Here is a 57,671-nt window from a genome sequence, read left to right as displayed (position 1 = left end):
ATCGACCGTCTTGCCGGCCTGACGGAACAGGTCGACAGACTCGTTGAGCGAGAAGGTAATGCCCTCCATAACCGCCCTGGCAAAATGCTTCCGTTCATGCGAGCCGTCTATGCCGATGAAGCTTCCGCGGATGACCGAATCAGCATGAGGCGTACGTTCTCCCACCAGATAAGGTGTAAACAATAGGCCATTCGCACCCGGAGCAATCCCGTCAATGCCGAAGAGCAGTTCATCGAAGGACTCGCCCTTGGCGAACGTATTCTTGAACCAGCTCAAGGAGTATCCGGCCGCAAGCGTCACGCCCATGGCATAGAAGGCATCCTCCTTGCCGTGGTTGAAGAAATGCACCTTGCCGGCATAATCATTGCCGCTGCCGCCCTCGTAGGAGAGAATAACCCCTGAGGTCCCGATGCTGCACATCGTAAGTCCCTCCTGCAGGATGCCTGCTCCAATCGCGCCGCATGCATTGTCCGCACCGCCAGCGAATACTTGAGTCGCAGCGGGCAGACCTGAGCGCTCAGCCGCCTCAGGCAGCAGCGTTCCAACCCATGCATGCGATTCAACCAGCGGCGGGCAGAAGGATTCGCCAAGGCCGAAGGATGCCAGCACATCGCGGCTCCATTTTTTGCCCGCAACGTCCAGCAGCAGCGTTCCCGCCGCATCGGAGTAATCCATATTCAGCGTGCCTGTCAGCCGGTAACGGACGTAATCCTTGGGCAGCAGGAACAGCTCCGCCTGCGCGAACAGCTCCGGCTCATGCTTGCGCACCCACAAAATCTTCGGCAGCGTAAAGCCTTCCAGCGCAGGGTTGCGCGTAATGTTGAGCAGACCTGCTCCCAGCGTCTGTTCAATTTCGCGGCACTCTGCCGTTGTGCGCGTATCATTCCAGAGAATGGCGTTGCGCACAGGATTGCCTTCCCCATCCAGCAGTACAAGTCCATGCATTTGACCGGAGAAGCTGATGCCTTCTACCGCTTCCGGCGCAACTGCGGATGAGCGGAGCAGCTCGGCTATTGCGCCGAGCGTTCCTTCCACCCAATCTTCCGGACGCTGCTCGCTCCAGCCGGAATGCTCATGGAACAGCGGATATTCCCGGGTAGCTTCGCCGGCAACCGCACCGCTGTTGTCAAGCAGCAGCGCCTTCACCGCGCTTGTGCCAAGATCGATCCCGATAACATAAGGCATATAAGCTCAGAGCCTCCCTATTAAATAGATATTAAAATTTATACTCGAACTTATACGTTGAAAATAGCTTCGTTCAACAGAAGTTTAATCCGTTCCTGGCGGCCCGAGATGTTGACGATCGGGTTGTTCTGCAGGGCATACTGCTCCAGCGTGTGCAGCGTGGCTTTGCCGGCAACGATGTCTGCGCCGATGCCTTCGCGGAAGCTGCTGTAGCGGTTGTCGAGCACATTGTCGAGCACTTTGTTTTCAATCAGCTTGGCGGCCGCTTTCAGTCCCCATGCATAGCTGTCCATACCGGCGATGTGAGCCAGGAACAGATCCTCGTCCTCGAACGATCCGCGGCGCACTTTGGCGTCGAAGTTGATTCCGCCATCGCCAAGTCCCCCGGCTTTGAGCACTTCGTACAAAGTCAGCGTTGTCGCATACAGATCTGTCGGGAACTCGTCGGTATCCCAGCCAATCAGCAAATCGCCCTGGTTGGCGTCAAGCGATCCCAGCATGCCGTTAATGGCGGCTACGCGGATTTCGTGCTCGAACGTATGGCCGGCAAGCGTCGCGTGATTCGCTTCAAGGTTCAGTTTGAATTTATTTTTCAAATCATATTTTTGCAGGAAGGCAATCGTCGTCGCAGCGTCAAAATCATACTGATGCTTCGTCGGCTCTTTCGGCTTCGGCTCGATCAGGAATTGGGCATCAAAACCGATTTCATTCGCATAGGCGATTGCCATATGGAACAGACGCGCCAAGTTGTCGAGCTCCAGCGCCATATCCGTGTTAAGCAGCGTGTCGTAGCCTTCGCGGCCGCCCCAGAATACATAGTTGGAAGCGCCCAGACGCTTGCCCACTTCAAGGCTTTTCTTCAGCTGCGCTCCGGCATAGGCATAAACATCCGCATTGGAGGTTGTGCCTGCGCCATGAACGAAACGCGGATGCGTGAACATATTAGCTGTATTCCACAGCAGCTTTGTTCCGGTTGACTTCATGTTCGACTCCAGCAGATCTACAATGGTATCGAGGTTTTTGTTGGTTTCCTGCAGCGTTTCGCCTTCAGGCGCGATATCGCGGTCATGGAAGCAGTAATAAGGAATGCCGATTTTCTCCAGGAATTCGAAATTGGCGTCTACGCGGGCTTTTGCCTGATCCATGGCGTTGGCGGAATCCCAGCCGCGAACCGCCGTGCCTACACCAAACGGATCTGCTCCGGACGCGGTAAATGTATGCCAGTACGCTACAGCAAAACGAAGATGCTCTTCCATCGGTTTGCCAAGTACGATTTCCTGAGGGTTGTAATGCTTGAATGCAAGGGGATTGTCCGAACCTTTGCCTTCAAACGCAATCTTGCCGACTGATTTAAAATAACTCATAAATTTGGGCCTCCTAAAATGGTTTATGACGAGCTGTTTGGTTCTTGAAAACGTTCTTATTGTTATATTAGCATTCCCGAACTTGGTTTGTCCATTAAACTAAGTCAAATTTTCAAAAAATAAATTTGCCCTTCTGCTTCTGAATGCTTCCTCCCGCTCTTATTATCCTGAGCAAACAAACAAAAGATGCAACCTTCGTCCTGATCATGGTAAAATCGTTCCCATATCCATGATAGTGGACCAGGAAGTTGGAAGAAAGGAAACCTGAGCGATGAAAACGACCGGAGATTTGGCCCTTGTCAAAAAAATCAATACAGCGATTGTGCTGGATGCCGTTTTGAAGAACGCTCCTCTATCCAGGGCCCAAATATCCGAGCAAACCGGACTTAACAAAGCAACCGTATCCAGCCTCGTCCAGGATCTGATTGATGCTCATCTGGTTATTGAGACCGGTCCGGGCGAGTCAAGCGGTGGACGCAAGCCGGTTATGCTGGTATTCAGGGGCAGCGCAGGTTACGCCATTGGCATTGATCTGGGGGTAAATTACATCCGCGGTGTTCTTACGGATCTGGAGGGAGCGGTCATATCCGGGCGCGAGCTGACGCTCAAGGCCCATGAGATTGAAGACGTGCTGCCGAAGCTGAATGACTGCATCGAATCCTTGATCGCAGCCATGCCCGAGAGTCCTTACGGTCTTGTGGGGATCGGCATTGGCGTCCCGGGAATTGTCAATGATCAGGGCGACATCCTGTTTGCGCCGAATCTGGCCTGGTCGCATGTGCCGATGGAAGCCATCATGAGAGAGCGCTTCGGCGTGCCGGTTACCATCGACAATGAAGCGAATGCCGGAGCCCAGGGCGAGCAGAAGTACGGCGCCGGGCGCGGAATTGCCGATCAAATCTATGTCAGTGTGGGAATCGGGATCGGAACCGGGATTATTCTCGGGAAAGAATTATACAAGGGCGCTTCGGGCTTCTCCGGCGAGCTCGGACATTTGTCGATCGAGATGAATGGCAAGCCCTGCCGCTGCGGCAATAAAGGCTGCTGGGAGCTGTACGCTTCCGAGAATGCACTGCTTGAGCAGGCCGAGCCCTTGGGCTATGGCGATCTGGAGGCTCTTTTGGCAGCTGCCGGCAGAGGGGATGAAAAGGTAATCGAGCTTCTGCGGAGGATCGGCGAATGCTTGGGGATTGGCATTGCCAATATTGTCAACGTGTTTAATCCCGAGGTCGTCATTATCGGCAACCGGATGAGCCGGGCCCGCGAGTGGATCGGCGACGCTGTGCGCGATGCCGTAAGCAGACGTACGCTCTCTTATCACCGGGAGAAGCTGCAGATCCTGTTTGCGGAGCTGAGTGAACAGTCTGCGGTAAGAGGAGCCGCGTATTATGCAATCAGCCGGTTTTTCGTGAAAATAAAAGACGGAGGGTAAGCCCGTTTCATTCCTGAAATGGGCTTACCCTCCTCTAAAATAGCGGGAGTATCGGTGAAACGCGCTGAATCTTATGATGCCTTTGCAGCCGCTTCTGCGTCGGGTTTGGCCTGCTGCTCCGCAGCCGACTTCTTCGCGGCCACGATTTGATCGGTTGGCTGGGTAAGGATGGCGAACAAGACAGCCGCTTCCTCTTGACGTGTCACCGGCTTCATCGATTGGAAGTCGGCAGCGCCGCCGGGCTCAATCTGAACCTCAGGACCATGCAAGCCCAGTGCAACCGTCATTTGCACGGCTTGAACCGCCCATTCCTTCGTTTTCCCCGACAGCTTCACATCTTCAAAAATCTCCGGCGGGTACTGGGCTTTGAGGAGCCTCCACAGCGTGACTGCATACTCCTCGCGAGTAATAGCCCGATCCGGCTCGAACTGGCCGGCGCTGTTTCCCGTGACCATACCAATTTCATAGGCCATCTGAATGAAAGGCGCAGCCGGATGACCTTCAATATCCTTGAAGGCAAGCTCGGTTGTTTTACTGCCCTTGATAAGGCTTGCTTCCAATATTCTCTGTACAAACTCCGCTCTTGTTACGTTTTCCTCCGGATGGAATGCTTCTTCGGCATCATTAGGATAATAGCCCAGGGACTGCAGCGCGAATATATATTTTGCATATGGGTGGCTATCCTTCACATCGCTGAACCCGACTGCCTCCCCGCCCTTGCCGCTGTACCCCAGCGGATTAATATAGGGCTCCTTCATATAAGCGACTTGTCCGTTTTTATCCAGCTTGAACGCGGTAAACTGATTCGTTATATTATCGACAAACAAATTATCGTCTACTTGCCGCAGGCTGCGGGGACCGAGAAACGAATCCGAAATCGACAGCGCCCCCTGCTCATCCGCACCAAGCGATGAAACAAAAACATTCAGCCGGAGATCGGCATAAAGCCCTTTGAACTTATCCAGCTCTTGCGGGGACTGCGGTGTATATTCGTCCAGTTCAGCCGGTTGGGCATACTGCGGGAAGAACGTTGATATGAACTGGGGATAGAACAGATTCCGCAGCGCTCCCGCTTTGTTGTAAGTAAGAAAAACACCGGTATTCTGTTCGGGAATCAGGAATAGATAAGAGCTGAAGCCGTTTAAATCACCGGCTTTGGTGATGATTTGCGGGCTGCTGCCGGCTCCGGGAAGCTGGAAAGGCGCCTCAAAACCATAGGTGGTATCGGGCAGCAGAGGATGAATAAAGGAACGGTATTGTTCCATCGACGCTACGGATTCCTCTGACAAAATACGGCCTGAACCGCTTGTTCCCCCATTCAGGAATGCCGTCATAAATTTACCGACATCCTCTGCTGTCGACAGCATCCCCCCATGCGGCATAACGGTTGGTGTAACCGTATACAGCTCAAGCGGTTTACCGGCTGCATCATAACCAATCGCCAGATTCTCTTTCAGCTTTCCTTCAAGCAGAAAACCGCTGTTCTCCATATCGAGCGGACCGAATATATGATCGTCCATATAAGTCTGGTAAGGCTCTCCACTGACCTCCTGGACAATAAGACCCAGCAGCAGATAGGCGAAATTATCATACATGTATGAAGTCCCGGGCTCGCGGACTACCGGCGGCATATGCCCGCGGACATAGTCTTCGATCTCCACGAACCTGTCGAAATCCTGATGGATATCCTCTGCCTGCGGGTCACGAATTTCAAATCCGGTTGTGTGGGTGAGCAGCTGCTCGACCGTGACAGGCTTATCAAACGGATTGTCGAAATCAAGATTGTTGACATAGCTGCGGAAATCTTCTTTCAAGTCGATTTTCCCCTGCTCCACAAGCTGCATAATGGCCGCAGCAGTAAAGGTTTTGGATACGGAAGCGATGCGGAACACGGTCTGGGCAGGGTCTACCGCTTTCTGCTTCGATGCATCTGCATAACCATAGCCTTTTTCGGCGATGATCTGGCCGTCTTTGACGATGACGACGGAAGCTCCGACATAATTGGGTTTCACAGCATCCGACGAAAAGAATTCATCCAGAAATACTTCCGCGCTGCTTGCCGTCAGGTCCTTCGGCTGCTGTAAATCGCTGCTGCTGCTAACCTCTGCTGCAAGCGCTGTTGGTGTTATGAGCGATATGGACAAGGCCGCAATAACTAACGATTTAACTCCTGCATAGGACATCGACTTCCAAAATAACCGTTTCAATTATCCGCTCACTCCTCTTAACCGTTTATTTTTCCATGGATTGTTGTCTCATATAGATGACCGTTTCCGCATTCCACAATTCTCTTGCTATGGCAAGATATCACCTCCATCAGGTCATTGGATCATCCACGCATGATAACCCTATCGATTTAATACACTTATCGATACATCCATTATGGATATATCTATTAAGGATATAGTAATCAAAGGGGTAATTTTTGTCAATGGGAGATTTAAGCGGGACAATTGCCTGTTTGCGGGTAATTATATTACGGCAGCCGAGGCACAATCGTTCCATAAGATTCCATATTTAATAGACTGGTACCTGTCACATCTCCTTTAAATTATAGATAACTAGATGTCTAATGACACAAACATTTTCTTATAAGCTTACGTACGATTCAAATTCAATTCCGTTGATGAAGAATGTTGTGACACAAACATACCAACAAAACAAACGGAAGTCGGCAGCGAACAGTCACCATCGGCTCTAGACACAGTAACTGCTTGCAACTCGCTCCGGCGTCTGTCACCCGCGCCGGGGTGCGCACCAGCGATCCTTCGGCCTTTGCGTCGCTGCCCTTTCCAGGCAGCTTGACATGATTACACATTGTGGCCTATATTTAATAATATACTTAATTAAGGAGGTTATTAATTGGCTGCGAAGGACTCACTCAGCCTCGTCTTCGCTGCGCTTGCCGATCCGACACGCCGAAACATCCTGACCAGGCTGTCACAGAGGCCAGCGACAGTCGGGGAGATCGCCGAGCCCTTCGAGATTAGCGCACCCGCGATCTCCCAGCACCTCAATGTGCTGGAGCGAGCAGGGCTGATCGAACGCACAGCGAACGCACAGTGGCGGACCCTGTCGATACGCACCGAGCCACTCGATGAGGCATCGGCCTGGGTCGAGAAACACCGCCGTGAGTGGAACCAGCGCATCGACGCACTGGAAGAACACCTCAAGACCATGATCAAAAAGGAGGAACAATGAACATGTCTACATCCGCACCGGAGTTCACCATCACCCGCACCCTGAATGTCCGCCGCGAGCTCGTGTGGCGCGCCTGGACCGAAAAGAAGGAACTCGCCGCCTGGTTGCCTTCGACACCTCTGGAGTCCATCTCCTTCGACGTCCGCGAAGGCGGACGCTACCGCTACACAATGGTCAACGCCGAGACCGGCGAGGAGTATCACACCGGAGGTGTGTTCCTCGATGTCGTACCTTTCGAACGGCTCGTCTTCACCTGGGGTTCCCCCGATGATCCCATCGAGAATTCCCCTGTCGTGACCCTAACCCTCACCGCACAGGGCGACCGCACCGAGATGATCTTCCACCTGCGCGGATTGGTCGGTCAACCCGGCGATAAGTACTTTTACGACGGCTGGTCCAATGCGCTGGACGATTTGACAACGCACCTGCACGACAAGAAGCAGTAGACGGCGAGCAAGAACAGAAAAGGAGCCTTCATGGGTCTCTCTCATCTTCGAACAGATCCTCTCCGCGAGACGGCTGCTCGCAAGATGCCTACGGCGGCATGGGCCAAGTCCCACCGGCAGCCACGACGAGGATGCATCGTCCTCCCACACGGTCCTCGTCGGCTTTGGCATCAGGGTCGCCACTGGATCAAGGGCAAAATAAACGAATGAAAAACTCGACACCACGCGCGGAAAATAGAAACGACCAGTTCCCCTACGAAGCCATCCCCTTTCATATAGCCTGAGCGTCATGGTTTGGGCTGCCGACGTACAGCATGCGGCACATGAAGAAACCCAAAAGCTGCGGCTCATTTTTGTCCGCAGCTTTTGGGTTTGATTTTAGACAGGCTCGTTCATCAATTATTCAAATCGTCCGGAATATCCATGGTCAACGAGAAGGTATAGCCAGGAAGCACATCCGGGAATTCAATGCCATCAATATGAATAACTTTGACAGGATCGAATTTAGCTGTGACCATTTTGCCCTGCGCCTCGTCGAAGTAGCGGGCTTGACCGGCTTTGTAATCCCTGCCAAACCGGCGTATCATGACGCCATAGTTTTGGATTTCAAGAGAGTACTCCGTGCTTGGTGCGTTTACATTTGCGGAAGCGTTATGAATATCCTTTTTTAGCTCCTCATAGCTGCGGCTGTCGAAGGAAACGCGGATGGTGTCTGGGTTGATTTTTTCGGGAAAAGCCCAATGCCATGTGTTCTCTTCGGATTCAAGCAGAATTTCCGGACGGAACATGTATTCCAATGTCATACATTCAATTTTGATGTCGCGGCTGCGCTTCTCTGCGCCGGAAGCGGTAATGGTATAATATCCGGCCTTGGTTTGATTGGGCGCAAGCTCAAATGACGCTTTTCCGTTTACAACATTCTGAGTGCTTAGTACTTTTCCGTCAGGGTCCTTGATCGTAACCGCAGAAGCATCGGACACAACCGGTATCGTTACAGGAAGGCCCTCTACAAAATCTCGTTTATTAACGGTAGCAACGCCATACTGCCCCGGTACCGACCATGGTATTGCCGTCGGGTCGATTTCAAACGGGTGGAACGTGAAGTCTCTTGGGACAACGGATTGGGTTGCAATGTCATTCCCGCGGTAATCCGTGAATGTTGGTGCAATCCCCCGGAAGTTCATGTCCGCCATGGCAAAAGCCGAGGCTGTTTCAAGATTGGTTTGCGCGTGTCTTGTCTTGGGGGAGATGACAAGCCCAAGGTTCTGGGACGCACCCAGCAATTCAAATACGGGTTTTGCGCCGGCTGTGGAGATAGCCACACTTTCAGGACCGTTCCAGAAATCGTCCATACCTTCTGTTATCATCACAGGGCGCGGCGCCATCAGCGCAATCAAAGCATGGTGATCCAGCGGATAATCATACTTGTTGGCGTTGGTGAACTGCTGCACACGAGACGAAAACCATGCAACGTAGCTGCCCTGATTCTGACTCATCTGTTCTTTGCGCAGGCCTGTGCGGGCGCTGTACAAGCTGCTCGGATCCATTTCGTCTGCTGTATAGTTCGTATAGGTGTTGTTGTTGCCTGCGGGATATTTTTTGGAGTCATGGGTAAAACGCAGACTGGACGCGCCCCACTGGCCGGAATGCTGCACATACGCCATACCCATGCGCTCATCAAAGGCGCCCGCCAACAGCGCTCTCTTGCCATTTTGCGAAAATCCGGCAGAAATCATTTGGGTTTCGTCAATTTCAGGGAAAAGACCCTTGCCGGTAACCGGATCACGCCATTCCAGAGCATCTATAACCCGTGATGCGGCCCATGCGCTGGCAATCAACTTGCCCGTGTTGAACTCGACACTGTCAGGGTCGTAAGGGAACAAGTCGTAATACGTCCCGGTGTAATTGGCGTTATTGCCAACATTGGTGTTGCCTGGCCATGGGATAGAGGCATATCCCTTTGCCTGATAGCCTGTCGGACCGCCGCCGATAAACGCCGGAACCGGGAAGCTTTGGCCAATGGCATCAAGATTCTCCTTGGTTGGAAGCGTGAAAGCAACACTAAAGGTCGTTGTTTTAACAATCGGTGCTGCCTGGTCGTCAGGATTTGGATATTCTTTGGTCATGGTCACATTCAGCGTATTGCCGGTACGTGTTGCCACTAGCGTATCCGGTCTTTGAGTGTAGCCGTATTCATAGTATTGAAGCATATTGGCAATTTCCGCACGGCGCGACGTCCAATCCGCAGCGGTTTCAACCATAGATCCGTCATTAAACTTAAACAGATTAGGCAATTCATAAATAGGCTGAAGGCTTCCGACATTCGGGAAGGTCGGGAAGGCCGTTGGCGTTGTGGCGGCGTTTGCCGTAGAAACCGTCTCTGAAATCATTAATAGACAAAGCAGCAGGAATAATAATTTCTTCGTTCTGGACATTGTGCATCCTCCTTGTTATCTATTGGTCTACCATTCAATGATCATTCGGGCTACCAGCACCAGATCCTCGATATCGATCTTGTTGTCGCCGTTCATGTCGCCGCTCTTCACCAGATCCCAGTCCGGATCAGCTGATGTTTTGCCGTACGATTTTGCCATAACTGCCAAATCGCCCACACTCAATTGATCATCGTCGTTGTAATCTCCAGGAATGTATACAATGACTGAATCGCTGAATACCTTTACCGCTTGCCTCAATTGAGTTGCAGCCTGTTCGATATCCGTCAATGTGGAGGACGGATTGTTCAGCACCTGCTGTGCCGCCACGATCGCCGCATTCAGCACCGCTTTCGAGCCTGCCGGATATTGACCGACCTGTTTTCCTTCGACTGCGTTGTCATGCAAGGTCCCCGCTTGTTCAATCAACTCGGCCAATGTCAGCTTCTCGACGCCGATAATCTCGATTGAATGCGAAGCTCCCGAGACTTCATGTTCTGCTCCTGCACCGTCAGCGACCACCGCATTCGTGATTTTGACATCCGCTTGCCCGCTTGCAGCGTCCGCTTTCGCCTTGAAGCTCAGCTTCATCAGGCTGCCGTCCGGACCGGTCTGTAAATCGCCGAGGAAAATGCTAAGGAAGCGAATAACCCCCGGTGCCGATTCTTTATGATCAACGATGATAAAGTCCTCATCCAGCGATGACGAACCGACAAACTCCAGCTTGCCGGCATCGAAGGAAACGGTGATATCCTGCGCAAGCCCCTCGCCGCTGTAATCCTTCAAACTGTAAGTAATGTCAAATGCTTCTCCGGCTGAAACACTTCCGGGTCCGGTCAGAACGCTCCCGCCGCTGCTGCCCGATTTTATCCATTTTGCAAATAGAAACAGATTAGTTCCGGTAACTGGCGTTTTCAAATCCCATTTGTTAACGAAGGTCTCATTATCCAGGTACCAACCGTCAAACGTATAGCCTTCGCGTATCAAGCCTGCCGGGGCTATATCTTCCACTGTGTCGCCTTCGTGCTTTGTTTCAAACATGCTTACGGTTTTGGCATCGTCATTATTCCAGAACATGACGAAGACGCTGGCTTTGTCTGCGGCCATGGCGTGCGTATTAGCCATTATGAAAACCATAGCAATCGCCAGCATGCAGGATAAAAGTCTTTTCCCCATAATCCTAATCTCTCCTTTGAATTAAGCTGCCTGGACGCTAAGGCACCTCTTTTCGATTATTTTATCCCCGAAGAAGATTGCCCAGATAAGAAGAAACGGCTTCGCCGTCCTTTGGCGGCAAAGTTAGTTTCTTCCCTCATAAGGTTGAAAATAGCGGCTGCATTATGCTCTACCTTTTCCTCCCTTCACTGCAGCCTCCTCTTACGTTGTATTATATGAATTCGATAATCTGTAATCCATGGATAAACCAAAAATAATTGGTAATTATCAAATATTTATAATAATATATCCCATATAAAAATCGTAAATTTTTTTGAAATGCTCAAACTAACTATAGTTTTGCAGCCATAGAAGGAGAATAACCTTTGCTCGCTTTGAATACTTTGCTAAAATACGAAATATCGTTAAACCCGCACCGGTCCGCTACCTCGCTCACGGTAAATCCCCCTGTATGCAGCATCATCTCCGCATGATTGACGCGTATTTTGTTGATATATTCCTTGACTGAATAATTCGTATTTTTCTTAAAAAGCTTGCCTAAATAAAAAGGATGCAGTTGAAGCATGGCGGCGATCTCCGCGATATCCACCTCTTCCGCGAAGTGCTCCATAATATACGCCTTGACTTTGTTCACTCTGGGATCATAGGGAGTGTCGAGGGATTGATCGTAATAAATCGACAGCAGACGATGAAGGATCAACTGAAATAGCCCCCGTGCCCGCATCACATATCCCGGCTGCTTGTTCATCCAGACATCGTTGAACTCTCTGATATGAATGAATATCTCATTGGTATTGAAATTCTTGTTCACCCTCTCAAATGGCAGAGGATTGTTGTGATAGGCGTCCATCCATACAAAATTGAAGGCGAACGAGTGCATCGGGGATTCCTTGACCGTCTTGGCCTCCCGGACGCAGCCCGCCGGAATATAGATGACGTCACCGGCTTCTACCGCATGCTGCCGACCGTCCACATTATAAACCGCCTGGCCTTCGACGACGAAAGTAAGATCATGAAAGTGGATCGTTTGCTTCTCTATCTCCCACTCGGGGAAGCAGCGCCGATCCACAAAATAAACGACTCTGGGAATATGGTTTTGAAATCGTTTAATGCCCATATGAACGCTCCCCCGTATTGAGCTCTTTCTTCTTCCTGTAAATCCCAGGCGTCACACCAACAATTTTCTTGAAGGCTCTGTGGAAGGAAACGGCATGAATATAACCGACCTGGACGGCAATGTCGGGAATCGAATGATCGGTGGACAATAGAATCTGCTTGGCATTCTCCATTCTGACGACAGACAGATAATCGATGAAATTGATGCCTAATTGTTCCTTGAACAGGTAGCTTATATATTTCGGATTGATTTTGAATACATCGGCAAGATGAATCAGAGAGAGATCGGGATTCGTATAATGCTCATCAATATAGCGTCGTACCTCCTCAACTGTGGAGGCATACTGCTTGCTGTCCCGCAAATGCTTCATCTGTGCTTCGAAGGTCAGCAAGGGACCAAGAAACGATTGCTGCACCTCCTCCAGGCTTTCAAATGTGGAGAAGGTCTGGCTGAGCATCGGCAGCGCCAGACTTTCCCACACTTTCTGATAATCCACCGGAAGCTCTTTGATCTCTCTGTGGAATGTATTGAGAAGCACGTTGATCAGCGCAACGGCGTCATCCCGGTTCATGCTTCCGGAGCGGAACGAATCGAACAGCTCATTGAACGCTTCCTGCCAATTGGGCTCTCCCATCCGGTACATTACCGGTATTCGGCGGATTTCCGGCAAAAATTCATGAATCGACAGGTAGTACGTATCCTCAATGGTATTTTCCGTAAAAATGACCTTGTTCGTTCCCGAAAAAATCTTTTGCTTCAATGTATCCGACGCCTGCTCGAACGAAAGCGAGATATTGTCCGGCGAATCGACGATACTGCCTACTCCAATCGTTACCGTATATTTCAAATGCTCCTGGACCCATCTGCGGAAGGGTTCGAGCAGATCCGTGACACCCGGCTTTTTTTGAACTTCATTATGAGGGTCGCCGAGAAGCAGCATAACCAGTTTGTTGCTCTCCAGCCATTCCAGCCAAATGGTGCATTTCACGGACAGGGCCACTTCCTTCGCAACGTTGACCATCGCGAATTTGATCAGATTCTGATCCCGCTGGTTGTATTCCACGCAAAATTGCGGATACTTGTCGATCTCGGCCACAATGACGCGGAACTGCTGCGAATCGTAAGGAAGCTGCAAGCCGGCCATCTCGCGCCGCCATTCCTCCGACCCGACGACACGGTTGCCCATGAGCACATCATGATAAAATACCTTTTTCTTATAGACCAGATCCTCCTCATGCGTTTTCTCGTAATCGATGGATTGGCGGATTAGACGGTCGATGGCGGAATCGATAATGATCAATTCATGATTGCCTTCAAAATCGATGATATTGTCCTTCCGCTGTGTAAATGACTGCAGCCGGTCCATAATCGTACCGATCGGCTTGTAGTTGATTCTGGCGATAAATATAAACCACAAAATGCCGATAATCGTGAAAAATAATGCCGCAGCGGCAGGAATGATAATGGAGGCTTCGGGAAACTGCTTCACGGCAAAACGGCTAAGACCGCTGCGAAGCGTCCATCCTGTATATTCGGAGCGCAGCTCCGCCAGAATTTTCCCGTCCTCCTCCGAGCCGGAGCCGCTGAAGGAATGGCCGGACCGGTTAAACAGCTCAATATAGCCGTCGTTTATTTGGGAATCCGGATTCAGCAGCGCCTTAATGGAGGAGGTTTTGACATTAACCACCAGGGCTCCGAGCTCTCCGTTCGCGAACGGAATATCCTTCACCAGGGAGACGACCTGTTCCGTCCTGCCTTGAAATATCGGCTCCTGATAGCTTCTTGGATCGCTCCACGGCTTGGAGGGCTGCTCCTTCAGCTGCGGAATCAGAAAGGCGGCATCCGGGAATGCGGACAGGGGAATCCGCATCAGATTAGTCAGAACCGTATTGTCGCTTCTCCGGTACAGATAGACCGAGTCGATCAGCGGATTAATGACCTTCCAGCCTCTGATCGTCTCCGAGGCTGCGCCTTCCTCCAGGACGAGGCCTTTGCTGTCGTAGAAGAAGCGAATCAGCCTGGAATTATCGGACAATTCCTTTATTACCAGCTTATCAATCTCCTGCAGCGAGTAATCGACCAGCCTCAGCAGACGTTCGGTCGCTAAAGCATTGACCTGCTGCGAGGCTTTCTTGGACATGTCGTTCAGGGAGATAAAGGTAATGCAGGCCAAAGTGATAAGCACCATCACGAAAAAGGAGACATAGGGAATGAGCTGTCGATATAACCATTTCCGGTTCACGGGGGCGCCTCAATTCTTAAATGAGCATTGTATTCACCAACTGATACAATTTGTATCCCAATTGACACAACAACAAGCGTTTGCAGCAGCGCAGCAAGCTTGACTTAAGACCGCTATTTTGCAAGGTTAACCGGCACCCTACCGGATAGAATAATAGTCTTTGGTGAACAGCACTCTATCCTTTTTCTCCGTGAACCATTTTCCGTAATATTCATCCACCGCAAGCCCTCCGGACTGCTCCCAGGCATTCCGTGCGTCCGCAACGGCCTGCTCAACCGAATACGACGGGTTCACAATCGCTTTATTATAGATGTCGGTAAGCGCCTTGGTGCCGTCATTGATGGATAATTGCAGCGTCTGGGGCAGTGTCGGCCAATTCCCGATGGGATAAGCGAATTGCAGGGCGGGATTCAGAGAGAATTTCTCCCCCTGCTTCTCAATCATGATGTAATCCTTGTCGATCGGATCCTCCGGATTAAGCGAGGCCGCCAGCGAGTTGCATTTGCCCAATATAATGCGTGAAGCCGGCATGTACAGATCCAGGGTCCAGGCCATCTCGCGATTATACTTCTCCCGGCTGGTATATTGATAACAGCCTTCCTTATTGATGAAATAATGCTCGCCTTCTATCCCGAACCGGAGCGCCGTCAAGGCTTCTTCCGACACGATAAAGTCGATGAATTTCATTACATCCCTGGGGCTTTCCGCCTGCTTGTTGATCGCTCCGACGAGCTGAACCGGGGCTTTGGCGAACGGATTGAATTGACCGAATGGCCCCTCCGGGAGCGGCATTGCCTTCACTTTGGCGGACGGGACTTTATCAATGAGCGATTGGATAATGGGATAGGCATCCTCAATGCCGCTGCTTACCCAGAATATGCCGAGCTTGCCGTTCACAAAATCAAGCTTGGCCTTCTCCCCGCTGCTGTCCGCCAGGAAATTATGGTCGATAAGTCCGTCCTCGAACAATTGTTTCTCATAGTCCAGGGCAGCCTTCACGCGGTCCCAGGCCCGGATAACCTTCCCGTCTTCAAGGATATAACCGACGTTCTGGAACATCATATCGATAGGCCGTATGCCGCCTGCCGTTTGACCGTTCAGCAGCGAGCCCAATCCTGCAAAGTTAATTCCCAGCGTATCCTTGATGCCGTTTCCGTCAGGATCCTGATATGTAAACGCTTTCGATACTTCATATAATTCTTCTGCCGTACGCGGCTGCTCCAGATGGAGCGCATCGAGCCAATCGCTGCGGATCAGCAGGGAATGATTGGTCTTGATCCCTGTTATCTGGGCGATCAGATACATATTGCCGTCCTCTTCCGTGGCCAGCTTGCGCACCGAAGGATACGCATCCAGCAGCTGCTTGTAATCCTTGCTGTAGCGGTCTACCAGATCATCGATGGGAAGCACCTGCTGGTTGGCAATCAACTCATTAAGAAAGGACCATTCGTAGTCCAGGATCAAATCCGGCGCTTTTCCCGATGCCAGCAGCATCTTGTACTTCTGCACGGAATCGCCGCGCGAGATCGGAACAAATTTGACATTCACAGGACTATGCTCGTTAATCCACCGGGTCCAGCGGTTATTGTCTACCGTGCCTTCCGCGGTGGGAACGCTTCCACGATCATAAATGCCGACGGTAATTTGAGGCTTTTCTGCTGCAAGGGGCGGGGCGGAAGATTCTGCTGCCGGGTTGCAGGAAGTCAACGTCAGCAGCATGGAGAAAATCATTAAGGAACTAGCGGCAGTAAGTACCCGGAATCGCTTCCATATAACCATGGATCTGTCAGCCTCGCCTTCTCTTATTTCACCAGCTTTTGGAAGTAATATCATTGTAGCAGGCGTGGGCTGGAAACGTCCATATACTTGTTTCCGAGCCTTAACATTATTCCAAAAAGAATCTTCCTTCCACCATATCATGCATGCTTTGTGGCAGTTTCTTATTCCTTATCCTGCAAAAATCGCTGCTGCTATTTCCGCCAAGTCTTGTATATTGACTATGCCATCTCCGTTCAGGTCATAATCCTTGGCTTCCATCCAATCCGGCTGCTCCGAAGTCCGGCCATAGAATCTTGCGGTAACCGCCAGATCGCCTACGCCCATTTTCCCGTCGTGGTTGTAATCACCCGGCAGCGAGGTGCTTATCGTCAAATGATGGGCTGCGCTGCCCACTGAAGTTTCTATGCCTTGACCGTCACTGACAATCAATCTGGTAACGGTAATCGCAGATGCTCCCGATGCCGCTTCCGGCTTCACTTTAAACTGCAATTTGACGAAGTCGCCGCTTGGACTGGACTGCAGCTCTCCGAATCGGACCGCTATGAACCGAATTCCGCCCGGTGACTGGACATGATCCAGGATCGCGTAGCGTTCCGCATCCAAAGCCTCTGTGCCGATCAGTTCCAGTTGATCCGGATTATACGTCAAGGTCAGATCCTCAGCGGTTATAGCGCTCTTCCGCCCGCTTAATCCGTATATCAAGTCAAAGCTATCACCCGCTCTTGCGGTACCCGGTCCGGTTAATACGATGGCTGCTGTCTCCTCCGCCACGCCCGACAGTATCCAGCGGGCAATCTCGGACACGTCGGCTATATCCACCTGCCCGTCCCCGCTCACATCCGCACCGGCATAGCTGCCCCAGTCGGGATCGGCGGATGTTCTGCCGATAGACGAAGCTGCAATAGCCAAGTCTCCGACCGATCGGTTGCCGTCCTGGTTCAAATCCCCCTCGACGGCAGGAAGCAGCTGGATGCTCCCGAAAGAAGGACTCTCCGCATTATCAGCCTGCGCAGCCGGCAATCCTCCGAGGCCTGCTGTCATACCCAGCAGTAGTGCCGCCAGCAATCTTCTCACGCCCGCTCCCAATCTCATAGGCTTTTCCATTCTCCTTTCCTGCAGGTGCAGCTTCACGCCTTAATCTGCCCTGTAGTCCAGCAAAGCCATAATCAAAGTCACGGCTTCCGCACGGGTTGCCGTACCAGCAGGATCAAAACGGTTGTTTCCCTTCCCGTTTACAAGTCCGGCTTCCGCCGCTGCCGCGATGGCAGGATGTGCCCAGGATGGAATGGTGCCGGCATCGGCAAATTTGGATTTCCCTTCCGCTTCCATATTCAGCCCTGCAGCCCGGGCGATCATGACCGCCATTTCAGCACGGGTAATGGAATTGGCGGAACGGAAGGTGTGGTCCGCATACCCGACAATGATGCCCGACCCTGCCGCCTCCGACACAAACGGCCTCGCCCACTCGGGAATCCGGTCCAGATCGGAGAAGTTCAGCGTCACGCCGTCTCCCGACGCGGGCAACTGAACCGCGCGCACCAGCATCGCGGCAAATTCGGCGCGGGTAACCTTGCCATTCGGACGGAAGGTGCCGTCCTCATAGCCCTTCACAATACCGAGTGCTGCCGCCCGCTCGACCGCCGCCTTCGCCCAGTGGCCATCCAGATCGCTGTATGTGACGGCATTCTCCGCCGAAGCGATATCAAGCTTCAGCTCAACATCCGGCGTCAGCGTCACCGCCTCAACCTGGCTGTCGACGAGCTTGACCCTCGTCAGCACAACAGCCGTCTCACCTGCGGCAATGCTCTCAAAGGACAAGGTCGCAATCGCAGCCTTGCCATTCTCCCCCGCAGTCTTGCCAAGCTTCGTATGCGCAAAGACGATCTCCCCGTCCTTGTCCATCGCGGGTACGGTAAGTCCAGTCCAGTGTGATGAAGCGCTCTTGAAGCGCAGATGCTCCGCATCATAGCTCATACGCAATTCATAGCCATATAAATCAGTCAGCTGTTCCCCTTGGACCGTCACGCGGATGTCCTGACCTACAGCGGGAGCCTCATTGTTTGCCGATAATGAAAAATGCGGCGTGTCCGCTCCCATTGCAGCATAAGGGAATAATGAAAGGCCAAGCAGCAAGCATAAGCCCAGTGCGGTAAATTTGCGTCTCAACATGCATATCCATCCCTTCCCATCAATAGGGGGGAGGAAGACGTGAATCCCATGTCTTCCTCCCGGAGCAATCGGTTCATTCCAGTATCTATTGCCAGTTGATAATAAGTCTTGCAACGGTTACAAGATCCTGAATATCGATAACATTGTCGTTGTTCAGGTCGAACTGCTTCAGATCATTCCAATCCGGATCGGTAGAGACTGATCCGTACGCTTTGACCATAAGCGCCAGGTCGCCGACGCTTACTTTGTTGTCATGGTTGTAATCGCCGCCCACCGACACGATTACAGAGGCAAGGAAGGTCTGCAGCGCCGTATGAAGCTCCGCTGCAGCTTGCTCGATTTGCGCCTGCGTGGAGGACTGGCTGTCGTGTACGGCCTGTGCGCTGTTGATCGCAGCAAGCAGTACTGCTCTGGAGCCGGCCGGATATTGTCCGACTTGGCTGCCTTCCACTGCCGCATCGTACGCTTCCTGCGCCGCTTCGATCTGCACGGTCAGAGCCTGCTTGTCGATAACATTGATCTGCACGCTGTGCGACGTGCCTTCAAACTGCTTCTCGACACCCGCGCTGCTCGCAACGACCAGGTTGGAGATGGTGACATCGGTGGTTCCCGCCTGCGCGTCCGGCCGCGATTTGAAGTGGAGCTTCAGGAGATCGCCGTCAGGATTAGCCTGCAGCCCGCCCAGATGGATGGCGAGGATGCGGATTTGGCCCGGAATCTGCTTGTAATCCGCCACAATAAATTCATCATTTGCCGACGTTACAGGATTATCAGCAAGCTCCAGCTTCTGTGGATCGTAGGACAGGGTAATATCCTGAGCTGCTATTTCCCCCTGGGAACCATCCAGAGCATAAGTCAAATCGAAGGATTCGCCAGCCGAAACCGCATCGGCACCATTGAGCGTAACCGCGTTCGCCTGACTTGCAAGCTCCTTCAGCCCGGTATCGTCCAGGTAGAAATTAGTTGTGAAGTTCGTTGTCGTATACACCAGCTGAAGCGCACTCACATCACCGGGATCCTCGAAGGTGAACTGTCCCTTGACTGCCGTCCAGGCTGAAGCTGTCAATTCCTGCTGCGCGACTGGAACGGTATAGATTCCTTTGCTGGCGCTGGTCACACGCAGATAGATGCTCGCCGTATCATGCTCGAAGCCGCTGTTGTACGGATAGAAATATCCCGCAACCTCATATTTCGATTGATCATAAAGCTTGTTCAGAATAGACTGTCCGATGCCCACTGTCGGGTCTGCGGACTGCCGGTTCAGCAGCCGGCCTGCGCGCGAGCCGCTGTAAACGGAAGTCGTTACCGTATTGACCGTCCCATCGCTGCCGCCGCCATGGCTTCTGATCCAGGGAGAGGCTGAGGAACCGCTTTCGAAGCCCGGATTGGCCAGCAGATTGTCCCCGATCGCCGGTGCCAGATTGCCGTCGTTGAAGGCAAAGGAATCGACGTTGAACATCTTGCCGTCCCGCCCGCCGGTGAACACCACATACATATCGTGGAAGCCGTAGGCGCCATCGGCCGAATTGGTATCGATCATCGTAGAGACCGTCAGCCATCGGCCGGGATCGTTCAGCGGAGGAACATTCATGGTACCGACCACCTTGCCGGAAGCCGGATCATCGAGCCTGATCTCGATTTTTCCCCCGCCCTGGGCGGCTACACGGGCATTCATGCTCAGCACATACCGCTTGTTCGCTTCGCCGTTTGCGGAGCCGTCCGCAAAATTGACATTCGCGTATTTGATGTAATCGCCATTGCTGAGACCGGTCACTGCCTGACCGCCGCCGCTGCCGCCTGTCGCCTTCACGCCCGGAGACTGGCCGTCATTTTCCTCTGCCTCATAAGTCGAGAAGACATCCTTCTGTTCGGGAAGTGCAGGAAGCTCGTATTTCTTTGGTATAAAGGTCGTCACACTGGAGCCCTTGAGCTCCATCGTGAACGATTGGCCGGAAACCGCGATATCGCCCAGCTTCTTCAAATTCTCATTGGGAGAGGTGCGGTACGGAACGACTGCGTCCACTCCCCCCGGGAAGTCCTGCAGATCAAAGGTAATGGTTTGCGGCCTGGAATCGTTATTGACCGCAACGATAGAGAAATTCCCCGTCTGCGGATCCTTATAGGCCGTAACCATAACCTCGTCCACAGGATTCTTGTCGGCGCCAATCATTACATAACCCGGACGGATGAACCGGCTGTAGTTGCCGAAAGAATAGTACCGCTTGAACACCCGGTACTGGCCGTTCTCCGTCGGCGCGAGCGCCTGATTGCTGCCGTCATTGCTCAGACGGATCAGATCGGAGCCGTCGGCTCCGTTGTTGGCGGCCGGCCACCACCAGAAGTAAGCGCTGATGCCGGTATTGTGGAACATATTGCCTATCAGGTTCGCGTACCGCAGCGCATCGGTAATCGTGTTGTTCTCGAAGGTTTGCAGACCCGTTCCCTGATTCATATACTCGGTCTGCCAAATCGGCTTGCCTTTCTCCCTGGACACCGGAAATTCGGGAACATTCGTGCCGATTCCGTAAGCATGTGTAGCTACGACATCCACATAATTGACCGTCACGGGATCGTTAAGCGCAGGAAGCGCATAAGCTTCGGTGAAGTTCACATGCTCGGGCATAACGATCTTGGCCGGCACCTTTCTTGCAGCGAAGGTCGGTCCCAAATTATCGCGGATAAAGACATTCATCTCATCGGCCGTCCAAACCGTGCCGGAATAGGCAGGGCCTATATTCGGCTCGTTGGCCAGCGATATATAAGAGATATCCAGATCGAAATGCTTCTTGTAGCCCAGAACATATTCGGCCAAATAATCGGCATAGTCCTGATAATTCTCCTTCTTCAATTTGCCGTTGCCTGTACCCAGGACGCTGTTGTTCGTTTTCATCCAGGCCGGCGGGCTCCAGGAAGAGGTCATAAACGTCGTGACGCCACGCTTCTTGGCTTCATTCATGAACCAGATTTGATATTTGTCGAAGTCAGCCTTTTTCGTTGCCCACTGGGGATCGTCCCACACAAATACGCCCTTCTCCGGTTCGATCGTTTCTGTCGGCCCATCGTACTCTTTGCTGCCCCATGTGCCGCCGTCCCCCATCATGTTGCGGACGATGCTGATGCCGATGCCGCTTTCGCGGGAGAAAATCATATCCAGTATTTGCGTCCGCAGAGGCTCCTGAAGCCGCATGATCGAGCCGGCCTTGTGGAAGGCCCCGGAGCCGCCAAAGCCGTCAACCTTTTGCAGCTCCGTGTTCCAGGTTACCTTGCTGACAGGGGCCGCCGCTTTTGCTTCCGGCAGCACCCATCCGCTGACGACCAAAGAAAGACAAAGGCATAAACTTAAGAATTTGACCGCATTCCTCGTTATCATGAAGAACGTCACTCCCTCTGGCTTCTATTGGGCAGCAGCCCACTGCTCTTCATATTCCTTCGCTATTTGATCCCCGCCGCTTGAAAGCCAGCGGTCCATCTCGCTTTTCCATTTCGCTTCGTCCATTACACCCATGATGAATTTGGTATTTGCATCCGTGATGATCAGCTCAAGCTCGGCTCCGCGCTCCACCTGCGTTTGGGAAATAAACGGATTAGCCGGATTGTTCACCAGATGATTCTGGTTCTCCGTTGTAACCTGAAGCTCTTTGGTAACCAGCGGATTCACATTGCCCTGCATTTTGATCGCGTCCAGCGAGACGGCGCGAAGCGGCCATTTGTAAGGGAAGCCGACTTCGTTGTCAAACTTCTCCTGGTCGATGATTTCCGGTTTGCCGTCCTTCATGGTATAATGCGTTCCTTCAATTCCCCATTCCAGCAGATCCGCCATTTCCTGATCAGCCAGCTGGTCGAAGAATTTCAGAATTTTCTTCAGATCATCTTCCGTCTTCACGCTAGATTTCGGGAACATCAGAATGCCGTTCGAGCCAAGAGCCGCCGCAATCCGTTTGCCTTTGTCCGTGCTCAGAATGCTGAAGAAGTCGACTGTCGCATCGGGAATGTGCTGTTGAATACGGGCTTCATAAGACAGCGCCACATTAGTGGAATTGGCGATGACGCCGGCCTTGCTGTTCTCGAATTCGCCTTCCACTTTGGGACGGTCCATGATGGCGAAATCGGGATGGATCAGACCTTCATCGAATAACTGCTTCTGGAATTTCAGACCTTCCAAATATTCCGGTGTAAATACATCACGGGTAAATTTGCCTTCCTGAACATCCCATACGTTCGGCGCTCCGAAGAATACCCCGAATGTGGATGGAGCAGGTCCCGAGCCGCCCAATGCGCCCATCGTCATGCCGTAAGTGTCGTTTTTCCCGTTTTTGTCCGGGTCCTGATCCTTGAACGCCTTCAGCATCTGATGAAACTCTTCAACAGTTTGCGGCTCCTGCAGGCCGACATTCTTCAACCAGTCCACCCTGTAGATGAAAGCGTCGCGGGCCAGCGGGCGTTCCCTCGGAAGCCCGAATACTTTTCCCTGGAATGCGACATTATCGTAGATGGCCTGATTCAGACTGGATAGATTAGGAAAATCCTTGATGAAGGGAGAAATATCCCAAAACACATCATTTTGAAACGCGGAGAGCAGGTACGATTGCTTCGGCGCGCCGTAGCTTGCAATGACCTGGGGCAGGTCGCCTGATGCGATCATGACAGAGAGCTTATCCTGGTAGGAATTCCCGGGGAAATGATCGATCTCCAATTTGGTATGAGTATAGCTTTCGATGGCCTGCTGCACGGCATTTCCGGCCTGCGGAACGTCTTTTCCGTCGAAATTCACCGCCATCTTGATTGCAAAAGGCTCGGTATCAGCGGGCTCCGGCTCTGCCGCCGCCGGTTCATTGTTTGCCGTTTCATTGTTCGCCGTGTCTGCCGGCTGCTGCGGTGCGGGATTATTGCTGCCCCCTGAATTCGAACTGCATCCGGTCACGACAAGCATGACTGCGAGCAGTACGGATAATGCCCCCGCTGCCCATCTTCTTCTGTTAACCATCTTTACGACCTCCTGTTAATGCTGATTTTTTTATGGAGAATTCAAGGCCGGTCAGCCTTTCACCGAGCCCAGAAGAACGCCTTTGGCAAAATGCTTTTGCAAAAACGGATACACAAGCAGGATCGGAATCGTGGACACGATAACAACCGCCATCCGGACCGATTGTCCGTAGAAGGTCATGTTCTCCCCCATTTGGGAGGAGTCGCCGATGCTTCCCGATGCCTGCACGACAATCTGCTGGAGCAGCACCTGCACCGGCCATTTCTCATTGTCGTTGATATAAAGAATGGCGCTGAAGTATTGATTCCATAGACCGACTGCGTAGAACATCCCGAACGCCGCCATAGCAGGCAGGGACAACGGCAGGATGATCCGGAAGAACACGGACAGCTCGTGACAGCCGTCAATTTGCGCCGCTTCCTTCATCTCCTCAGGCACATTCTGGAAAAACTCCTTCATCACGAGCAGATAAAATCCGCTCATCAGCCCTGGAATCATAAGCGCCCAATACGTGTCGATCATCCCGAGATTGCGGACGACGAAATAGGTCGGGATCATGCCGCCGCTGAACAGAATCGTGAACAGCACCATCATGAGCACCGCTTTTTTACCCGGTATGTTCTTGCCCGAAAGGCCGTAAGCCATCAGGGATGTGAACAGCAGGCTGAGCAGGGAGCCGAGCGCCGTAATGTAGACGCTGACCCCGAGGCTGCGCACGAATTTGTCCGTTGAGAATATGTACCGGTACGCATCCAGCGTCCATTCCCGCGGGAAAATATCCTCCGTTGTAGAGAAAGAATTGCTCAGTACATACAAGAACGGGAGGACGGTCAGCACTGATACGGCGCCAAGGAAAACGTAGATCAGAATATCACCCAGGCGATTCGCAAGCGTCCTGTCGTAAACCATGCCCGCACCTCCTTTTTTAATAGATTCCTTCTTCGCCGAATTTCTTGGCCAAGCGATTCGCGAGCCAGACCAGCACCAGGCCGATCACCGATTTGAACAATCCGACGGCCGCGCTGTAGCTGAACTGCCCCTGCTGAATACCGACGCGGTAGACATACGTATCGAATACCTCGCCCACTCCCCGGTTGATGGCATTCAACATCAGGTAGATCTGCTCGAACCCGAGGTCGAGAAAGTGGCCCAGCCGCAGGATCAATAGAATAACGATTACGCTTCGGATCGACGGCAGCGTGATATGCCAGATCATCCGCAGCCTGGAAGCTCCGTCGATCCGTGCCGCTTCATACAGCTGCACATTGACCCCCGCCAGTGCGGCAAGAAAAATAATCGTGCCCCATCCGGCGTCTTTCCATATAATTTGAAGCATAATGAGCGGACGGAACCAATCCGGACTGTACAAGAAATCGACGCGCCCTGAGCCGATGGCCTCATTCCATTTGTTGATCAAGCCCTCGGAGCCGAGCAGCAGGAAGGTAATCCCCGCGACGACCACCCAGGACAGGAAGTGGGGAACATAGACCAGCGTCTGCACATAACGCTTGAACATTTCATGGCGCACCTCATTCAAGAGAACCGCCAGCACGATCGTGATCGGAAAGTAGATCACCAGACTGTAGAAGGCGAGCATGAAGGTATTTCTGAACAGCGTCCAGAATTCCGGTGTATGAAACAGCCGGTCAAAATGCTTGAATCCCACCCAATCGCTGCTGAACATTCCCAGGGACGGCTGATAGTTCTGAAAGGCCATCAAGACGCCCCACATCGGCCAGATCTTAAAGATGAGAAAATAAATAATTCCCGGCAGCATAAACAGATAAAACCATCTGGCCTTCCACATTCTGATGGACATGGAAGACCGGCTGCCAATTGGCGTCCCGCCCTTTCTTATTGCAAGTCCCTTCTCCAAACGATCACCTCTTGTCGACTGTCATTTTCACCTCGTCATTGTATCGGCTTTGGCCTGCTTGCATCTACAGACATGTTTCCGATCAGATACACATTTCATAAAAGGAGGATAATCGGGCAAACATACAAATTTCCGGCAGGATACTGTTTTCGTAAAAGAGACAGAAACGGGTAGAAAAGCGCGCTGCACAAGCATTATGGGGCATAACAAAGAAGGCAGCCGGGAATCGGCTGCCTTCTTTGTTCGTGTTCATATTAATCTACTGTCCGCGTCAATTGTTTACTGCAGCTCTCTTGGCCCCTGCGTTTTTTTCAACCACCGGGTTCTTCCATCATGAAGGAGAAATCAGCTGGATGCTTTTACCCCAACGAGACCCGGTGAGTCTCGCCTTCTGCCACCTGAATCATAAGATAGCGGTACTCGTCTCCGCCGTCAGACCGTTCTGTTGACGCTTCTACCGGGCTGCCGTTATGCAGCATGGTCCCGGAATTTGTATGGAAAACTGCCTTCCAGAGGAAAGGCTCCCCTTCCTGCAGGGTGACAGTGGTTTCTTCGATGCCGTTATGCCGGACCGTAAGGGTGCGGTTCAGAATAGGAATGCTCCCCATCTCCGCCCATTCTAGCCCGCTGCTCAGCCTGGACATTGTGGTAATGGCCGACTGGCCGTCTGCCGAAATTCCCATGAGTCCGCTCGCCATGGAACCGACCACACAGTAGGATACTTCAGGATAATCCCTGCGCTCCAACGACGGATCAACCAGCTCCTTCAATTCTTGCAAGGCCTCTTCGTTAAGGCCATACCGGTAAAAAACGTCAGGGAGATACGTCTTTCCTTCCACATTTGCCACACGGTTTCTTTTCAAATCCTCAAGTGCTTTCTCCAATTTGCTCTTGTCCTTGATGACTCCAAAATATAGCGGCAAAAAATTGCCTTCAGCATTATACGCTTCCAGGAAAGTCCGATTCTGCAGCATGGCGCCGAAGAAACGTCCCTTGTCTGCATTCCACCATTCCTGGTTGTAGCGCTGCTCCAGTTCCCCGGCTTTTCCGGCATAGGCTGCGGATTCCTCAAGCCGGCCTTCAAGTTCGAGCAGACGGGCATAAGCGCGGTACCCGGCAGCCTGCAAGGCGATCATGTCGCCGCCGGCCAAAGGCTGCAGGCCAGCTTCATTGTAGGTTGCCAGGCCTCTGCGGCCGTACTCGGGATAGTACTCCAATATCCCGTCTCCGTCTTTGTCCCAGGTCTGTACAAAGTTCTCTACCGTTAAGCGATAAAAATCAAGCATGATGGCATCATTCCGGTAATCCTGATCGCCTGTCCACAAATACTGACGGTAGCTTGCCTCGATAATGTCGAAATTGGCAGGAAGATTATACCAGAAATCCTGGTCATTCTCATAATCTACTTCAGCAGGCACATTATCCTTGGTTATCTCCCAATAGGTGCACCAGTCCCGGGACTCCGCTATATTCTCGGCAAAGCGCATAAACATATTTTTCGTATGCAAATTTAAGCCAAGTACAGCGGCTCCAATGCTGTGATGCGCCACATCGCGCATGCAAAATGCCTGCCTGTTCGGCAGAGCCGCCTCATACCACAAGCCTACCGGATCTCCGCCGGAATGGACGTATGCCATGGCCTGCTGCCTGGCCCATTTAAATCCGTCATTCAGATGCGAATCTGATGACTGGAAGGTAACTGCACCAGCTTTGGATTGAATTTGATTCCAGTTTGTCAATTTCACCACTCCAATACGTTCTCTTTAGCTTTCTTTTGATCCTGAAAATGTCCCCCTAAATCCCCCTGAGGGGGACCCCAGAAGGCGCCGGCCCTCTGGACTCCCGGGTGAATAACGTTGGCGAGGCAGAGGAACGGGGTTTTGTGGCTTTTGGTGTTTGGATCGTTTTCGTCCCTTGCGGGACACACTTCCTTACGCCGCCCGCGTGTTGCCTGGTGGACTTCGTCCCTTATTAATGTTGGCGGGGCAGTGATGCGACTATTGCTGATTCCAGCGTGATGTTGGCGGGACAGAGATACGATTATTGCTGATTCCAGCGTAATGTTGGCGGGGCAGTGATGCGTTTATTACTGATTCCAGCGTAACGTTGGCGGGGCAGTGATGCGATTTTGGCGCGTCCAGCGTAAATCTTTTTCGTTCTTGAGAGCTTTAGTTAGTCGCTCAAAAAGAAAGACTTATAGCAAAAAGACCGGGCATCTGAATGTCCGGCCTTTTTGTTTTAATAGATTTTGCGGTTCTTTGAGTCTGGAATTCCTGACTTGCGGAGGAAGTACGTATTGATAATATCTCGCCACTCCTTGGCATGCTCTGCTTGGTCGGTCAACCGTGCCAGCACCTGCGTGTAACGGCCGCTGTCCACTTTGTTTTCGAGCGTTGCCCACGCATTCACGAGTCCCTCAGCCTGCTCCACACCCTCGAAATGCGTGTCGTAAATATGCTGTATCACGGTTTTACCGGATTTGAGCTTGTGCGTGTAGGGAACATGATGGAAGAACAGCAGCAGCTCATCGGGACAATCCTTAAGAGATTCGTATTGTTCCGCATGAGGTGGATGGTACTGGGCGGTATAACCCGTGCCCGTACTTAAGGTCCGGTCCACTCCGATTCCCAAGTTATCGGCAAAATGGTACGTCCCCCACTTGGAATATTCATAACCATCCACATCAGGACCGTAGTGATGGCCCGTATTCACCATCCAGCCTACGCCGAGCGGCGCTGTATAATTCTCATAAATGCCCCATGAGTCAAGCAGCATGCGGGATATGGTATCCAGGGCGGAAGGATCGCTGCCGAAGGTCTGGATGATCCATTCCCGTGTAATCTGATCGGACGTTAACGCCGGGTTCCAGGCAAGCCGGCCGAAGCCGTACAGATTGGCCTGCGCCAAAGTATGTCCCGTCCAGTTGGCGTCGTCGCCAATATTGGATACGGCTGCCATCCCACCGAGCGGTCTGTCGAACAGGCTGCCGCTTGCAAGATCCGCAATCGTTGACCCTTCGCCTTTGGCATAAGTGTCAAAGGCGAGAACTTCCTTCCACTGGGGAACCAGGTAGCACAGATGCTTTTGCTGTCCCGTATATTCCTGCGTGATTTGCAGCTCCAGCACCTGGTTGGTATGCGGCAGGGCGCCGAAGAGCGGCGACACCGGCTCGCGGACCTGAAAATCCATCGGGCCGTTCTTGATTTGCAAAATTACATTATCCAGGAACTTGCCGTCCAGCGGTTTGAAATGGTCGTAAGCCGCTTTGGCTCTGTCGGTGCTGCGGTCACGCCAGTCCTGAAGGCAGTTGTACACGAAGCAGCGCCAGATGACAAGACCGCCATGCGGCTCCAGCGCTTCCGCCAGCACATTTGCTCCTTCCACATGATCGCGCCCGTAGGTGAACGGACCAGGACGGAATTCGGAATCGGCTTTGACCAGGAATCCTCCGAAATCCGGAACGTACCGGTAAATCTCCGCCGCCTTCTCCGCCCACCAGCGCTTCACATCCGGATCGATCGGGTCTGCCGTCGTGAGGCCGCCAATCTGGATCGGGCTTGCGTAGTTGATGCTGAGAAACAGCTTGATGCCGTAGGAGCGAAATACTCCGGCGATCTGCGCCACTTTCGGCAGAAACACATCCGTAATAAGGGTCGTCTCAACGCGGTGGACATTGACATTGTTGATCGAAACCGCATTGAGGCCGACCGAGGCAAGCAGCCGGGCATAATCGCGGATACGGGCCATATCAGCTGCGATATCGCTGTTCCGGTAAAAGATTGATTTTCCCGCATACCCCCGTTCGATGCTGCCATCCATATTATCCCAATGATCGATCATCCGCAGCCCGTTTTTCGGGTTTTCCGAGATGGACAATCCCTCAAGACTCGCCCCGTCCTGCATCAGACGGAGCAGATGAAAGACGGCATAGAGCACGCCTTTATCCGTTTTCCCTGCCAGTACGATATATTGGCTGCCGGCATCCTCCTCCGAGCGGATCACATACCCTTCATCTGACAAGCCGGCTGCATGAGCCAGGCCGATAACGCTGCCAGCATCCCCTGGACGGCCGAATGTTTCCAGCCGGATATACCGCTTCCGCTGCGCCGATTCTGTCTGGACAGGCCTCACTCCGAGCAAGGAAGCAATGCCCTCGGACAGCTCCCCTGCTGCAGTCTGCAGGATGTCCGTCCGCGCTGCGGCTGCCACTATTTCAGAGCACCAGGATTCGTATTGGCTCCTAAGCGCTTCATCGGCAATTCCCGCATAACCGAGCCAACACGCATAACCGTTTTCAGCTGTTTCCTGCGTCAAAACCTCATCTCTCCTTTGCATATCTATTATTTGAAGTAGGACGGATATTTTTCCTTCAATTCCTCTTTTTCAAAATTCACCTGGCTTAAATGCAGCAGCATCGTTTGCTCCGCCAGATCCGGATTATTGCCGCGTATGGCTTCTATGATCTCCTCATGCTGTACGATGATATTAGCCCAGTCATAATTGACCGCTAACCGAAGCAGCCTGATCCGGTTGTAATGCGTATTGAGCTGCTGAAGCAGCGTCCATGTGCGCGTTTTCCCGCAGCCGATTATGATCAGCTTATGAAATTCTTCATCAAGCTCAAACAGCCGCTCATAGTTATTCTCGCTGGCGCAAAGCTTCTGCAGGCCGACTAGATTTTGCAGGCTCAGAAGCTGCTCGGCACTCAGCATTTCACAAGCCTGGCGGACGATCGCCATCTCCAGTTTCTCCCGGATGAAACGGGATTCTTCGACCTGCTTCATATCAATCAGGGAGATGAACGACCCTTTCTGGGGAATGGTCTCGATTAATTCCTCCTGGGACAGCTTGACGAAAGCTTCGCGAACCGGGGTACGGCTGACCTGAAGGGCTTCAACGACTTCCTTCTCCGAGATAAAACGCCCCGGCTCCAGCTTAAGCTCCATGATGTTTTTTTTCAGCGTATCGTGCACATAGTCCCGCATAGATCCCTTTTCATAACGCGAAGCTTCCATACTTGCTTTCATCCCATCTACTCCTCCGGAAAATCTGCTAATACTGCTATCCTTATCCTATACGAAGCGGCGGCCCCGCCTTTGTCCGACGCCGGATTCCTGCCAACGGACCGTGATCCCTCTTGCCTTGCCGTCACCACCCGCCGCATTCATCCCTGTTAATGCCTTCTTCAGACTCCTTCGGCCCAGGGCTGTCTGGTTGACGTTACCGTTTCGCCGCTCAGTACCGCCTGCTCCAGCAGCATGCCGAGATAATGATCCTGCGACGCTTCGGGAAGCCCGTAGAATTCTGCACCGCCTGCGGCGTAATCGGACATCTGCGCCAGACAGGCTGCGATCCCGATCTCGTCGTCATATAGTCTTGCAGGCGCGAAAGGATTCTCGTACGCCCACTGTTCTCCCGCCATAATTCCCTGCAGGAAATACCCCTCCTGATTTTCAACCTCGCCCTTGTTGATGCGTTTGAAATCCAGATGGAGCGGCGTGGAGAAGTCGGCCAGCGCCGTCAGACGGCTGTCGAAGATCTCACCGCGCTCGCCTCTTACAGACAGGTGGTTGGAACGGGTCCACGAGCGATGCTGGTCCTTTGTAAAATCATAGATGCCCAGCTTCTCGCCGAAATTCAGCCACGCCAAATCCCGCTGCATAGGGATCATCCGTTCTTCAGCAGGAGGACCGCTTCGGGTCGGTCCCGCAAGCCAGCTGGACTCGAACCTCATTCCCTTGATCGTCGCATCTTCGAAGCGGATGCCCAGCATTTTGCGGATCAGGCTGACGGCATGATACAGATGAGAGACCGATACCGTTGTTTCCGTCACTCTCCCCAGCCGCCCCGCTTCGATAACGGCCAAACGCGCCATCTGCAGCGGATGATATTGATACTGCTCAGCCACCTGAATCCGTGCGCCCTGGCGGGTAAGCCTGTCGTGCAGCATGATCAGGCCGTCCAGATCGGGAGCCGGAGGCGTTTCCGCGAGTGCCGGAACTCCCCGCTCCGCCAGCTGAAACAAATAATCGAAGCAGGCTGCCCAGCCCACAGATACGACGACAAAATCCAGCCGCTGCGCCTGCAGCATCTCCTCCAGCGTACGATACGAAGGAATATTCCACTGCTTCTCCATCGCCTTGCCCTTGTCCGCATCCCGCACCACCAGGCCGCCAACGCGGAACCGGTCGGGAAGCGCCTGCGCGATCCTCAGGTAATACTGCGCCCGGAAGCCGGCTCCGCCGATAATGCCGAAGGTGGCGGCTCCAGATTGCTTATACATAGCCATTAGCAAGCCATCCCCCTTTCGCTTTCAAAATAATTCCCGAGACATAATCGGGCTCTGAGGATCCCGGAGACACAGCGTTGGCAGCCCAGATGCCCCTGCCAATGCCTCCTATTACTGCCGCTTTGTCCACCGATAACATAGCCGCCAACCTTTCTCATTCCCAGAATGATAAGTACTATTTGACCTGATAATTGCCGCCAAGCGTAATCTCGTTATTCGCGAATCCCGCCACTGAATTTTTCTTTTCATAGAAATGAGGCGCGTTCGCCAGAATGCCTGCCCGGGTATAAAACAAGCTGTCCGGCTGCAGCGGCAGCTGGACCTGCCGCCCGGTCAGGGCTGCCTCGTAAATTGCGGTAATCAGCTCCAGCGTATTGCGCCCTTCATGCCCGTCGGCAAGAACAGTTAACGACTGATTCTCGATAGCCTTCAGCACATCGTCGATTTGGCCTGTATGCCCGGTATAGGGGATTTCGGGATATTCACGATAAATCTCCTCAATCCGCTGCTCCATCCCGGGGTCCCTTTCGGGGAAACCATTGCTTCGGGATACCGAAGCATATACGTCCCAGGGAGCGGATACCTTGGCCTTCTCCGTCTGAAACACCATCTGCTGCTCTTCGCCGTGATGAACGACCGAGCTTGTAATCTGGGCGAGCGCTCCGTTTCCGTAGGACAAGACGGCAATCGACAAGTCCTCCACTTCCGCATTATCGTGCGAAGTATTGCTCGTAACAGCCTGGAGCCGGTCCGGCATGCCCATCAGCCACTGCAGCATATCGATATGATGCACGGCATGATTCAGCGTGCAGCCGCCGCCTTCCTTCTCCCATGTCCCTCTCCACCATAAATCATAATAAACATGACCGCGCCACCAGAACGAATCCGCCTGCGCATGGACGACCTTGCCCAGGAGACCGGAATCCAGCACATGCTTCAATTTCATGATGGGATTATAGAACCGGTTCTGGCTCACAACGGAAAGAATCCGCTGAGAGCGCTCAGCCGCCTCCAGCATCCGGTCGCATTCCTCAAGCGAGGAGGCCATCGGCTTTTCCACCAATACATGCTTACCTCCATTCAAGCAGGCAATCGTAAGCTCAGCATGCATGTAGGGAGGCGTGCAGACCGATACCAAATCCACCTCATTGTGGGACGCAACTTCTTCCGTATTGGTAAAAATCTCGCAATCCAGATTGTATTTTTGCTTCAGCGCTTCAGCTTTTTCCGGAGAAATATCGCATAAAGCCACCACTTTGCAGCGGTCCTCAAGAGAGGTATACGCTTTCAAATGCGCTTCCGAAATACCTCCCGTACCGATAACAGCCACTCGAATCATAGCTTGCACCTCCAATTAGATAAAAAAATGAATAATAACATCAACTGATCGTACTAGTATACAAGGTGTATTGTAGCGAATATGGCAATAAATATCAATGATAGTTTGTGAAGGTTCCTGTTCGTATTCCGGCAAATGCGCTTATCTGCCTGTACAACGGAATCAAGGGCTGCCACAGGACAGCCCTTGATTCTTTAAAACTATCAATCTAACCATTCCATTGCCTTTTCAAGCGCAGCGTCTGTTGATCCTGCCCGTGTAGTGTCCTCCTTCATCTGCGGGTTGCCTCCAATCAGGCTGCCTTCGGCATAGCGGTAATCGTCTGCAAATTCGCGGTGCTATTTCATCGTGATGGTAATCTTGTCCTCTGCCTGCACCCATTCGACTTTTGCCCCCAGCGATTCGCTGATAAAACGCAGCGGCAGGTATGAGGCGCCGCTTAGTATAAACGGATCGTTCTCAAGCTTTACCGCTACGTTGTTCAATTTCGTATCGCCATTAAAATCAACGGAAATTTGAACGGCCGCGCGGCTGACAGTGGCAATTTTCTTATATACGTCCCATGTTACTTTAGCGCCCAGTTTCTCGAACAGGGAGCGGAGCGGAATGAATGCTTGCCCATTCCGGATAATGACGCCGCTCGTCATTGTCACAGATTCCCCATTGAGCTGAATGGAAACCGGCTTTTGCATTTGAACGGGGGTTGTATGCATAAACTCGTAATCCCCGCTTCCCAGCTCGCCATTCTTGTTTACGCCCCATCCCCAAAGTCCGCCATTGGATTTTTGCAGGATCACATGACGATCTCCCGCCTTGACTTGACTCACATCAGACGCCAATAATGTAAAATCGGGGTTAGCAGGCATGGCTTCACGATGGACCGAGGTCTCATATATGCTTCCATCACGTGTAAGCACAATTAAGGACTGTTCCACGAAAAAGACGGACTGGGCATCCTTGATGCTGGTGAGGTGCAGCGGTACAGGCGATTGATGGGAGGTCGTTCCATCTGACATGCCAGTGGTGGTCGCTCCCCAAAACCATACGCTGCCCTTATCGTCAATTACGGCAAAAGCGGCATAAGAATCAGTGGAGCCATTGGTTATGATCTGTTTAATATGCGTCAGTGAAGTCATTTGGACTGCAGACAAGGGGCCGGCCGGCAATTGATCTTCTGAGAACTTCGATGGCCAGGACCACACTGTTCCGTCTTTTTTGACGGCTATGTTCTGTGCGATTTGCACAATATCCGAAAGCGATTGGATGGCTTCAACCGACTTGAGCGAATCAGAGCTTCTCCATACCGTGCCGTCACGCTTCAGGAATACCCATGTCGGGATCCAGCGCTGATCCTGAATTTCATAGTAAAAGTTAACGTCCGCGACATCTTCAATATCTGGCAGCGCTGCGATCTCCTCCAATTGGAGCTTGCCTTGGACTTTAGGAATTAAATAGGTCTTGCCGTCTGCATCAATAGCCAGGGATTCGCTTCCATTGGAATATACATGAGTGAGATTTTGTAGTGCCTCAACAGGGGATACTTGTATCCCGGAAGTTGAAAAACTCCGCTCCCAATGCCAGATTGAACCGTCTTTCTTCATAATGAACTGATCAGAAAATACCCTTTGAACATCCGCGATCCCTGGAATCTGGGCAGGAACGGATAGCTGGTTGCCCCAGACCCATAACGTCCCGTCGGATTTGATTAGCGATGAAGCATCGAAATCCTCGACATTGGATGCTGCTGCTCCAGCCAGGGCATTGAAGGGCAAGAGAACCAGACACAGAATCATACTAAAACGAATCAGCCATTTTTTCATTTAACGGTTTCTCCTCTCGAGTGTAAGACTAAGCAAGTCATGGGAATATAATTCCTTATGATTAGACGCTGCCGAATGAAATTAGTTACAGATAAGGCGATTATAGTCACAAAAAAAAGAGGAGCCGCCATAGCAAGCCCCTCAATGATTTTCTTCATCTAGACCAGCTTCAGCATTTTGTCGACGACGGCGGAGTGAATATCTACCGAGGTTTCCCTCATGTATTCAACGCGCATCTTGTGCGCTTTCTTGTAGCTGTCGGCCTGCAGCGCCTTCCTCATCTCTTCCTCGGAATCGAAGCTGATCTGGACAATCGCGTCGATTGAAGGTTTGTCTAAGTATAGATTATTTATTTGCCCAGCCTTGTTGTTTGCGCATTAATACAATCTGACCAATATGATACGCGTTATGGGTACAAAGATTGGAGATGGCCGCCCACCAAGGGCATTCATCCGGGTAATTGGGGATGTGGGTATCCAGCTTCGACTCAGGCGAGTCCGCGATCACTTTACGAAATTCCAAGAATGCCGCATCCAGTTTCTCTACCGCGGATTTCCAGTTTTCTTCATTCATTTCATCCTTTATTTCGAAGGTGTTATCGTTATTATTACCAATTGTTATGAAGGTTTCCTTACCGGTAAAGTATCTCAGCCATTTTTCATTCCAATAGGTCAGATGGCCGGTAAGCTGCCAAATGGAATGACTGGAACGATCACTGCGCCAGCCCGCCTGCTCTGCTGTCAGCCCCTGTACGGAATCAAGAAACGTAGGAAACCAGCTCAGGTCATTATGACATGCGGCAAGCTGATCTAACAAAACATCTTTTTTGGAAAAATTCATGTAATCCCTCCTCCAGCCTTCATTCCCTTCTCCACAAATATAAGGCCTCTGCAACCTATTTTACCACAGCCTTCGAAGTCTCCTGCCCGTTTGTTCAATCAACTTTTTAAAGCTGCCCCTGCCCGGCAAATGCTGTTTTCCGCTGGTCTGCCCTCGACCAAAGTACGGGAGCGAACTCATTCTCAGGGTCATTCCTGCCCCCTCCCCCGCCCCGTATAATTCAGCTCAGGAGGTCGAAGCCACGGAAGAAGCTTGCTGCAGCTTCGGAACGCCGCAAATCATAGGCAGCGCACCTGCTCATGAAATCGGTTGCAAATTTTCTAAAATTTATAATCAGGAGTGATCTTGTGTCCCCCCATCATCCCATATCGACCACTGCAAAACCAGCATCCGGATCGGGTGCAGCCAGGTGGCTGAAGCGAATTTGTATCCTGGCTCTACTGTTCGGTGCAATGCTCATTGGACTGCTTCAAATTCGGGCCCCGCAGCCCGCCGGGCCCGATGCTCCTGAAGACACATTCTCTGCATCCCGCGCGATAGAGAAGCTAAACGTCATTGCGAAAGAACCGCATCCAGTGGGCTCTCCTGCGCATGACCAGGTCCGGAATTATTTGTTGGCGGAGCTCGAAGGCTTGGGCTTGAAGCCGGAGGTGCAGCGAGTGGAGGTCACACCGGGTTTGGAGTCCGGGCTGACAAGCGGGCCGGATCGGCCCAATCTCCAGACAGACGTGCAGACCATAACCATCGAGAACATTATGGCGCGTGTTCCAGGTACGGACAACAGCAAGGCTGTTATGCTCGCGGCGCATTATGATTCTGTTCCGGAAGGTCCGGGAGCTGCCGATGACGGCTCGGCAATTGCGGCAATGCTGGAGACGGTACGCGCGCTTCAAGCATCGGGGCCGCTTAAGAATGATCTTCTGCTGCTTTTGACAGATGGCGAAGAGCTCGGCATGCTGGGAGCAAAAGCGTTCATGAAAGAGCATCCCTCAGCCAAGGATATCGGAATGGTGCTCAATTTTGAAGCACGGGGGAATAAGGGGCCTTCCTTCATGTTCGAGACCAGCGAGCAGAACGGATGGATGATCCAGGAATTTATGAAGGCGGCTCCTCAACCGGTGGCTTACTCCCTGATCTATAACGTCTATAAATTAATGCCCAATGATACCGATCTGACGGAATTCCGCGAAGGCGGGCTGCCTGGCCTGAATTTCGCCTTCGGCATGGGCTTGAATGCGTACCATGAGGAGATTGATACGCCGGGGAACCTCGATCGTTCCAGCCTCCAGCATCAAGGAAACTACATGCTTAGCCTGACAAAGCATTTTGGCCAGTTGGATCTGAACGACGTGAAGCAGGAAAACCGGGTTTATTTTAATATCCTCGGCTGGAGCATGGTCAGCTATCCGGAATCTTGGGCGTTCGGTTTCATGCTGATCGGCGTTCTGTTATTCGCTCTTACCGTATGGCACGGCTTGTATCGGCGCCGCATGAGCCTGAATGGACTGACAGGCGGCTTCCTCGTGTCCCTGCTTAGTTTGGCGGTGGTGTTCGGGGCAGTCACCTTGGTATGGAATATTCTCCGAACAAACGTGCCGCATCCGTATTATGTATCAATCGTGAAAGACCCCAGTGTCAGTACGTACTATTTCATCGGCCTGCTGCTGTTCATGCTGCTGATAACGGTTCTGCTAATCCGCTGGTGCTCGCGCTATGTGAAGGCTGAGAACCTGTGGGTCGGAACGCTGCTGCTGTGGGTACTCCTCTGCGCAGCGACGACCCTGTATCTGCCGGGCGGGAGCTACCTGTTCACATGGCCGCTTCTGTTCAGCCTGATCGGGCTGAATGCATCTTACCTGGTGGGCGAAGGTGCCAGGAGCTGGGTATCCACGCTGTTCGCATTGCCGGGCATCCTGCTGTTCACACCGATATTGTATCTCGTATTCGTCTTAATGACGCTGGATCTCGCAGGCGCGCTGATCACGTTCGCAGCGCTATCATCCACGTTGATTTATCCTCTATTTTGCCGTATGCCCAGGGATCATGGTCACAGGTAAAAGCTTCTGTTTCCAAATGACCGTAACAGGCATTTCCATTAAAGAAACAGCGGCAGACTAAAGACTCGTAAAATAAAGTCTAAGGTCTGCCGCTGCTATTATTTGCGCTGCCATATCGGTCCGTTGATATCCAGGCACTACACGTTCAGCAAACCACGAGCCAGCATCGATTCAGCGAGCAGAACTGCGCCTTTTCCCGCACCCATCTTCGTATTGTGGGAGACCAGGACATATTTCACGCCACCCAGCACCGGCTCCTCTTCCAGTCTCCCCATACTTGTTGTCATCCCGCCTCCCAGCTCGCGATCCAAGCGGGGTTGAGGGCGAAAAGGGTCATCAAATAGATGAATCATCCGCTCGGGAGCCGAATGTAATTTGCAGCTGTCGAAGGGATTATATCGATTGATGGCTTCTCGAATTTCAGTTAAATTCGCCTGTTTCTTCAGACCGACAAACACGGATTCCGTGTGCCCATCGAGCACGTTCGCTCTCGTACATATACAATTGATGCTAATCTCCGCCGGAGTAATGCCCTCACTGGAATATCCGCCGAGTATTTTCAAAAGCTCTTTCCTGACCTTTCCCTCTTCGTTCGGGATGTACGGGATGATATTATCCAGAATATCCAGGGTACGAACTCCGGGACTTCTTCCGGCGCCGCTTACGGATTGCATGGAAACCATCAGAACATTTTGAATTCCAAAATGCTCGTGCAGCGGTCTTAAAGTCACCGCAAGTCCAGTCACCGTACAGTTGGGAACAGGCAGAACGAAGCCTTTCCAGCTGCGTTCCTGCTGCTGTTTGCGGATTAACTCCGCATGATCATCATTGACTCCGGTAATGAGAAGGGGAGTATCATCGAAGTAACGAAATGCGGATGCCGTCGAGAAGGTCGGGGTCGTTTGGGCAAACCAGGGCTCCAGCTCTTTGGCAAGATCGGATTCAATCGCCGTGAAAATAACATCGACAGAATCTGGACGGAAATCCCTGGAAGAGACTACCGGAACTCCCGACATATCTCCGGGAACCGGCGTATTCTGTGTCCATCTCGATGAACCGTCTGTTTCCAGCAATGCCTCGTCGTACGTTTTCAACGTTCTGGATGTTACCATAGTAACCACTTCAAAATTCGGATGATCGGACAATGCCTGCACGAATTGCTGTCCGGCCATTCCCGTTGCTCCAACGATTGCCGCTCTTAATCTGGACATTTGAGTCACTCCTTGTTTAGTATGAATAAACTTTCCGCATGCCGATTATGAAAACAAAAAAAATCTCACCCCCAAGACTGTAATAAGTCTCAGGGACGAGATTAGTATGCTCGTGGTACCACCCGGATTCGCAAATATGTCGCCATATCCGCCTCTTCGAGTACGGCATCTCTATACGAGGATGCTTATACTCTAGCTCTATAACAGGAGCTCCTGTTACACCATCCCCTCACAGGTTCCGATGTACAGCTCAGAGGCTTTCTTCAATAAAGGATTCCTCACTCCTTTTCAGCTGCCGGAGCTCTCTGTGGAAGAATGCTTCATTTACTTTTCTCATCATCGCATTTTAAGTATTGGAAAAAGAATAACAATTAATCGAAGTAGAGTAAAGATATTTTTCTATCGCGATGTCCTGCCTTTAGGGAATTTGAAGCAAACGTATGATTTCACCGTCTATTACTTCTTCACTGACCTTATTAAACCCCAAGGATTCATACAGGCTCCCGGCAATCTCGTTATTGGGTCTATGTCCAATCATTAATTTTTTACATTTCATCAAGCTCATGAGTTCGATTAGTTTTTCCATTGCCGCTTTCCCGTAGCCCTTGCCTTGATGCTTTTCATCGATCATGAAGGCAGGTATCCAGTAGTTTCCGTCGTTATCCGGCTTATTGCAGAATACAATAAACCCGACTAATTCTTCATCCCGATATACGGCTTGCAGCTCATATTCATCTATATATTTGGATTCGGCAATCCAGTAAACAACAGGTGCCGGAAAAACACCGAGCTGCTCTGTCTTGACTTTAAGCTTCGTACAATCATACCAGTTCCCTGCAGACACCGGCTTTAGAATAATTCCCATGGACATTTCCTCCCGAGGTTGACTTCACAGAGGAATCAGACAGGCTCCTCTGTCTCTAGAACAGTACTCCTCTTGTAACTCCCGCCACAGATTGGATATTGCTCATACCACATCACTCCTCTCAAAAATGAAAAATAATTCGCTAAAATAGGGATAACCCCTGACAGCATAATAATAAAATATCAACGATTAAAAAGGAGGGGCGCATGAATTTTTTATTAAAACCTCTGATCCTTCTTTTTACTTGCCTTTTTATTTATCCTGCCATTATTTTCTCTGTCCTGGTCCTGGGGTTGACATCATCATGGAAATCAGGAATAGTCATGCTGGGCCTGGCTCTTCTGCTGCTAATTATCGTGAAAATTTGTTCAATCAATCTGCCTATTCGCAGAACAAGGAATCGGGAGCTAAGGATTCCCCACGATCCTCCTATTCATGAAACCCATCCACCACCGCTCAGCGATATTTACCATGAGATCATGTTCCAGCACCACGAACAGGAGCTGTTTGGAAAAAGGATAGAACAACAAACCGATTCTGCGCTGGACCATAATCTCCCCGACAGATGTCCCTGCTGCCTTGACCATGAATGCCGCCGGTTGGCCGTGAAGCACTGAAGCCAATGTCCCCCGCTCACTCGTATACAATCTATACATTCTGCTCGCTTATTCCGGATTCAGGATCAAACGCGAGCATTTTTGTCGCTATTTTATCGATGAAAAACCGGTCATGGCTAACCGTAACTACAGCTCCGGGAAAATGAATCAAGGCCTGCTCCATGACCTGTATGCTGGTCAGATCGAGATGGTTGGTTGGCTCATCCAATATGATGACCGCTGCTCCCGAGAGAAGGCATTTCGCCAGAGCCACCCGGGCCATCTGGCCGCCGGAAAGGGTGCCAATGACTTTGCCCAGATCCAGCTCCGAGAACTGCAGCATGGATAGAAACTTGTTCACTTTTTTCCGGGGAGCATCCAGTCCAAGGCCGTAAATATTCACCGCATGACTGACGGTATCCTTAAGATCAAGCTCATCCCACATCCGGTTGAAATAAGCATAGCTGACGCCTTTCTCCCAGATCACTTCACCGGAGTCGGGCTGCTCCTGTCCCGTAAGCACCTTGATCAGTGTAGACTTCCCGCTTCCATTGGGACCCACGATAACCAGGCGGTCCTCCTTCTGGATATCGAAGCTTATGTTCTGGAATATCCGCCGGTCTCCATATGTCTGCCCTACCTGCTTCAGCTCGCACAGCTTGTCCGGGAACCGTAATTTCTCATAAATGTCGGTAATGAGCACATTAACCGGATGAGGCTCAATCCGCTTCTTCCGGTCAGCCAGCTGACGCGACAGCCTGTCTTTTGAGGTTTTTTTGTTCGCGCGGCTGTCGATCGCCTCAGACTCCATGATGAGCAGCTCTTCCTCCCACTCGAACTGGCGGATCAATTCTTTTTTGCGCAGCTTCTTTTTTCGGATGAAATCGGTATAATTCCCTTCGTATTCCTGAAAATGATAGTTCTCAATCTCAATCGTACGCGTAACCACTCTATCGATGAACTGCCGGTCATGAGATACCAGAATCATTGCGCCATTGTAGCGGTGCAGCCACTGCTCCAGCCACACCAGGCCATCCAGATCCAGGAAGTTCGTCGGCTCGTCGAGCAGTACGACATCGGGAAGCTCAATCAGGATTTTGGCGAGCGCGGCGCGGTTCCTCCATCCGCCTGACAGCTCATTGACGGGCTGATTGCGGGACCTGTCATCGAATCCCAGCTTGGTTAGAACCGTATTGATTTCCACGGACACATTCCAACCGTCCAAATGCTCCATCTGTTCAAAAAGCTTCGCCTGCCGCTCCAGCAGCCCTTCCATCTCGCCATCATCCGTAACATGGCCCAGCTTCTCTCCTACTTCCTGCAGCTCCCGTTCGATCAGCGCAACCTGCTCGAAGCACATTTCCAGCTCCTGCTGCACAGACAAGCTTCCCTGCATTTCCGAGAATTGAGAGAAATAGCCGATCCTGACCTGGGGATCTATTTCCACTTTTCCGGACGTAGGCTCCTCTTTGCCCAGGATCAGCTTGAACACAGTAGATTTACCGGCGCCATTGCGTCCAATAAGACCGATGCGCTCTCCTTTGCCCACACGAAAATAGATATCGCGAAAAATCAATGTATCTTCATATTTTTTGGTTACATTCTCCATACGAATTACGCTCATCGCCATCACCCTTCTTAATTCCGCTAATCTAACGTGATTATAACCCAGATCCCCCTAATGTTTTATATACTTGATCCCCCGCTTCGTTTTTTCTGCGGACAACCGCCATTTGGGCTATACTGGAATGGATAAATATAAACTCACAGACGAGGTGCTTGTCCCATGAAATCCAAACCAGCCAATCCGCTCCTCATTGCAGTGTTCGGCGTGATGCTCGTCATCTTCGGCATTGTCGACATGATCTACGTCAACAAGCCGATGGGCATTGTCCTGCTCGCCATCGGCCTAGTCCTGGTGGGAGTCGGAGTGAACAAATACAAAGCCCTGAAGCTCCAGCTTCAGCAGCAGCGGAAAAAAGGCTGATGCGAGAGGAAATATGGCGTTATTTTCCCTATCTCGCTCAGCAGCAATAACCCTCCTTTTCATTCAGGCAGGGCTGGCCAAATTATCTCGGGATAGCGCATACGAATTAATACGGCTTGGTAATCACTGAGGGCGCAGGCTTATCATAACCCGCTCCCTCTTTTGGCCACTTGTTCATTAAATACCTTCAACTTTCACGGGTCTCATAAATAGTTTGATCAGCTGCTCTTTTGGATCGCTGCCCTCAGAGAGTACCGAATCAACAGCCTGACAGATAGGAAGCTCTACATTATATTTTGCGGACAATTGCAATAATGCTTTTACAGTTGCAGCTCCTTCAGCTAATTTCCCGAATGGTTCCTTTGTTACAAATGCCTCGCCAAAACGCCGGTTATGACTATGCCTGGAGAACACCGTTGCTTCGTAGTCGCCAAGATGCCCCAAACCGTAAATCGTTAATTCGCTGCCTCCCATTGCCTTGACTAATCTCGCCATTTCTTTTGTTCCTCGAGCCATTAATGCTCCCTTCAAGCTCGTATAACCCAATCCATCCAGCATGCCTGCTGCGATGCCAATTACATTTTTAGCCGCAGCACCGATTTCATTACCTAACAGATCCTGCCCATAATAGAATCGTATCGTGTCGCTTCCGAAGCTGTCCACTATCCATTTCGTTATGTTCATGTCATCTGAATCAATAACCATACAGTTCGGAATGTCTTGAACAAATTCTTGAACATGCCCAGGTCCGACCCAAATGGCTACATTTACAGGTGATTGTATTTCTTCCATTAATACTTGCGAGAGTCTTTCTCCAGACTCCATTTCAAGTCCCTTCATGCATAAAACAAAGGTCTTATTCGTTATTCCCATTGTATTCAGCTGCTTTGCAAATCCTCTAAGTTCCTGGGCGCTGATGGCGATCAATATGATTTCTGCAAACTGAATGGCTTCTACCATTTTATTCGTTATATGTATTGTTTGAGGTAATATTAAATAATCATTAGTTCTGCTATCAACCAATCTCTGATAATGTTTGGATGCTTCTCTTCCCCATAACGTTACTTCATGTCCCAGTTTATTGGCATACCACGCCAAAAAAGATCCCCATCTTCCGCAGCCAAGCACGGCAACTTTCATTGATTAGCACTTCCTTTATTTTATCATTACACTGCCCGCAGCTGTTGGGGCTATTATATCCCCCTCTCACTGAAAAATAAAGAACAGCAGGGGAGCGGAGATGACAGGATGGACAGGGGGATGTATTCCATTATCATGTTGTGGGACTCTTCAGTATTATCATTCCGCTCAGACTGCCTGCAGTGCCGCCGCAAACAAGAATCCCTTGTTGCTGACTTTCAGTAACAAGAAAGGCTGCACGCGGCAGCCTTTTCCCCGATCCTTCAATAAAATAAATCTCTACCAGGCGACAGGCTTGCGCTCGCGAAAAAATCCGCCGCTTGCACCTTCTTCATCCAGAGTTGCCAGCCAGACGGCCGTATCTGCTCCTTCTGCAACCGTCAGGGGAGCAGGCAGGCCTTCTGCGGCTGCCTGGGAAGCAGCCTCTCTTCCCATATCCGTTTGTACCCTTCCAGGACAAACGGCGTTGACTTTGATACCCGTTCCGGCCACATCCTGTGCGGCTAAACATGTCAAGGCATTGACCATGGTTTTGGAGATGCGGTAGGCTGACGAAGACCCCTTAAGACCCAACAATCCCTCCAGAATCTCAAAAGCTCCCAGGCCAGACGACAGATTGACGATGCGTCCATACTGATGTTCTTTCATCAAAGGAACAACAGCTTGAATCATTCGCAATACGCCAAAATAATTAGTCTCGAATGTCTCCTTAATTACAGACTCTTTCACATCCAACACAGAAACGCCGTAATCCCGTATAATTCCAGCATTATTTACCAATACATCCAGACGCCCATATTGTTGTTTTACTCTCTCTGTCATCCTGCTGACGCTTTCCGGATCATTCACATCGACAACCTGCAGTTCAACTGCCAGTCCTTCCTGACGCATCTCTTCAACTGCATGCCGTCCCTTGTCTTCATCCCGGCAGCCGATCAATACTTGCAGCCCCTTCAAAGCCAGCTGCCTGGCGATTTCCCTTCCTATACCGCGGTTGCCTCCTGTAACCAGGGCAATTCGGGGGATTTCCTGATTCATTTTACTAATCATTTGTCCGTCTCCTTCACGTAATATCTTTCTTCGATAAATCATATTCCGTATCTGATACTCTAATCCATCACATCATGTGAAGGTCAAGCCTGACCGGACTCGAAGTGGAGGGGATCTCAACGGGGTACGGCTGCGATGTTCGAACGGATGCTGCAACAGGTATTCTAATCATCCATTACAGAATTTTGAAAAGTACTGGATAAGCTGCCCTTCATCATTTTCCAGCCACTTTTTCATGGAATTGTACAGCTCACTAAATTGTTAATAAGTTCCACCTTTTATTAGAAAATTATGTTATTCTTTATTAAGAATGAAACTTACCTTTATAACGAAAAGGAGGTTTGAGATGAAAACAGTTTTGCCCAGAATATATATTGTAAAGTTGGTCGTTTTAATGGTGTTTGCCATTCAGCTGCTCAACTTCAATGCAGGCTTTGCTGCAGCGGATCCCGTAATGTATGCCCCCTTGCAGGGAACCATTACCGACGAGAATGGCCTACCCATTCAAGGGGCGAGTCTAAAGGTCTTTGCCTCCTATGCCAATAGTCATTTTCCTGGACCGGAGACCGCCAGTGCGACTACTGATCAAAACGGACATTATGAAATTCCGGAATTTCACCGGAGTGACTTCACGAATCTTGTTGTGCTTACCGTTAAAGGCCACCCGGTAATGAAAGATATCGGAATTGGGGCAACCACATTTGATTTCCAGTATGACCCGACCATGATCGAGAAGATCGAGGGCACGATTACTTTGAACGGTATTGCCGTTCCCGATCACATGGTAAGCGTGGGATTCCGGGTCCGCTCAAGCTGGTGGATTGAATTGGGCTCGGACATGACCGATTCCAACGGTCACTATGAAATTGAATATAACGCAACACCGCATACAGCATTGGAAATAGCAGTTAATACAGACCCGAGCTTCAGCTCATTATCCGATGTAAGAATCGGCAATCACGCGTTTATTGAAATTCCAGCCCCTCCTCATACCATCTATGGTACCGTAACTGGATATTTCGCATCCGCGTATTACGGACTAAATGCCGCAACGGTAGAATTGAGCGATGGCTCTGTAGCATATACGAACAATATCGGTGCTTTCGTCTTTTTTAACAAACCTGACAGCAATTATACGATTACAGTATCAGCCGATGGGTACCGAAGCGTGTCAATCCAAGCTGCCGCTTCTTCAGCGCCGCTTGACATTGCATTGAATCTTGTTGATATGCCACCTGCGGTGACGGCTGTGGCCAGTCGGCCGCCTGATGTCGATGGGGGGCATCTCGGTGCGTGGTATACGGACGATGTAACGGTATCCTTTATAGCAGAAGATAATGATGAGACGCCGGTTGCTACGATTTCCCCGCCTCAGATTGTATCTGCAGAAGGCGGACATTACATCCATGGGTTTGCCACAGACACCGCCGGCAATACGGGGGAAGCTGATATTTTCATCTCGGTCGACAAGAGCCCGCCTGTTACAGCTGTAAGTGAGATTACCTACGAGCCCTATCAACCTTACGCTTACGTTCATTTTGCAGCGAGTGATACGGTTTCGGGTGTAGAGGAGTGGACGTATTATACCGTTGATGGCGGTCCTGTCAAAAAGACGTATCGAGGAGACGTCCACTACGCCGTCATTGACGGTGGTCCCGGAGCCCATATTCTTGAGTTCTGGAGTATTGACCGGGCGGGGCATGTCGAGGCCAGGAATCAAACGATTGTAAACATTGAAAATAAAACAGCGCCCATCACCAAATATCATCTTGATCCGATTTTTGCAGTAAATAGTTCCGGAAACCAGTACATCAGCGGGTTCACTCTTACTCTCAAAGCCTTTGGTGACCCCAGCGGATCAGGAGTGAAGGACACCTTCTATTGGATCAACGAGGGACCCCGGATCACATATACGGGTCCGATTACGATAATGGCCGGCCAGGTACATTATGTACGTTATTACAGTACAAGTCTCTCTGATATACCAGGCCAACAGAACTCAATGAATTTTGTGACTGGTCAATTTTCGGGCTCCGGAAGTTTTTAAATCAAAGGAGATGGGACAAAAGTGAATGATGCAGACGATGCCGCAGTCAAGAAAAAAGAGTGGAAGCCGCCTACCCTGGAGTCGCTGGAAATTAAGGACACTGCCTACTGGGAATATCAATGGGATATTGAGAACGGGTGGTGGAAAGAGGTTTGGATAAGTTAATCCGGCATTACAAAACCAGAACGCGGGAAGCAGGTCCCGCGTTCTTTTCATTTTACGATGGTAAATTATTCACACTTACAGCAATTGGTGTGACTTAAGAATGCTTTTTTGCTTTACTTTGAACCATCGGATAGAAAAACTAACACATCATTGGTGTTCGCCAAGTGCTCTTGTCGACCATTTTCCGATGATCATTGTAACTCCCCAGCTCCAATCCTGCCTCAGCTAACGAAAATTAAGGACAAACTCACGGGGAGTGACCCCGAGGATACGTTTGAAATGGCGGTGAAAATGGCTCTGATCGCTGAACCCCAGCGATGCGGCAACCTCATGGATGGGACGCCCGCCGAGCAGCAGATGCTGGGCTTTGCGGATTCGCTCTTGAATGACATACCGGTGAGGCGGCAGCCCTGTAGCCTCTTTGAACAGCCTCATAAAATGGGATGGGCTTACATGCGCCGCTGCCGCAATATCATCCAGGGAAATATCCTGTTCCAAATAATCATGAATATACTGCAGAGCTCCGTCCAATTGCTTTCGGGCCAGCTGTCTGGGGGAAGCCGCTTGACGTGAGGAAGCCGTACCAAACCGATGCAGCAAGTGCATGGACAAGAGCCGAATAAGGGAATCGGTATACAGCTTGCCTCCCGGCCCGCCATTCTTCATATCATCGTACAGCCACTGGGATACCTGCACAACCCGATCGTCCTGCAGCCGGATTTGTCTTCCAAAATCAATGGCGGTGCCGCCTCCAAGAGGAAGCTCCAGCTCGGCGGCGACTTTCGCGGTTAATACCGGAGACAAGTCCAGCCTCAGAAAGGAAAGTTCTTCATCCCACCTGCAGTACGACATATCGCCTGCCGAGAACAAATTAATGTGGCCAGGCATTGCAATGCCTTCTCCATGATATCCGTCAGCCCGTTCAAACACTCGCACCGGCTGCGGCGTTTTATGAATAACAATCAAATGGTTGTCCAGAACCGGCTCGAACGCTTCCTGCGGGGAGACGCCCTCCCAGGCCGAAATTTTCAATTCGGACCACCCCGAAGCATCATTCGTAACAACAGGTGAATCTGACAAGGAACCATCCCCCTTTTCATAGTACAACCCTCGAAAACATGTCTGGTCCTCTATCATTTTACCGTATCCTTCCCGTGATAACCAACGGGTTACAGTCTTGGCATGAGAATTTTGTACAATAATGCGGTTGTTTTGTTCAAGATGAACCTGCCTTCCGCCAGGTATAATTTGATTCAAGAGATGTTCAAACCATACAAAACGGGAGACTGAGAAAATATGAAATACGTACAATTGGGCAATTCCGGATTAATCGTATCCAGGCTGGCATTCGGGGCAATGACTTTTGGCACGGGAAATATTCCAAGCGTGTACAAGGTAGGACAAGATCATGCGCAGGGGTTAATAGATCAGGCACTCGCCGCCGGCATCAATTTCTTCGATACGGCGGACGGTTATGCGGACGGGCAAAGCGAGGAAATGCTGGGAAGGCTGCTGGGAGCACGCCGCAAGGAGACGGTCATCGCCACGAAAGCCGGATTTCGATCAGGCCCGGGCCTTGTTCAGGCAGGTCTGTCCCGCAAGCATTTGTTCGCTGCGTGCGAGGCGAGCCTGGCCCGTTTAAACACCGATTATATTGATTTGTATATCGTTCATAAGACAGATCCATTCACTCCCTTGGAAGAAACATTGGAGGCGCTTAACGATCTTGTCCGGCAGGGCAAGATCCGGTACATCGGCTATTCCAACTGGCCGGCCTGGCTGGCTGCACAGGCGGTTCAGATGCAGCGTGAACGCAGATGGGCCACCTTTATTAACGGGCAAATGTACTATTCCTTAATCGGCAGAGATATCGAGCACGATACGGTTCCTTTCATGAAGAGCGCCGGGGTCGGATTAACGGTATGGAGTCCTCTGGCCAGCGGTTTCCTCAGTGGCAAATATACCCGCGACAATCTGAAGGATCCGAATAACAGACTGAGCGGCTTTGATTTTATCCCGCTTGACAAAGAATGGGGGTTCAGCATTCTTGATACGGTCTGCGACATCGCTCGTGCTCATGACGCAACACCGGCACAAGTGTCGCTCGCTTGGCTGCTGGCACAATCTCATGTGAGCAGCGTGCTGATAGGCTCAAGCAAAGCCGCGCAGCTGGAGGAAAATTTGAATGCGGCCGATTTGAATTTGACATCAGAAGAAATCGCTCGGCTGGAGCAATTGACCCGCCCTGCACCGCTCTACCCGAATTGGTATACAACCATGACCCTGGATTCCCCCGTTGCGGAGGCATTGAAATAATAACCAGCAGATAGAGACGGCCCTCAGGCGTTCAGCCTTATATTAGTCAATCCGTTTGCACAACGAAGGGCTGCCACGCGGCAGCCCTTCGAATTGAGGTTTCGTATTCCTTTAATAAAACGGACAGAGTCCTCTTATATTTTTCGATCTGCAATAGCTCGATAATCGCCTGTCACCGCTAATGGTGTACTCCCGTTCAAATAGTAATGATCTGAAGCTCTCCATGTATGATTGCTTTTATTTTTTCTGCGCATATAGACGTAATTAAAAGGAGATGTGGCGTATATTTTATAGCCCTTTTTCTTACAGCTCCTCAAAAAGTTGACATCCTCTCCCAAGGAGCGGTCCGCAAAACGGACGTTCTTTAACACTTTTCTTTTAAATAAAATCGTTCCTCCCTGCACAAACTCTAAAAATTTAGAAGTCTCAATGGGCGACCTGATGACTAACTTTCTGCTGGCTTCAAGATACACAAGACAAGCGTGCTTTCCGACAATATCGCTTTTTGTGCGGCTGAGCGCATGAACCTGTTCCCTTAAGTAGTACGGAGAGTAATAATCGTCATCGTCAAACTTTGCTATAAACGGGAATCTTGTTTTGATGATCCCACAGTTTAAACACTGGCCTAACGATATTCTCTCGGGGACCTTATACACCGAGACATTGTCATAGGCCCGGGTTCTGCCTCGAAAGTGCTTCAAATTCATGCTGTTTTTATTAAGAATAATGATTAGTTCTTTATCGGGATATATCTGGTTTCGATAATTTGTTAATATATTATCAAAAAATTGCGGGCGATTAGTGCATGTAATAATGGATACTCCACCTGACACCTCTGCTCTTCCCAAATTGTCACCCCTTCCACTCTTCAACATATGAAACCGGCTGAAGCACGGTGTCAGTTTCTCAAGAGGTGCCGCATCCTATGCGATAGGTTGACAAGAATGGGCAGGGGTTTGTTTTATCCATTTTTCTTAACAATAAAATAAATCGGGACTGCCGCGTATACGGCAATCGAAATATACGGAGAGATGAAAGCGATACCTATAGCGGCAATGTAAACAATCAAATGCAGCCAGGTATTCTTGAAAGAGAGCGCATTCCCGCTAGCGTTGAACGGATGACCGGCATTCTTGTTCAGTATATGGTGAAACAGGCCATAATAACTCCCTCCGCAGAGCAGGCCGATTATCCCATACAAAATAGAAGGAAAACGAAGGCTCGGGTATTCACCCATGAGCGCTGTCGGGTATGGGATGAAAGCGATAAACATCAGAAAAATGCCGTTCAGAATAATCGTCTTGCGATCCATGTATTCGGCTCCATGAAACAACTGATGATGAGACATCCACCAAACAATGAGAACCAGAAAACTGATTATATAGCTGAGAACAACGGGCAGATCATGGATAAAATCCTTGGCGAGCACCCAATCCCCTTCGGATGATTCGAGCTTGGGAACTTTAAATTCAAGGATTAGAATGGTCATTACGATGGCTATGACGCCGTCGCTCAGAGCCTCAAGCCGGATCTTGGTCATCGGTCGCTTGCTGCGATAACGTTATAATGCTTCATCTCCAGGATCGCGTTGAAGAAGGGTTTAACCCCTGCAAAAAAATGCTGAAATTCCGGACTCCTGCGAAATCCTTGCATATGCCCCTCCAGCGATTCCCATTCAATTCGGATAATGAAATGATTAGGTTCTTCAACGCCGTTTATTATTTCATAGGACAAACAATGCGGAGAGCGGTTTAAATACGTCCCGGCCTCTGTATAAGCTGTTATGAAATGCTGAGCGGATTCGGGCGCTATGTCATACCGAATGATTTCCACTACCATGGGTATCCCACCTTCATATTATTTATTCTGGCTGCGTTTAATGATCTGTATGGCCTATCGCAGATCAGAAAAGTGCATATCCACATCCAGAATTATAAAAGAGCAGGTCCCAAACATACAATACGGCACATTTTTGTTCGTTGAATGCTGCCTGGGCTGCGGACTATCCGCCGGACGTCCCCATTGTCCTCACTTGCAGGTTGAATTCACGCATACGCTGTTTGCCCCATTCGCACATAAGCTCAAGGATCGGTTCAACATTTTTGCCGTACTCGGTGAGAGAATACTCGACTCTTTTAATCCGCTCCTCAAATACGACCCTCTGAATCAAGCCATCCTCCTCCAGCTCCTTCAATTGAAGGGTCAGCATCCGCTGTGTAATATTCGGCATCCGCTGTTGGAGCTGGCTGTAGCGTAAAGATCGATTGGAAAGATACCGCAGGATGACTGTCTTCCATTTGCCACCCAATACATCTAATGTCACTTCTACCGGACAACCATATACTTTGGTCATGGCAATACCACTCCTCTTCAATGCTTGATAAGATAAGGGAGAGAACAAGATTTTTTATGGCCCGCAGTTTCAACCTCTACAATAGTTTAAAATGAGGTCACATGGTTTTCAACATTTTCCGCTATGTAATTGCCGTCCCGGGATTCGTATGGGAATATAAGGAGAGCGGCGAATCCTGTCCGCTTGCCGATTAACCATCCATCCGGTCCGTGTTATGAAGTCGATCCCCTATTCGAATTTTATAAGGAGATGATTCTGCATGTCCCAGGAAATGCCGCAGGAACCGTCCGCCTCCCAAGTCATTGCACCCAATACCAGGATGATCACGGCTGAGGACTTTACCGCATCCAACCGCACCTCGATTTGGTGGCTGTCCGGAGCCGGATTCCTAATCAACGTCCGCGGAACGCTGATTATGATTGATCCCGTCATTATGATGAAGGACGGCTCCCCTAGCGTGAATGAGCTTGGCCACCGGATGCTGGTGCCTCTGCCGATTGTGGCGGCGGATGTTCCGCATCTGGATGCTGTGCTCTATTCACATATGGATAATGATCACCTGGCGCCGGATACAGCCGCAGCTCTGATTCGAACAGGCGGCATGTACGGAGGTCCCGCCATCGTTGTACGGGAGCTTGCGAGGCTGGGAGTGCCGGCCCATCAAGCCCGGGCTTTCCGTATCGGCGAGACCTTCCGGGTCGGAAATGCCGAAATCGCCCTCACGCGGGCTGACCATGCCTGGCAAATTTCCGATCCGGCAAAATTCGGTCCGCCGTACGGTCCGGAGGACTGCTGCGGCTTCTTGATCAGCAGCCCGGACGGGGTTATCTGGTACACGGGAGATAGCCGTCTACTGCCCGAGCATCTGGAGATGAGCGGAGTCGACCTCCTGCTGCTGGATGTATCGAATGATCCGTATCACTTCGGAATTGAGAATGCCGTTAAATTGGCCAACCATCTTGGCGATGCCGATCTTATCGCGCATCACTACGGTACATATGACGCGCCTGAGGCGCTGCCGTTCAACGGCGATCCGGCCAAGCTGTCTTGCGGCATTACCCGTTCGGAGAGCAGATTCCACATACTCGCGCCCGGAGAACGGTATGATCTGAATACGACGAAGTAAGCTGCCAGAGCCACGACTCTACTGCGAGGCGTGGCTCTTATCAGGGACTTTGGCAGCCGAGCACCATACAATGATCGGGCGATCCTACGGACCGAAGAATAACGTGCCAAAAAACATCATTAAAAAGAAGCTCAAGAAAGCAAAAATATTAAGGCCTATCAAAGTCATGTCCAGGGCAGAGCCTGTTTTTTTATAAGCAAGCCCCGCGCAAACGATCCCGATTGGCGGGAATATGAACGTTGACAATATTCCCAAACCGTCATAGCGCTGATGATAATCTATAAACAATCCATCCACTAGAAACAGGATAATTGCGGCAAGAAAAGTCCCCATTGCCATCGAACGGAAAATTCTCAGCTTCAAAATGTTCAACAATCCCCTCCACCGACATATTCATTTTCTAAAATAGAATATTGATGGGAGTCATGCCATTTCCCTTTATGCCGCATATGCTCCCTGATATGCCCTTCGTATGTCATCCCTATTTTTTGCATCACTTTGGCGGACCCAATGTTATCCGGACGGCAAGTCGCGAATATCCGATGGAGACCGAGCTTGCGGAAACCAAATCCAAGCAGAGCATCAGCAGCTTCTGTTGCAAAGCCATTTCCCCAGAAAAGCGGATTAAAACAATATCCTATCTCCCCTTGTGATGGACTGGACAGGTGGATGCCGCAGCCGCCGATCAGCTGCCTTGTTTCTTTCAAGACTGCCGCTGCTTCAAAATCAAGGCGGGGCATTTGCTTTTGCATTTCCATTACCGTATTCAGATAGCTTTGTGTATCGTCTTTTGAGTTGGGGCCCCATATCATATGCTTGACTACTAATGGGTTCGATGCATAGGCATGTATATCTTCCAAATCCTCGGGCTTAAATTCTCTTATAATCAATCTCCTGGTTTCGAGAATCATTGTAACCCTCCTTCATTTGATCAAAAAAATTTGTGCATACTCGTGTATATATTCTTGCAAATAACTTGATTTCCTGTTTTTATCCAATAAACAATCACATGATGCCGGGTGCAGCAGCCACTCTAAATTTGTTTATTCCGATTGCCCCGGAATGACAAAGCGGATAAACTGGAGTATAGACGCAATAAAGAAAAGGAGACTTCAGAATGAATATACTCAGTCAACTGCTTGAGCCGGTCCCGATTCCGAAGATGGTTCGAATACGGCAGAGATTCGACGGGATGAAGCTCGATGATCCTGCCGGGGAACTGCTCCGAAAGCTTGATGCCTGTCCTGCAATGAGTCAGATTCTACCCGGACAAAGAGTGGCCGTCGCTGTTGGAAGCAGAGGAGTTGCAAATATCGCCGCGTTCACCAAAACAATGGTAGAAGCGATAAAAGCACGGCATGCGCATCCTTTTATCGTACCTTGCATGGGCAGTCATGGCGGAGCCACAGCTGAAGGGCAGAAGGACGTTTTGAAATACCTCGGCATCACAGAATTGTCCGTCGGAGCGCCGATCCTTTCTTCGATGGAGGTCGTTCAGCTGGATGAGCTGGAGAATGGATTGCCTGTTTATGTAGATAAAATCGCGTCCGAAGCGGATGCCATCGTGGTGATGAACAGAGTGAAACCGCATACCGCTTTTCGCGGACCATTTGAAAGCGGAATCATGAAGATGATCTCCATCGGTTTAGGGAAGCAGAAGGGGGCGGAAGCCTGCCACCAGCTGGGCTTTGCGTATATGGCGGAGAATGTTCCGAAAATGGCGAAGCTTATGATGGACAAATTGCCGATCTTGTTCGGAGTGGCCCTGATCGAGAATGCCTACGATGAAACATGCCGGATCGAGGTGCTTGCGGCGGATCAGATTGAAGCGTTGGAGCCGGCTCTCCTGGTTGAAGCGAAACAAAGACTTCCAAAGATCCTGTTCTCGCAGCTGGATGTGCTCGTCATCGATTATATCGGCAAAAATATAAGCGGGGACGGCATGGATCCTAATATTACAGGCAGATACCCTACGCCCTATGCACATGGCGGGCCTGAGGTAAGCAAGATGGTCGTCCTTGATTTGACGCCCGAAACGAAAGGGAATGCGAACGGTGTCGGGACAGCAGACTTTACAACTTCGCGCCTGGTCGAGCAAGCCGACTGGCCAGTCACCTATGCGAATGGCCTGACTTCAACCGTATGCGCCCCAACGAAGATAGCGACCACCCTGCCTAATGACAGGGACGCCATCAAAGCGGCTGTCAAGACCTGCAATATTTTGGATTATACCTCCTGCAGAATGGTGCGCATTCAAGATACGCTTCATCTGGGGGAGATCGAGATTTCCGAAACGCTGCTGGAAGAAGCGCGGAACCATCCGGATATTGAGATTTTAACGGAGGGCTATGAATTGGCGTTTGACGAAAGCGGACATTTGAGGAAATGAGCCCGGCATGCAGCCCCTGATTCTCCAGGCCTTGCACGAATCTGCAGCTTCTTTAAATGAGCGCAATGAGACGACTGAAGCCTTTTTCTGTCGCTCGTTGCGTTTTTTTCATTGATGCATCCGTCAAATATTATTTTAAATTTTACCCACAGCAGCAAAAGTGGCAAGGTAGCCGCTGTCAGTCCAAACCACAGTGCCATCTGAAACCTTGTTTCCTTCAACTGACGGCCAGACTGGAGCCGCAGCGCCGGTCGTACCTGCGGTCGTAACCGTATAAACGCGGCCTCCTGCATTTACTTGATCGCCAAGCGCTTTGACTGTGGCAGCAGTCCATAGAATATTATTAGCGATCCTTGGCAAATCATCCGGCGTACCCGCTCTGGATAAGCACAGCCAATATTCAGGTTCACCCGCAGCCGGATACGCATTTCGGATGACTTGACCCGTAAAGTAAATACCGTACATCGGTATAGTATCTCTTTCCTTATCGGGGTCATATCCAACATACACATTTTCTCTTGCAGGCAACGTGATATTGCTGAATATATTTCTTGCAGAGATGAAATATTTAATTATATTTTTATTATTGTAGAAACCAAGCGTCAATTTCGAAGGACCGGTGTAGACGATATGGCTTCTCTTCAAAGCAAAGGTGAAGAGCGGCGGCAGCCCGGCGAACAAATCGTTCTTGATCAGATACAAGAAGCCGGTATTATTGATTGTAAGTTGGCTGTCTTCTATTTGTACGGTGCCTTTCGATGTATTGAAACTGGTTTGCACAAGCCAGGCCGGCGTATTTAGAATGACCGTACAGTCCTTCAGGCCGGTGTATGGGTATTGACCATTTGTATTGGTATTTCCGATAAACACAATCGTATCGGTAAGCTTGCTTTTGAAAATATTTACTTTTCGTTCTTTCATTGCGAACAGAAGATTGTCAATCTGGCAGGATTCAAACGTACTGTTATAGAAATTCACATTTTCATTGACAGTCAGCTGGTTACGGGTATTTACCCGGATCGTTGTATTTTTGGCGTCCAGACGATTTATTTCATAGGCTTTAAGCGTGATCAGTTTTCTGGCGCCTTTTACTTCCATCGTGCATTCTTCGATATGGTTAATTGTGATCATGGGTGCGCCGGAGAAAGTATCGCTCCACCGGAAGTGGTTGCCCTTGAATACGCATCTGTCATCGTCAGGGTAAGCGAGGTTGACTACGTCCTCGAATGTATTGCCCTCGGCTGTGATATGGTAACCCACGCCATTGTTCAGCAGCAGATTGCCGCCGACGATTGTATTGTCTCTGTATGTTACATGCGCGTTTTGGAAAACCGCAGTCATAAGCCCAAGGGAAGTGCCGCATTTGTAAATGAAGTTGCCGGTTACGACTGCTTTTTTCAGGATGTACAGATTGATAGCTGTACCCAGGCAGTTATAGAACCGGTTGTTTTCTATCGTTGGAAAGTAGGCGCCGCACAAGATGCCATGAAAGCAGTTATACATAATGTTATTGCGGATGAGCGTATTGTCGCCAAACGAATCCTCCTGATTGATGCAGTACCTGGTTGGATCGTTAAATATAGGCTTGCCGTCCAGATACTCGACGCCGATATCGTGAAGGATGTTGTTTTGAATTATCAGATCGTTGCCGCCCGGTGTAATGCCTCCTCTATGGCAGCCAAAGATTTCATTGTCCTCAACCGTACAATGATGCGGCGTCAAACCGAATTTCAGATGAATCTGCATATCCTTGGTTATATTCGTTTCGTTGTAGAATACGAAACGAAACATCGCAGCGCCAGGTACGATTGTGATCGGTTTGTATATCTTTTGGTTGCTGAAACCTCGGATGAAGGCACCAGCAGCATTGTAGTAATAGATACCAACCTCCTTTGCATTGATCGCAGTTGCACGGGTATATCCAAATCCTGCAATAAGAAAAGCCTGATGTGGCGGTATATGTGCAGGTATAGTCAGAAGCTTGCTGACCATGTTTGTAGTTGAAGCCATAAGTGCGCCGGTATTGGGGTTGATATCGCTTACAGACAAGCCTAGTGCAAATTCTACCATCTCTGCTACGCCGGAATTAATGAACGATATCCCGTCGGCCATAAAGTAGCTGATCGTATTTTTACCTACGCTGATATAGCTGGCCCCTTTGCCGATCTGTATGCCGTTTGTCCATTCATTTTTCCGTTCTTCATTAGGAACGGCAAATGACCGGTCGGCTTTGTCTCCAATAATAATCCCTTTAATCAGACTCGTATGTGTGCACTCTTCGATTTTAAAAGCAACGCCAGGTACTTGATTGCTTGGGAAGGCATAGTAATCACGCAGCACACTTCGATCTGCAGTGTCGTAGGGAGACTGCGCTTCGGAATCGTATATTTCCTTGAAGGTAGAACCGTTGAGGTCGACCGTAATATAGCTGTCGGTGATCTTGATTGAATTGGGATAACATAACGCATACTCGCCCTTAGGAACGATAATGTAGCTATATCCCTGATCCGCTGCCCATGCGATAGCATTTGTGAATCCATTCACATTGTTATTCGCTCGGTTATAGTCAGCTGTCACGTAAGGCTTAGATGGTAGTCCAGTAGTGATGTTCCAGAGAGCCAGATCAATAGTATACATCATACTAAAACCTCCTATTGTATTTGAGAGCTTTGTCGTTT

Annotated in this window: 46 protein-coding genes and 1 other annotated feature (1 of these 47 cut by a window edge); of the genes, 11 read left to right on the top strand and 35 right to left on the bottom strand. The window is 50.7% G+C overall.

The features are described from left to right. Both xylB and xylA read right to left on the bottom strand, forming a co-directional pair. Positions 1-1,185 carry the 5' portion of a xylulokinase gene (gene xylB, locus AC0YNV_RS33250; protein ID WP_475771875.1) on the bottom strand. Its footprint begins 312 nt before the window's first position, so 1,185 of the gene's 1,497 nt are visible here — the first part of the coding sequence; its start codon is at positions 1,183-1,185; the stop codon falls past the left edge of the window. 50 nt (positions 1,186-1,235) lie between these two features. Continuing rightward, a complete protein-coding gene (gene xylA / locus AC0YNV_RS33245) occupies positions 1,236-2,549 on the bottom strand; it encodes a xylose isomerase (protein ID WP_210044109.1) in 1,314 nt (437 codons plus the stop codon). Between the two features lie 271 nt (positions 2,550-2,820). Between xylA and AC0YNV_RS33240 the strand changes: the two genes are divergently transcribed. Further along, a complete protein-coding gene (locus AC0YNV_RS33240) occupies positions 2,821-3,981 on the top strand; it encodes an ROK family protein (protein ID WP_210044108.1) in 1,161 nt (386 codons plus the stop codon). A gap of 71 nt (positions 3,982-4,052) precedes the next feature. Here the strand turns inward: AC0YNV_RS33240 and AC0YNV_RS33235 are convergent, their stop codons facing one another. Beyond that, positions 4,053-6,188 carry a serine hydrolase gene (locus tag AC0YNV_RS33235; protein ID WP_475771874.1) on the bottom strand — a complete coding sequence of 712 codons (2,136 nt, stop codon included), beginning with the start codon at positions 6,186-6,188 and terminating at the stop codon, positions 4,053-4,055. Between the two features lie 655 nt (positions 6,189-6,843). Between AC0YNV_RS33235 and AC0YNV_RS33230 the strand changes: the two genes are divergently transcribed. Both AC0YNV_RS33230 and AC0YNV_RS33225 read left to right on the top strand, forming a co-directional pair. After that, the gene (locus AC0YNV_RS33230) at positions 6,844-7,182 is read left to right on the top strand and encodes an ArsR/SmtB family transcription factor (protein WP_475771873.1); all 339 of its coding nucleotides are present in this window, start codon (positions 6,844-6,846) and stop codon (positions 7,180-7,182) included. 2 nt (positions 7,183-7,184) lie between these two features. Beyond that, positions 7,185-7,628, top strand: a complete 444-nt coding sequence (locus tag AC0YNV_RS33225) for an SRPBCC family protein (RefSeq protein WP_475771872.1) — start codon at positions 7,185-7,187, stop codon at positions 7,626-7,628. Positions 7,629-8,023: 395 nt separating this feature from the next. On the opposite strand, the gene AC0YNV_RS33220 is transcribed toward AC0YNV_RS33225, so the two are convergent. The 19 genes from AC0YNV_RS33220 to AC0YNV_RS33130 form a co-directional block, all read right to left on the bottom strand. Continuing rightward, complete coding sequence (locus AC0YNV_RS33220) at positions 8,024-10,063, bottom strand: glucuronyl esterase domain-containing protein (RefSeq protein WP_475771871.1); 2,040 nt, start codon at positions 10,061-10,063, stop codon at positions 8,024-8,026. A 27-nt stretch (positions 10,064-10,090) separates the two neighbouring features. After that, on the bottom strand, positions 10,091-11,236 hold the full coding sequence (locus AC0YNV_RS33215; protein WP_475771870.1) for a cohesin domain-containing protein: 1,146 nt from the start codon (positions 11,234-11,236) through the stop codon (positions 10,091-10,093). 331 nt (positions 11,237-11,567) lie between these two features. Then, a complete protein-coding gene (locus AC0YNV_RS33210; protein ID WP_475771869.1) occupies positions 11,568-12,353 on the bottom strand; it encodes an AraC family transcriptional regulator in 786 nt (261 codons plus the stop codon). Further along, on the bottom strand, positions 12,343-14,595 hold the full coding sequence (locus tag AC0YNV_RS33205; RefSeq protein WP_475771868.1) for a helix-turn-helix domain-containing protein: 2,253 nt from the start codon (positions 14,593-14,595) through the stop codon (positions 12,343-12,345). The genes AC0YNV_RS33210 and AC0YNV_RS33205 overlap by 11 nt, the downstream gene beginning before the upstream one ends. Before the next feature lie 138 nt (positions 14,596-14,733). Continuing rightward, positions 14,734-16,374, bottom strand: a complete 1,641-nt coding sequence (locus AC0YNV_RS33200) for an extracellular solute-binding protein (protein ID WP_210044097.1) — start codon at positions 16,372-16,374, stop codon at positions 14,734-14,736. Positions 16,375-16,542: 168 nt separating this feature from the next. Continuing rightward, positions 16,543-17,466, bottom strand: coding sequence for a dockerin type I domain-containing protein (locus tag AC0YNV_RS33195; protein ID WP_475771867.1), 924 nt, complete (start codon positions 17,464-17,466; stop codon positions 16,543-16,545). A gap of 42 nt (positions 17,467-17,508) precedes the next feature. Then, entirely contained in the window at positions 17,509-18,543 is a 1,035-nt protein-coding gene (locus tag AC0YNV_RS33190; protein ID WP_379113393.1) for an S-layer homology domain-containing protein, read from the bottom strand. An 85-nt stretch (positions 18,544-18,628) separates the two neighbouring features. Then, positions 18,629-21,913, bottom strand: coding sequence for a carbohydrate-binding protein (locus AC0YNV_RS33185; protein WP_475771866.1), 3,285 nt, complete (start codon positions 21,911-21,913; stop codon positions 18,629-18,631). Between the two features lie 24 nt (positions 21,914-21,937). After that, the gene (locus AC0YNV_RS33180; protein ID WP_475771865.1) at positions 21,938-23,527 is read right to left on the bottom strand and encodes an extracellular solute-binding protein; all 1,590 of its coding nucleotides are present in this window, start codon (positions 23,525-23,527) and stop codon (positions 21,938-21,940) included. A gap of 51 nt (positions 23,528-23,578) precedes the next feature. Next, positions 23,579-24,436: a carbohydrate ABC transporter permease gene (locus AC0YNV_RS33175; protein ID WP_210044093.1), complete on the bottom strand. Its 858-nt coding sequence runs from the start codon at positions 24,434-24,436 to the stop codon at positions 23,579-23,581. Positions 24,437-24,452: 16 nt separating this feature from the next. Continuing rightward, positions 24,453-25,346: an ABC transporter permease gene (locus tag AC0YNV_RS33170; RefSeq protein WP_379113409.1), complete on the bottom strand. Its 894-nt coding sequence runs from the start codon at positions 25,344-25,346 to the stop codon at positions 24,453-24,455. Positions 25,347-25,762: 416 nt separating this feature from the next. Then, positions 25,763-27,151, bottom strand: coding sequence for an MGH1-like glycoside hydrolase domain-containing protein (locus AC0YNV_RS33165; protein ID WP_475771864.1), 1,389 nt, complete (start codon positions 27,149-27,151; stop codon positions 25,763-25,765). A 490-nt stretch (positions 27,152-27,641) separates the two neighbouring features. Then, positions 27,642-29,738, bottom strand: a complete 2,097-nt coding sequence (locus tag AC0YNV_RS33160) for an alpha-glucuronidase family glycosyl hydrolase (RefSeq protein ID WP_475771863.1) — start codon at positions 29,736-29,738, stop codon at positions 27,642-27,644. 5 nt (positions 29,739-29,743) lie between these two features. Further along, on the bottom strand, positions 29,744-30,430 hold the full coding sequence (locus tag AC0YNV_RS33155; protein ID WP_475771862.1) for a GntR family transcriptional regulator: 687 nt from the start codon (positions 30,428-30,430) through the stop codon (positions 29,744-29,746). A gap of 158 nt (positions 30,431-30,588) precedes the next feature. Continuing rightward, on the bottom strand, positions 30,589-31,692 hold the full coding sequence (locus AC0YNV_RS33150) for a Gfo/Idh/MocA family protein (protein ID WP_475771861.1): 1,104 nt from the start codon (positions 31,690-31,692) through the stop codon (positions 30,589-30,591). 175 nt (positions 31,693-31,867) lie between these two features. Next, complete coding sequence (locus tag AC0YNV_RS33145; protein WP_475771860.1) at positions 31,868-33,031, bottom strand: Gfo/Idh/MocA family protein; 1,164 nt, start codon at positions 33,029-33,031, stop codon at positions 31,868-31,870. Between the two features lie 338 nt (positions 33,032-33,369). Next, positions 33,370-34,851 carry a stalk domain-containing protein gene (locus AC0YNV_RS33140; protein WP_475771859.1) on the bottom strand — a complete coding sequence of 494 codons (1,482 nt, stop codon included), beginning with the start codon at positions 34,849-34,851 and terminating at the stop codon, positions 33,370-33,372. 158 nt (positions 34,852-35,009) lie between these two features. Next, positions 35,010-35,132: a hypothetical protein gene (locus AC0YNV_RS33135; protein ID WP_475771858.1), complete on the bottom strand. Its 123-nt coding sequence runs from the start codon at positions 35,130-35,132 to the stop codon at positions 35,010-35,012. Between the two features lie 64 nt (positions 35,133-35,196). Further along, positions 35,197-35,691: a DinB family protein gene (locus AC0YNV_RS33130; protein ID WP_475771857.1), complete on the bottom strand. Its 495-nt coding sequence runs from the start codon at positions 35,689-35,691 to the stop codon at positions 35,197-35,199. A gap of 347 nt (positions 35,692-36,038) precedes the next feature. Between AC0YNV_RS33130 and AC0YNV_RS33125 the strand changes: the two genes are divergently transcribed. Further along, complete coding sequence (locus AC0YNV_RS33125; protein ID WP_475771856.1) at positions 36,039-37,748, top strand: M20/M25/M40 family metallo-hydrolase; 1,710 nt, start codon at positions 36,039-36,041, stop codon at positions 37,746-37,748. Positions 37,749-37,885: 137 nt separating this feature from the next. On the opposite strand, the gene asd is transcribed toward AC0YNV_RS33125, so the two are convergent. Then, positions 37,886-38,959: an aspartate-semialdehyde dehydrogenase gene (gene asd, locus AC0YNV_RS33120; RefSeq protein WP_475771855.1), complete on the bottom strand. Its 1,074-nt coding sequence runs from the start codon at positions 38,957-38,959 to the stop codon at positions 37,886-37,888. 88 nt (positions 38,960-39,047) lie between these two features. Beyond that, positions 39,048-39,308 (bottom strand) — a binding site (T-box leader). A gap of 69 nt (positions 39,309-39,377) precedes the next feature. Then, on the bottom strand, positions 39,378-39,824 hold the full coding sequence (locus AC0YNV_RS33115) for a GNAT family N-acetyltransferase (RefSeq protein ID WP_475771854.1): 447 nt from the start codon (positions 39,822-39,824) through the stop codon (positions 39,378-39,380). A 206-nt stretch (positions 39,825-40,030) separates the two neighbouring features. Between AC0YNV_RS33115 and AC0YNV_RS33110 the strand changes: the two genes are divergently transcribed. Further along, entirely contained in the window at positions 40,031-40,441 is a 411-nt protein-coding gene (locus AC0YNV_RS33110) for a hypothetical protein (protein ID WP_475771853.1), read from the top strand. A gap of 31 nt (positions 40,442-40,472) precedes the next feature. Here the strand turns inward: AC0YNV_RS33110 and AC0YNV_RS33105 are convergent, their stop codons facing one another. Then, positions 40,473-42,044 (bottom strand): ABC-F family ATP-binding cassette domain-containing protein, encoded by a 1,572-nt coding sequence (locus tag AC0YNV_RS33105; protein ID WP_475771852.1) that lies wholly within the window; start codon positions 42,042-42,044, stop codon positions 40,473-40,475. Positions 42,045-42,206: 162 nt separating this feature from the next. Here AC0YNV_RS33105 and AC0YNV_RS33100 point away from each other — a divergent pair, with 162 nt between their 5' ends. Further along, positions 42,207-42,407: a hypothetical protein gene (locus tag AC0YNV_RS33100; RefSeq protein ID WP_475771851.1), complete on the top strand. Its 201-nt coding sequence runs from the start codon at positions 42,207-42,209 to the stop codon at positions 42,405-42,407. 177 nt (positions 42,408-42,584) lie between these two features. Here the strand turns inward: AC0YNV_RS33100 and AC0YNV_RS33095 are convergent, their stop codons facing one another. After that, positions 42,585-43,547: an NAD(P)H-dependent glycerol-3-phosphate dehydrogenase gene (locus AC0YNV_RS33095; protein ID WP_475771850.1), complete on the bottom strand. Its 963-nt coding sequence runs from the start codon at positions 43,545-43,547 to the stop codon at positions 42,585-42,587. A 279-nt stretch (positions 43,548-43,826) separates the two neighbouring features. Further along, a complete protein-coding gene (locus AC0YNV_RS33090; RefSeq protein WP_475771849.1) occupies positions 43,827-44,597 on the bottom strand; it encodes an SDR family oxidoreductase in 771 nt (256 codons plus the stop codon). Between the two features lie 346 nt (positions 44,598-44,943). On the opposite strand from AC0YNV_RS33090, the gene AC0YNV_RS33085 reads away from it, so the two are divergent. Continuing rightward, positions 44,944-46,644, top strand: coding sequence for a carboxypeptidase-like regulatory domain-containing protein (locus AC0YNV_RS33085; RefSeq protein ID WP_475771848.1), 1,701 nt, complete (start codon positions 44,944-44,946; stop codon positions 46,642-46,644). A 21-nt stretch (positions 46,645-46,665) separates the two neighbouring features. After that, positions 46,666-46,809: a hypothetical protein gene (locus AC0YNV_RS33080; RefSeq protein WP_475771847.1), complete on the top strand. Its 144-nt coding sequence runs from the start codon at positions 46,666-46,668 to the stop codon at positions 46,807-46,809. A gap of 225 nt (positions 46,810-47,034) precedes the next feature. Here the strand turns inward: AC0YNV_RS33080 and AC0YNV_RS33075 are convergent, their stop codons facing one another. Continuing rightward, positions 47,035-47,889 carry an AraC family transcriptional regulator gene (locus tag AC0YNV_RS33075; RefSeq protein WP_475771846.1) on the bottom strand — a complete coding sequence of 285 codons (855 nt, stop codon included), beginning with the start codon at positions 47,887-47,889 and terminating at the stop codon, positions 47,035-47,037. A 216-nt stretch (positions 47,890-48,105) separates the two neighbouring features. Between AC0YNV_RS33075 and AC0YNV_RS33070 the strand changes: the two genes are divergently transcribed. Continuing rightward, a complete protein-coding gene (locus AC0YNV_RS33070; protein ID WP_475771845.1) occupies positions 48,106-49,125 on the top strand; it encodes an aldo/keto reductase in 1,020 nt (339 codons plus the stop codon). A gap of 134 nt (positions 49,126-49,259) precedes the next feature. On the opposite strand, the gene AC0YNV_RS33065 is transcribed toward AC0YNV_RS33070, so the two are convergent. The 4 genes from AC0YNV_RS33065 to AC0YNV_RS33050 all read right to left on the bottom strand — a co-directional run bounded on the left by AC0YNV_RS33065 (position 49,260) and on the right by AC0YNV_RS33050 (position 51,478). Next, positions 49,260-49,973, bottom strand: coding sequence for a glycosyltransferase (locus AC0YNV_RS33065; protein WP_475771844.1), 714 nt, complete (start codon positions 49,971-49,973; stop codon positions 49,260-49,262). A 113-nt stretch (positions 49,974-50,086) separates the two neighbouring features. Further along, on the bottom strand, positions 50,087-50,665 hold the full coding sequence (locus AC0YNV_RS33060; protein WP_475771843.1) for a TMEM175 family protein: 579 nt from the start codon (positions 50,663-50,665) through the stop codon (positions 50,087-50,089). Next, positions 50,662-50,964 (bottom strand): antibiotic biosynthesis monooxygenase family protein, encoded by a 303-nt coding sequence (locus tag AC0YNV_RS33055; RefSeq protein ID WP_475771842.1) that lies wholly within the window; start codon positions 50,962-50,964, stop codon positions 50,662-50,664. Before AC0YNV_RS33055 ends, AC0YNV_RS33060 begins: the two co-directional genes overlap by 4 nt. Positions 50,965-51,127: 163 nt before the next feature. Further along, complete coding sequence (locus AC0YNV_RS33050) at positions 51,128-51,478, bottom strand: winged helix-turn-helix transcriptional regulator (protein ID WP_475771841.1); 351 nt, start codon at positions 51,476-51,478, stop codon at positions 51,128-51,130. Between the two features lie 259 nt (positions 51,479-51,737). Between AC0YNV_RS33050 and AC0YNV_RS33045 the strand changes: the two genes are divergently transcribed. Next, on the top strand, positions 51,738-52,604 hold the full coding sequence (locus AC0YNV_RS33045; RefSeq protein WP_475771840.1) for an MBL fold metallo-hydrolase: 867 nt from the start codon (positions 51,738-51,740) through the stop codon (positions 52,602-52,604). An 84-nt stretch (positions 52,605-52,688) separates the two neighbouring features. Here the strand turns inward: AC0YNV_RS33045 and AC0YNV_RS33040 are convergent, their stop codons facing one another. Beyond that, positions 52,689-52,976 carry a hypothetical protein gene (locus AC0YNV_RS33040; RefSeq protein ID WP_475771839.1) on the bottom strand — a complete coding sequence of 96 codons (288 nt, stop codon included), beginning with the start codon at positions 52,974-52,976 and terminating at the stop codon, positions 52,689-52,691. Continuing rightward, positions 52,973-53,515 (bottom strand): GNAT family N-acetyltransferase, encoded by a 543-nt coding sequence (locus AC0YNV_RS33035; protein ID WP_475771838.1) that lies wholly within the window; start codon positions 53,513-53,515, stop codon positions 52,973-52,975. Before AC0YNV_RS33035 ends, AC0YNV_RS33040 begins: the two co-directional genes overlap by 4 nt. 206 nt (positions 53,516-53,721) lie before the next feature. Between AC0YNV_RS33035 and AC0YNV_RS33030 the strand changes: the two genes are divergently transcribed. After that, positions 53,722-54,993 carry a nickel pincer cofactor-dependent isomerase, group 22 gene (locus tag AC0YNV_RS33030; RefSeq protein ID WP_475771837.1) on the top strand — a complete coding sequence of 424 codons (1,272 nt, stop codon included), beginning with the start codon at positions 53,722-53,724 and terminating at the stop codon, positions 54,991-54,993. A gap of 135 nt (positions 54,994-55,128) precedes the next feature. On the opposite strand, the gene AC0YNV_RS33025 is transcribed toward AC0YNV_RS33030, so the two are convergent. Beyond that, positions 55,129-57,633: a right-handed parallel beta-helix repeat-containing protein gene (locus AC0YNV_RS33025; protein WP_475771836.1), complete on the bottom strand. Its 2,505-nt coding sequence runs from the start codon at positions 57,631-57,633 to the stop codon at positions 55,129-55,131. Positions 57,634-57,671 lie beyond the last annotated feature (38 nt).

The organism is Paenibacillus sp. JT31N11 (assembly GCF_056269285.1).
This window is presented reverse-complemented; position numbering and strand designations above follow the sequence as displayed.

Excerpts from the sequence above, each read along its gene's own strand:
- xylA (WP_210044109.1), bottom strand. The coding sequence starts at position 2,549 with ATGAGTTATTTTAAATCAGTCGGCAAGATTGCGTTTGAAGGCAAAGGT.
- AC0YNV_RS33240 (WP_210044108.1), top strand. The coding sequence starts at position 2,821 with ATGAAAACGACCGGAGATTTGGCCCTTGTCAAAAAAATCAATACAGCG.
- AC0YNV_RS33225 (WP_475771872.1), top strand. The coding sequence starts at position 7,185 with ATGTCTACATCCGCACCGGAGTTCACCATCACCCGCACCCTGAATGTC.
- AC0YNV_RS33220 (WP_475771871.1), bottom strand. The coding sequence starts at position 10,063 with ATGTCCAGAACGAAGAAATTATTATTCCTGCTGCTTTGTCTATTAATG.
- AC0YNV_RS33215 (WP_475771870.1), bottom strand. The coding sequence starts at position 11,236 with ATGGGGAAAAGACTTTTATCCTGCATGCTGGCGATTGCTATGGTTTTC.
- AC0YNV_RS33210 (WP_475771869.1), bottom strand. The coding sequence starts at position 12,353 with ATGGGCATTAAACGATTTCAAAACCATATTCCCAGAGTCGTTTATTTT.
- AC0YNV_RS33200 (WP_210044097.1), bottom strand. The coding sequence starts at position 16,374 with ATGGTTATATGGAAGCGATTCCGGGTACTTACTGCCGCTAGTTCCTTA.
- AC0YNV_RS33195 (WP_475771867.1), bottom strand. The coding sequence starts at position 17,466 with ATGAGATTGGGAGCGGGCGTGAGAAGATTGCTGGCGGCACTACTGCTG.
- AC0YNV_RS33190 (WP_379113393.1), bottom strand. The coding sequence starts at position 18,543 with ATGTTGAGACGCAAATTTACCGCACTGGGCTTATGCTTGCTGCTTGGC.
- AC0YNV_RS33185 (WP_475771866.1), bottom strand. The coding sequence starts at position 21,913 with ATGATAACGAGGAATGCGGTCAAATTCTTAAGTTTATGCCTTTGTCTT.
- AC0YNV_RS33180 (WP_475771865.1), bottom strand. The coding sequence starts at position 23,527 with ATGGTTAACAGAAGAAGATGGGCAGCGGGGGCATTATCCGTACTGCTC.
- AC0YNV_RS33175 (WP_210044093.1), bottom strand. The coding sequence starts at position 24,436 with ATGGTTTACGACAGGACGCTTGCGAATCGCCTGGGTGATATTCTGATC.
- AC0YNV_RS33170 (WP_379113409.1), bottom strand. The coding sequence starts at position 25,346 with ATGTCCATCAGAATGTGGAAGGCCAGATGGTTTTATCTGTTTATGCTG.
- AC0YNV_RS33160 (WP_475771863.1), bottom strand. The coding sequence starts at position 29,738 with ATGCAAAGGAGAGATGAGGTTTTGACGCAGGAAACAGCTGAAAACGGT.
- AC0YNV_RS33155 (WP_475771862.1), bottom strand. The coding sequence starts at position 30,430 with ATGAAAGCAAGTATGGAAGCTTCGCGTTATGAAAAGGGATCTATGCGG.
- AC0YNV_RS33150 (WP_475771861.1), bottom strand. The coding sequence starts at position 31,692 with ATGGCTATGTATAAGCAATCTGGAGCCGCCACCTTCGGCATTATCGGC.
- AC0YNV_RS33145 (WP_475771860.1), bottom strand. The coding sequence starts at position 33,031 with ATGATTCGAGTGGCTGTTATCGGTACGGGAGGTATTTCGGAAGCGCAT.
- AC0YNV_RS33140 (WP_475771859.1), bottom strand. The coding sequence starts at position 34,851 with ATGAAAAAATGGCTGATTCGTTTTAGTATGATTCTGTGTCTGGTTCTC.
- AC0YNV_RS33135 (WP_475771858.1), bottom strand. The coding sequence starts at position 35,132 with ATGAGGAAGGCGCTGCAGGCCGACAGCTACAAGAAAGCGCACAAGATG.
- AC0YNV_RS33130 (WP_475771857.1), bottom strand. The coding sequence starts at position 35,691 with ATGAATTTTTCCAAAAAAGATGTTTTGTTAGATCAGCTTGCCGCATGT.
- asd (WP_475771855.1), bottom strand. The coding sequence starts at position 38,959 with ATGTCCAGATTAAGAGCGGCAATCGTTGGAGCAACGGGAATGGCCGGA.
- AC0YNV_RS33115 (WP_475771854.1), bottom strand. The coding sequence starts at position 39,824 with ATGGGAATTATTCTAAAGCCGGTGTCTGCAGGGAACTGGTATGATTGT.
- AC0YNV_RS33110 (WP_475771853.1), top strand. The coding sequence starts at position 40,031 with ATGAATTTTTTATTAAAACCTCTGATCCTTCTTTTTACTTGCCTTTTT.
- AC0YNV_RS33105 (WP_475771852.1), bottom strand. The coding sequence starts at position 42,044 with ATGAGCGTAATTCGTATGGAGAATGTAACCAAAAAATATGAAGATACA.
- AC0YNV_RS33100 (WP_475771851.1), top strand. The coding sequence starts at position 42,207 with ATGAAATCCAAACCAGCCAATCCGCTCCTCATTGCAGTGTTCGGCGTG.
- AC0YNV_RS33095 (WP_475771850.1), bottom strand. The coding sequence starts at position 43,547 with ATGAAAGTTGCCGTGCTTGGCTGCGGAAGATGGGGATCTTTTTTGGCG.
- AC0YNV_RS33090 (WP_475771849.1), bottom strand. The coding sequence starts at position 44,597 with ATGATTAGTAAAATGAATCAGGAAATCCCCCGAATTGCCCTGGTTACA.
- AC0YNV_RS33085 (WP_475771848.1), top strand. The coding sequence starts at position 44,944 with ATGAAAACAGTTTTGCCCAGAATATATATTGTAAAGTTGGTCGTTTTA.
- AC0YNV_RS33070 (WP_475771845.1), top strand. The coding sequence starts at position 48,106 with ATGAAATACGTACAATTGGGCAATTCCGGATTAATCGTATCCAGGCTG.
- AC0YNV_RS33060 (WP_475771843.1), bottom strand. The coding sequence starts at position 50,665 with ATGACCAAGATCCGGCTTGAGGCTCTGAGCGACGGCGTCATAGCCATC.
- AC0YNV_RS33055 (WP_475771842.1), bottom strand. The coding sequence starts at position 50,964 with ATGGTAGTGGAAATCATTCGGTATGACATAGCGCCCGAATCCGCTCAG.
- AC0YNV_RS33050 (WP_475771841.1), bottom strand. The coding sequence starts at position 51,478 with ATGACCAAAGTATATGGTTGTCCGGTAGAAGTGACATTAGATGTATTG.
- AC0YNV_RS33045 (WP_475771840.1), top strand. The coding sequence starts at position 51,738 with ATGTCCCAGGAAATGCCGCAGGAACCGTCCGCCTCCCAAGTCATTGCA.
- AC0YNV_RS33035 (WP_475771838.1), bottom strand. The coding sequence starts at position 53,515 with ATGATTCTCGAAACCAGGAGATTGATTATAAGAGAATTTAAGCCCGAG.
- AC0YNV_RS33030 (WP_475771837.1), top strand. The coding sequence starts at position 53,722 with ATGAATATACTCAGTCAACTGCTTGAGCCGGTCCCGATTCCGAAGATG.
- AC0YNV_RS33025 (WP_475771836.1), bottom strand. The coding sequence starts at position 57,633 with ATGATGTATACTATTGATCTGGCTCTCTGGAACATCACTACTGGACTA.